Origin of the sequence: Streptomyces sp. NPDC013187 (assembly GCF_042899705.1) — a bacterium.
Classification (GTDB): domain Bacteria; phylum Actinomycetota; class Actinomycetes; order Streptomycetales; family Streptomycetaceae; genus Streptomyces; species Streptomyces hawaiiensis_A.
Window position 1 is genome coordinate 56,316 of the sequence record NZ_JBIBAF010000023.1, and the last position, 46,978, is coordinate 103,293.

The window sequence follows — 46,978 nt, forward strand, 5'->3', positions numbered from 1 at the left end:
GCCGGGAGCAGCGGGAATGGTGGTCGGGTGGGGGTGACGTACAAGTACTTCGGCGCGCCCGACGGTGCGACTGCGGCCCGCGTCCCGATCTCGATGCGCCCCGAGGAGCTCGGCGGTGACGAGCTCGGCATGAACGGCATGTTCACGAAGATCAAGCCGGAGACCATGGCGGCGATGGTCCTCACGGGCATCGAGGGCGTCCCCCTGCACAAGGTCCCGCCCCTGGAGCTCGTCGTCCTGCACCCCGACTACGCCGTGGTCAAACTCCCCATGACGGTCGTCGACCCCCTGCGCGGCATCGGCGAGGAGGCGGTCGGCGCGGCGGCCTTCATCTGGTCGACGGTCCCGGACCGCGGCGGCCCCCGGGACGCGTTCAACGTCTACCAACTGCTGCACGAGTGGCAGGACTTCTCGCACCGGCTGCATGAGGCGGGGCATCAGCCGTATTGCCTGGTGTGGCCCTGAGCTGGGGTTTCATGGGTTAGGCGGGGTTTTCGGACCCCGCCCTTCGCGTGTACCGACTCCGGTTCCCGGAAAGCATCATCGATCGCCTTACGACTGCGGCTGGCCGGTGCAGCGCATCGGCTCCCACCAGTGCGGTGTCATTCAATCGAGTCACGCATGGCGAGTGGGTCCCTGGACGCCTGTGATCGGTGCGAAAGCGGTCGCGGCGACCACGAAGCGCGGGTCCAGCGCCGCCCACAGGCCCTCCAACAGCGCGTCCGCGTCCTGGGCGTCAGTGCTCACCTCCAGGTGGCGCCGGGCTGTCGAAATGGTGTCTCCATCCGACTGGTAGGTGCTGAGCACCACCGCCTGGCCTGGAGCCAGATTGCCCAGCGCGACAACGGTGGTGTCCGCGCTCTCCCGCTCACCCTCCGGACGGCGTGCCGCGCCGAACCAGGACCGCTGACCGACGCGGTCCACGACTGCGGTGATCCGCGGCGTGTAGATCGGCGGGTCCGGCTCGTAGCTGAGGTCCTCCAACGCGCTGCCGGGCGCAAGGCCCTTCGCCAGCCGAGCAGCAACCTCAGTCACCTGTTCCCCGTTGCCATAGACGGCCCATCGCTCGTCCGCGGTCGCGGCGGAGTAGTGCCGCAGGCTGTCGTGGCCCGTGGCGCCGACCGGCACCACGTTCAGCTCACCGGACGTGGTGTGTTCCAACCGACGAGCACGGGATGCCTCACTCCGTCCGGTGAGTGCGTAGCCGGCGGTCAGTTCCTCGTTCAAGGTGCGTGCCAGCAAAATGAGTCGGCCGGGATAGGGGTTGTCTCGAAGGGCTTCCAGGATCGTGGTCATGCGCCAGCGCCTTTCAGGTTCGACTCGGTACGAGATCTGCCAAACGGAAGAGCGGGGTGAGTATCACACCAGAGCGCGCGAGCGCTTCGGCGGCGCCTTGGCGGCGGTCCAGGAGGACGAACACACCGACCACCTCGTGCCCAGCCTCGTCGACGACGGGGCGCAGCAGCTCGGGAGGCAAGGCCGGTATGTGGTCGCACAGTTCGTTGACGGCCGTGACGTAGCGACCGGAGTCGAGCACACCCGCCGTCACTACGATCGCTGCGCATGGACTGGTTGGAGCGCACCGCGAAGTTGAGGCAGTGGACCAGAAACGGGGCACGGGCACCCCACAAGCCTCTGCTGCTGCTCTACGCTCTCGGCCGGTTCCAAGAGGACGCCGACAGTGAATTGCGGTACAGCGCGGTGGAGAAGGACCTGCTGCGACTGCTGGCCGAGTACGGACCGCCCAACAGGACCACGCCTGCCTACCCTTTCCACCATCTGATCAGTGACGGTGTATGGGAAGTCCGTACCGCCCATGGCCATGGGAGTCCGGGCAGTGGCCCACGGGATCTCCGGGAATCGGGTGCCACCGGACGACTTGTCCCGGAGCTCAGGGATGCTCTGAGGCGCGAACCACTGCTGCTGCACCGGGTGGCACGGGCGTTACTCGAACTGCATTTCCCTCCCTCGCTCCACAGCGAGCTGTGTGAAGCAGTCGGTCTGGATCTGGAACCGGCGGCGACCGAGCGGCTTTCCGCAGCCCGGAGGCAGCGTGACCGGCGCATGCGTGAGCTGGTGCTGACCGCTTACGAGTACCGGTGCGCGTTCTGCGGTTACGACGGCAGGATCGGCACCGTTCCGGTGGGACTGGAGGCCGCACACGTCCGTTGGTGGGCCTTCGACGGACCTGACGACGTCGACAACGGGCTCTGCCTGTGCTCGCTGCATCACAAACTCTTCGACAAGGGCGTCCTCGGCGTGGATGACGGTCACCGCATCCTGGTCTCGCAGCGCTTCGTCGGCCACAGCCCCGCCGCCCGGGGCCAGGTCACAGCGCTTGCGGGGCGTCCGCTCCTCGGCCCACAACCGGGCTCACGCCCTGTCGCTGCCGGCCACCGCTCCTGGCACACCCGTCAGGTCTTTCATGGCGATCCACGCCCCGCAGCGCAGACCTGAACCGAAACCGCCAGAGCTTCGCAGGGGACGGAGTAAAAAAACCTCCGGCCGTGTCATGAGATCGGGCTTGCCGAACCTCTTCAGACATGTAAGGCCGCGGCCCTGGGCGACAGGGCAGAGCGCGGTCCCGGTTTCGAGGAGGTGTTCCGTGGAGATTGCGGGCGCGTTGTTGTCCATCGTCATCGTCCTGGCGCCGAGCCTGAAGGGGTGGGTGGACAGCGTGTCCTACCGCAACCGAGCGCAGGGCAGGGCGGCTGTGATTCGGGCTCGACGTGGGCAAGGGGATGACTGCGGGGGCGCCAGGCATGCCCGCGGGTGGGGGAAGAACCGTGACCAGTGATTCCGGCGAAGTGTCTGCCGAGGCCATGGGAGTCCTGTACCAGGATCATCTCGGGGAAATGCAAGCGTATGCCCGCCGGCTGCTGGCCGACGAGCGGCTGCCGGAATCCGCGCTGTCCGCAGAGGACGTCGTACAGACCGCGTTCGCCAAGGCCCTGCGCGCCCCGGCACAGATCCGCGAACCCCGTGCCTACCTCTACGCTGTGATCCGCAGCGACGTACGAGCTGCGAGTCGGCAGTACGCACGGCGGGCGGCCCCGGCCGTGGCACCCGTCGTCACGACGCAAGCGCCGGACGTGCACATCGCGGACTTCAGCGATCTGGTGGCCAATCGCCTGGCGGTCTACAAGGCCCTGTACGACTCGCCTCCTCAGCAGAGGACTGCGGTGTGGGCGACCAAAGCACTGGACTACACCCAGGCGGAGACGGCCGAGGCCATGAAGAAGAAGCCGGGGACGGTCGCCACCCATGTCGTGCGGGCCGTGGCCGCACTCCGGATCCATCTGGCCGCCCTGCTCGTGACGGGGATCATCGTGCTGTCCCTCAAAGGGAGCCGTCTCCTGAGGGCCATGCAGCCCCCGGCGGGCAGCCCCCAGGGGCGTCCGCCGCAGATGCCGCCCACCTCGACGTGGATCTACCTGGCCGTTGGCTGCCTGCTCCTCCTCGGCTCCGTCCGCTTGGTGAGGAGCTTGTGGTCGCGCCGTCGGCGGGCCATCGAGGAGGGAGGAACCTTCGCGCCACGTCCCCTCATGGACCGGATCCGGGAGGCGCGTTCGCCCGGCCACCTCAGTGGGGCAGTCCCTCGGAATTCACCTCGACGGGCAGCAAGGTCCGACGACGACCTGCCGGAGGAGGAAGATCCGTACGGCTTCCCACGGACCCTCACCCGCCTCCCGGAGCCGCAGGTGTACGGGCGCACTCAGACCCAGGCGGCCACGAGGGCACTTCCGGGGCACATGAGCAGGGGAAACCCCGTCGGCCATTCAGTAGCACCGGGCGGGGCTCTCGGGCTGCGCCGTTGACATGTGCCCTGTTCCGTCCGGGCACGTGTGATGCGGTCCGCGCCCCGAGACGGCGTGCGCGACGGCCTCCTCGCGTGGGCGGCCCGGCCTCGCGGGAGGCCTCAGGCGATCGCATAGTCACCGACGGCCGGTTCGAGGAGGTCGAAGGCGTGTGCCGCCTCCTGCGCGATCGTCCGGGCGATCTCGTCGTTGGTGTGCCCGGCCAGGGTCAGGTCCTGGATGCGCTGGAACAGGACGCGGTGCACGGCGCCGAGGAGGCCGGCGACCGTGCGGACGGTGATGTCGCCCGGCTGCGCACCGACGGCCTCGGCGAGGGCTTCGGCCAGCAGGAGTTCGCGCTGGTCGTGCAGGCTGCGCAGGCACGCCGACAGAGTGGGGCTGTCGGCGATCATGCGGGAGAAGTCGGGGCCGGCGAATCCGGCGACCGGGTCCTGCGCCGCGACGGCGGCCTCGAAGGCACGGCGCAGCGCCGCGAGGGCGGACTCCCCCGGGCGGCGTGACGTCACGACCCGCGCCGGCGCGGCTGCGAACTCGTCCTGGTGGTCGAGGGCCAAGTCCTCTTTGCGCGCGAAGTAGTTGGTCACCGTCTTCTTCGCGACGCGGGAAGCCGCTGCGATCTCGGCGATGGTGGTGTTCTCGAAGCCCTGCTCGATGAAGAGCCGTGTCGCGTGGTCGGAGATCAGCTGTCGCGTCTCCTGCTTCTTCGCTTCCCGCAGGCCCAGCGGGGCGGAGGCCCCTGCTGTGGCGGCACTCTCCGCGGCGCTCGTCTCGGTTTCCATGAGGGGAATCTTACTCCGGTGGTAAAAGTACGTTTACAGCAGCGGGTGCATGGTAGTAATCTTACTACCGACGTAAGATCAGTTCCCAGGGGCCATCACCCCGACCTCACAGCCCGGACAAGGAACCCACTTGAGGATCACTGCCTCCACCGTCTCCCTCACCGTCGAAGACATCGCGGCCTCCCGCAGTTTCTTCACCGCGCACTTCGGCTACCGGGAACAGGCCGCGGCCGAAGGATTCGCCTCCCTCACCCGCGACGATGCCGCCGTCGATATCGTCCTGCTGCAAAGGGGCACCGACGTCCTGCCCGCCGACCAGCGCGACCGGCACGCCGGCGGACTGATCCTCGCCTTCACCGTCACCGGCCTCGAAGCCGAGGAGAGACGACTGCGTTCCGAAGGCGTCGACATCACGATGCCCCTGCGCGAAGAGCCATGGGGAGAGCGCCTGTTCCAGGTCACCGACCCCAACGGCGTCGTCGTCCAGCTCGTCGAATGGGCCACACCGGACCACTCCTGAGCCCCTCACCCATCCAGCAGACCCGGAAGAGAGAGCACCGCATGCGAAAGCTCGTGTACTACATCGCCACCACGCTGGACGGTTTCATCGCGGGCCCGGACGGCGCCGACCCCACGGGCCCGGACGGCTTCTGGCCGATCCCTGGGGACTACATCCAGCACCTTGTGACGGAGTACCCCGAGACCTTGCCCGTCCAGGCCCGGGCGGCCCTGTCCGTCACCGCGGAGGGCACGCGCTTCGACACCGTCCTGGAAGGACGGCGCAGCTACGAGATCGGCCTCAAGGCCGGCATCGACGACGCCTACCCCCACCTGCGTCACCTGGTCTTCTCCCGGACCCTCGCCGAGGCCCCGGCCCCTGCCGTCGAACTGGTCGCCGACAACGCCGTGGAGAAGGTGCGGCAGTTGAAGCAGGAGGACGGCAAGGACATCTGGCTGCTGGGCGGCGCGGAGCTGGCCGGTGCCCTGTACGGCGAGATCGACCAGCTCGTCCTCAAGATGGCACCGTTGACCATCGGCGCCGGAATCCCGCTCTTCTCCCCCAAGGCCGCCTTCGATCCGCGCGGCTGGGAACTCACCGACCACACCGTGCTCGACAGCGGCGCGGCCATCGTCACCTACGGGCGCGCGCCCGGGAACTGAAGCCTCCGTCAAGACCCGGCCGACCTCGCTGCAGCCCCCTGAGACGTCCGCGCCGGTCGGGGACAGGGGGCTGGGCGGGCCGTCGGGCGGGACACCGCGTCAGGCCTACGCGTGGCGGGGTCTTGTTCGGCTGCCTCGGCCGGTCGAACCGGGCGGGGGGGGATGAGTCGGGCCCCGAACGGGCAGGACCGGTGCGGCAGCAGTCGGTGACCTGAGGGGGACCCCGTGCGTGATCTCGCGGACGCGATCGAATCGGTGGAACAGCTCGCCACGGTGTGGCGGACCATGGTGCTCGACCGGGACCCGCAAGCCGATGTGCGGGACCTGCCGGGCATCGCCGTGCGGTGGGCCGACTGCCGGTTCGCCTTCTGGAACTGCGTGACCCTGACGGACGTCGGTGCGGACGCCGGGGTGCTGAAGCAGCGGCTGACCGAAGCCGCCGAGATCATGCGCTCGAAGTCCCACCCCGGGTTCCTGTGGGTCTTCGAGGCCCTGCTCGACGACCAGGCGCAGACCGCGCTCGGAGCGGCCGCCGAGCAGGCGGGCCTGCGGTACGCCTTCCCCGGCACCGGCATGGCGGGAGATCTGCTGCCGGTTCCCGAACCCGTCCACCCCGAGCTGACCTTCGTACGCGTGGACAGCGACGCACTGCTGCGGGCGTACGCGGACATCAACTCGCGCGCCTACGGGTTCCCGCTCGAGGACGGGCGGGACGGGCTCGCCGGGTCCTCGCTGTGGAAGAGCGGGGTGTTCGCCTATCTGGGGCTGCGCGACGGGGTCCCCGTGACCTGTGCGGCCTCCGTCGAGGCGGACGGGCGGCTCTTCGTCGTACTCGTCGCCACCGATCCGGCGTGGGAGCGGCGAGGGTACGGGGAGGCCGTGACGCGCAAGGCGCTGTACGAGGGCGCCCGGGCCACCGGCCTGAGCCGGGCGACACTGCACGCGACCGCCGCCGGGGCGCCCGTGTACCCGCGGATCGGATTCCGGCCGAACTCGCCGATCGGCTTCTACGCCCTGGCTGACTGACCCGTCCCTGGACCGATCGCCGCGCACCATCCCGCTCGGGACCGGCAGACACCCGTCGCGGGCCCGCCGCCGTGTCAGTCGATCCCCCCGCCCACCGTGAACCCGGTGACCGTCCCGCCCCCTTCCCGCCGGAACGCGAACGGTGTTCCCCCGTGGGCGAGGGCCACCTCGCGGACGATGGACAGGCCCAGGCCGGAGCCCGGCAGGGAGCGGGCGTCGGCGGCGCGGTAGAAGCGGTCGAAGACCCGGGTGAGGTCGCGCTCGGCGATGCCCGGGCCCCGGTCGAGGACCTCGACCCGGATCCGGCCGGGCCGGGCGGGCCCCGAGACGACGATCTCGATGGGGGCCCGGCCGCCCTGGTCGAACTTGACGGCGTTCTCGACGAGGTTGGACAGCGCCCGGGTCAGCATCCCGGGCCGTCCGTCGGTCGTGGTGTCGCCGCTCGCGCGCAGCACGATCTCCCGGCCGCTGCGGCGCCGGGCCGCCCCCGCGACCTCCTCGGCGATGCCGGCGACGTCCACCCGCCGCGGCGGCTCGGTGTCGGACTGCCCGGCCGCCAGATCCACCAGCTCGTTGACCAGGTCGGTCAGCTCCCGGGCCTCCTGGCCCAGGTCGGCGACCAGCTCCTCGCGCGCCTTCGGCGGGAGCTCGTCGATCCGGCGCAGCAGGGAGATGTTGGTGCGCAGCGAGGTCAGCGGCGTGCGCAGCTCGTGGCCCGCGTCCTGGACCAGGCGGCGCTGGTCCTCCTCGGACTGCGCGAGCCGGCCCAGCATGCGGTCGAAGGCCCGGCCGAGGCGGCCCACCTCGTCATGGCCGGCCACGGGCACCTGGATGCCCAGCCGGCGGGTGCGGGCGACGTCCTCGGCGGCGTCGGTCAGCACGACCAGGCGGCGCGTGATCCGCCGGGCCAGCCACCAGCCGAACAGTCCGGCGCCGATCACCACGGCGGCCATCAGCAGCAGCGTCCGCTGCTGGAGCGCGCGCAGCAGGTCCTCGACGTCGCTGAACTCCTGGGCGACCTGCACCGCGCCCCGGCCGTCGCCGAGGGAGACGGTGGCGACGCGGTAGACGTCGTTGCCCACGTCGACGTCCTTGTGCTCGGCCACCTGACCGGAGTCGGCCGCGGCGGCGATCCGCGCGTCGGTGGCGGTGACCGGCAGTCCCGGACTGCCCGGGTCGACGACGTGCCCGTCCGGCCCGAGGACCTGCACGTCCGTGCGGGCGGGCCGTACGAGGTCATGGCCGGGCGCGGCGGACGAGAAGTCACCGGGCGTCATGTGGTTCTGCCGCACCTCGTCGCGCAGATCCTGCACGACCTCGTCGAACACCGTCTGCTGGTCCACCCGCACCAGCCGGGCGGCGGCGCTGTAGGACAGGATGCCGACGAGGACCGCCACGGCCGCCGTCACCGCCGCGAACGACACCGCGAACGTGGTGCGCAGCGACACGAGCTTCGGCCGCCGCCCGGCGGCCAGGCGGCGGAGGCGGCCCACTCAGTCCTCCCGCAGCACGTAACCCACGCCGCGCACCGTGTGGATCAGCTGCGGCGCGTCCGGCTCGTCGAGCTTGCGGCGCAGATACCCGACGTAGACGGCGAGGTTCTTCGAGCCGGGCCCGAAGTCGTAGCCCCAGATGCGGTCGTAGATCGTCGAGTGGTCGAGGACGATGCCCGCGTTGCGCACCAGCAGCTCCAGCAGCTCGAACTCGGTGCGGGTCAGCTCCAGCTCGCGCGCACCCCGCCAGGCCCGGCGGGCCTGCGGGTCCATGCGGATGCCGGCGGCGTCGATGAACCGCTCCGGGAGCGGCCGGGGCGCCTCGGCCGCGGGTGCGCTCCCGGCCCCCACCGGGCTGGTGCGGCGCAGCAGGGCGCGCAGCCGGGCGAAGACCTCCTCCACGTCGAAGGGCTTGACCACGTAGTCGTCGGCGCCCGCGTCCAGCCCGGCGATCCGGTCGGCGGTCTCCACGAGGGCCGTCAGCATCAGCACGGGCGTCCGGTCGCCCTCGGCGCGCAGCACCCGGCAGACCTGGAGCCCGTCGATGCCGGGCATCATCACGTCCAGGACGAGCACGTCCGGACGGTTGCGGTGGGCCTGCGCCAGCGCCTCGACCCCGTCGGCGACCGCCATGACCTGGTAGCCCTCCAGGGTCAGGGCCCGCTCCAGGGCGTTGCGGATGGCGCGGTCGTCTTCGGCGAGCAGCACGGTGTGGGGCACGCGTCCAGTGTGCCAAGCCGCCCGGCTCCCCAGGCCGTATGCGCTGCGCCGGGGCGTCCTTCTTACTCCCCTCTCACCAGCGGCCGGGCAACCTCGGAGCCGGGCCCTACCGTCCCCTCACCCTCGGCCCCGGGCGAGCCGGGCCGCGTGCGTCGGGGCGTCCGGGACGTCCGCCGGGCGGTCCACGGCGAACTCCTTGCGCAGCACCGGCACGACCTCCTCGCCGAGCAGGTCGATCTGCTCCAGCACGGTCTTGAGCGGCAGCCCGGCGTGGTCGATCAGGAACAGCTGGCGCTGGTAGTCGCCGGCGTACTCGCGGAAGGCCAGGGTCTTCTCGACGACCTGCTGCGGGGAGCCGACGGTCAGGGGCGTCTGCTCCGTGAAGTCCTCCAGCGACGGCCCGTGCCCGTACACCGGGGCGACGTCGAAGTAGGGACGGAACTCGCGCACCGCGTCCTGGGCGTTCTTCCGCATGAACACGTGCCCGCCGAGGCCGACGATCGCCTGCTCGGGAGTGCCGTGGCCGTAGTGGGCGTACCGCTCGCGGTACAGCTCGACCATGCGCTTGGTGTGGTCGGCCGGCCAGAAGATGTTGTTGTGGAAGAAGCCGTCGCCGTAGAACGCGGCCTGCTCGGCGATCTCCGGGGAGCGGATCGACCCGTGCCAGACGAAGGGCGGTACGCCGTCCAGCGGGCGGGGCGTGGCCGTGAAGCCCTGCAGGGGGGTGCGGAACTTCCCCTCCCAGTCGACGACGTCCTCGCGCCAGAGGCGGTGGAGCAGGGCGTAGTTCTCGACGGCGAGGTTGATGCCCTGCCGGATGTCCTGCCCGAACCAGGGGTAGACCGGGCCGGTGTTACCGCGGCCCAGCATCAGGTCCACCCGGCCGTCGGCCAGGTGCTGGAGCATCGCGAAGTCCTCGGCGATCTTCACCGGGTCGTTGGTGGTGATCAAGGTCGTGGCCGTGGAGAGGATCAGCCGCTCGGTGCGGGCCGCGACGTAGCCGAGCATCGTCGTGGGGGACGAGGGCACGAAGGGCGGGTTGTGGTGCTCACCGGTGGCGAAGACGTCGAGGCCCACCTCCTCGGCCTTCAGCGCGATGGCGACCATGGCCTTGATGCGTTCGCGCTCCGTGGGCGTCCGGCCGGTGGTGGGGTCGGGCGTGACGTCGCCGACGCTGAAGATTCCGAACTGCATGCTCGCTCACCCTCCAGGTTGTTTACCGTTCAACCATACCTGGGAACGAACGGCTCCGTGGGGCTGTTCCCGGGAGCGGCCGCCGCGGCCGGCGCCGCAGGGTCCGGGCGGGACCTCGTGGCCGTCCCGAGGGCCCGGGCCGGCCCCCGGGACCCGGCCCGGATGTCACGGCACGAGCACCAGCCGCCCCGTACACCACCCCCGTCGAGCCGGGCATGCGCCTTGACGGCGTCAGACCCAGGACGACTGACACCGGCGGCACGACCAGGGCACAGCGGGCATGCGAAGCTGGCCGCCATGTCCGTACTCCGCTCCGCCGCCCTCTTCGTCCTCGCCGCCCTGCTGGAGATCGGCGGCGCGTGGCTGGTCTGGCAGGGCCTACGCGAGCACAAGGGCTGGCTCTGGGCAGCGGGCGGCGTCCTCGCCCTCGGCGCCTACGGCTTCGTCGCGACGTTCCAGCCCGACGCACACTTCGGCCGCGTCCTCGCCGCGTACGGCGGGATCTTCGTCGCCGGTTCGATCCTGTGGGGCGTGGTCGCGGACGGCTACCGCCCGGACCGCTGGGACATCACGGGCGCACTGGTCTGCCTCGCGGGCATGGCCGTCATCATGTACGCCCCGCGAGGAAACTGACCAGGCCCTCGGGCGGCTCGGAACGGTCGGGGGAACTCAGAACGGCTCGTCGGGCGGGAGCAGGCCCAACTGCCCCAGGAAGTCCATCTCGTCGAAGTACAGCCGGTAGTCGACGATCCGCCCGTCCTTCACGGTGGCGATGTCCACCCCGCGGATCCTGACCTCCTTCTGCGTCGGCGGCAGCGTCTCCCCGTTGGGCAGCTCCAGCGGCCCGGTGTTCCGGCCGCGGTAGACGCCCTCGTCGATCGCCGTGTCACCGGCCTCGTAGGAGTGCAGCGTCTGGAACGTCGCCTCGGGAACCGCCTCCGTCATGGTCCGCCAGTACTCGACGATGGCGTCGCGTCCGCGCAGCTCACCCTCGTCGGGAGTGAAGGCGACCGCGTCCTCGGCGTACAGATCGGCGATGACCTTCAGATCGGCGTGTCCGGTGACCGCGTCCGTGAGCCGGTCCATGACCTCACGCGCCTCACCCATGATCCACCTCCGGGAGAACAGGGGACCACCCAGCCTCATTCTCCCACCGCCGGGCCCACCTATCCTGGCCGGAAGCGCCTGCGCACCGCCCGCCCCGCACCCCCACGCCCGAGGAGCCCCCATGGCCACCGCCGCCCCGTCCGCAGCCTCCCGCATCGCCGTCGTCACGGGTGCGAGCAGCGGAATCGGCGCCGCCACGGCCCGGCAGCTCGCCGCGGCGGGCTACCGCGTCGTCCTCACCGCGCGCCGCAAGGACCGCATCGAGGCCCTGGCCGAGGAGATCAACACGGCGGGCCACCAGGCCACGGCGTACGCCCTCGACGTCACGGACCGCGCGGCGGTCGACGATTTCGCCACGGCCTTCAAGACGATCGGCGTGCTGGTCAACAACGCGGGCGGCGCGCTCGGCGCCGACCCGGTCGCCACCGGCGACCCGGACGACTGGCGCCGGATGTACGAGACGAACGTCCTCGGCACCCTCAACCTCACCCAGGCCCTGCTGCCCAAGCTGATCGCGAGCGGCGACGGCACGGTCGTGGTCGTCTCCTCCACCGCCGGCCACGGCACCTACGAGGGCGGCGGAGGCTACGTCGCCGCCAAGCACGGCGCCCACGTCCTCGCCGAGACCCTGCGCCTGGAGATCGTCGGACAGCCGGTCCGCGTCATCGAGATCGCCCCCGGCATGGTCAAGACGGACGAGTTCGCCCTGACCCGCTTCGGCGGCGACGAGGCCAAGGCCGCCAAGGTCTACCAGGGCGTCGCCGAGCCCCTCACGGCCGACGACGTGGCCGACACGATCACGTGGGCGGTCACCCGCCCCGCCCACGTCAACGTCGACCTCCTGGTCCTGCGCCCCCGCGCCCAGGCGTCGAACACGAAGGTGCACCGGGAGCTGTAGAGGCTGCCGGTCAGCCCTTCACGCAGACGACCTGCTTGATCCGCGCCACGACCTCCACCAGGTCGCGCTGCTGGTCGATGACCTGCTCGATCGGCTTGTATGCGCCCGGGATCTCGTCCACGACGCCGGAGTCCTTGCGGCACTCCACACCCTGGGTCTGCTGCTCCAGGTCCTTCGTGGTGAACCGGCGCTTGGCCGCGTTGCGGCTCATGCGCCGGCCCGCGCCGTGCGAGGCCGAGTTGAAGGACTTGGCGTTGCCGAGGCCCTTCACGATGTACGAACCCGTGCCCATGGAGCCGGGGATGATCCCGTACTCCCCGGAACCGGCCCGGATCGCGCCCTTGCGGGTCACGAGCAGATCCATCCCGTCGTAGCGCTCCTCGGCCACGTAGTTGTGGTGCGCGCTGATCTCCGGCTCGAAGGTGGGCTTTGCCTTCTTGAACTCCTTGCGGATCACGTCCTTGAGGAGCGCCATCATGATCGAGCGGTTGTGCTTCGCGTACTCCTGCGCCCAGAACAGGTCGTTTCGGTAGGCCGCCATCTGCGGGGTGTCCGCGACGAACACCGCGAGGTCGCGGTCGACCAGGTCCTGGTTGTGCGGGAGCTTCTGGGCCACGCCGATGTGGTGCTCGGCGAGCTCCTTGCCGATGTTCCGGGAACCGGAGTGCAGCATCAGCCAGACAGAACCGGTTGTATCCGTGCACACTTCGACAAAATGGTTGCCCCCGCCGAGCGTTCCCATCTGCTTGGTGGCACGTTCCTGACGGAACTTGACCGCCTCCGCCACCCCACCGAACCGCGACCAGAAGTCGTCCCACCCGGCAGTGGCCATTCCGTGGAACCGCCCCGGATCCACCGGGTCGTCATGCATCCCCCGGCCCACCGGAATCACCTGCTCGATCCTCGACCGCAGCCGGGACAGATCGCCCGGCAGGTCGTTCGCCGTCAGGGACGTCTTCACCGCCGACATTCCGCAGCCGATGTCCACACCCACCGCCGCCGGGCACACCGCACCCTGCATGGCGATGACCGAACCGACCGTCGCGCCCTTGCCGTAGTGCACGTCGGGCATGACCGCGAGGCCCTTGATCCACGGCAGCGTGGCGACGTTCCGCAGCTGCTGGAGCGCGCCCTCCTCGACCGACGCCGGGTCGGTCCACATCCGGATCGGTACCTTCGCGCCCGGTATCTCTACGTACGACATAACGCCCTCAATCCCCCGTAAACGAACAGAAGTCTTCAACAGCAAATACCGGAGCCAAGGTCGACGAAAAGGAAATCGGACCGGCGTCCACGGCAGTGCGTGCGATACACATTGTGTCCATCGCCCGCTGTACGGCGGCAAGCCAATATTCCGTGTCGAGAGGAGCCACCACGTGCGACGGAAGGCGTGGGTACCCGGGATCGCCGTGCTCCTCGCAGCGGTACTGGCCGGCTGCACCGGCGGCTCGGCCGACGACGGCCCGACGGACGACTCCAACCCCGGCGACACCGGCACGGCATCTCCCGCCGCCGAGCCCGGCCGCTACCGCACCCTGCCCGAGCCCTGCGCCGAGGTCGGCGAGAGCACGCTCGACGAACTCCTCCCCGGCATCCGGCAGATCAGCGACCAGGAGCAGCGCGACCAGGCCTACGAGGGCGAGCCGACGAGCACCTTCGACACCGACCGCAAGGTCGGCTGCCGCTGGAAGGTGGACTCCCCGACGGCCACCGACCATCTGCTGATCGACTTCGAGCGCGTCGTCTCCTACGACAACGCCGTCAGCGACGACAGCCAGGCCGAGCAGCTCTTCGCGGAGCGGGAGGCCTCGGCCCACCTGCCCGAGCCGACGGCCACCGAGACGGCGGCATCCGGCAGCACCCCGGCGGGCGGTGCGGCCGCGTCGCCGAGCGGCTCCCCGGCCCCCTCCGGCTCCTCCTCGCCCTCGGCTCCCCCTTCCGCGACCCCGACCGATCTGCGGCCGCGGGTGCTGGAGGACCTCGGCGACGAGGCCTTCCTCGACGACGGGCTGAACAGTTCCGGTTCGACGGCCAAGCAGCGGACCGTGACTGTGGCGTTCCGCACGTCCAACGTCATCGTGACCATCGAGTACGCGGAGCAGCCGGCGACCGTCGGTGTCGTCCCGGACAGCAAGGAAATGCAGGACAGGGCGCAGAAACTGGCCTCCCAGCTGGCGGATTCGCTGGGCGACTGAGGCCCCTTCACGGCCTCTTCACGCCCACCCGCAAAGCACGCGAAGGAAGAACACGCCGCTGCCTCACCGCGTACGGTGACCATTCGGACCCGTTCCGACCGCAGGGAACCACGAGCGTCATGAGTGAAGGAACCATGCAGCGACGAGTAGAGCGAGACCAGCGAGCGAAGCGCCTCAACCGCGTCCTTGTCTGCGCGGCCGCCGTCCCCGTGATGCTGGTCGCCGCCGGCTGCTCCTCGGACTCCGGCTCCGGCGACAGCACGGACAAGGCCGCCAAGGCCGCGGCGTCGGCGTCGGCGAGCCCGTCACCGACGGTGGAGGCGGCGGCGTACGACAAGCTTCCGGAGCCGTGCAAGGCGCTCTCGAAGAAGACGCTGAAGGACCTCGCGCCGAAGAGCAAGTCCGGCAAGGAGGGCAAGTCGGACGACATCTCGACGCGTGCCAGCTGCTCCTGGAACAGCCTCGACAACAACGGCGTGAAGGGCTCGCAGTTCCGCTGGCTGAACGTGTCGATGCTGCGCTTCGAGTCGGACGTCACCCGTGGCCCGGCCGACAAGCTGGCCCAGGAGTACTACGAGAAGCAGGTCCAGGAGGCCCAGGCCGCCGAGGGCGCGAAGGGCGTCAAGTCGGAGCCGGTGGCCGGTACGGGCGACCAGGCGACGGCCGTGCACTACGACCTGAAGAAGAAGGAAGGCACCTTCAAGCAGCAGACGATCGTGGCGCGCGTGGAGAACGTCGTGGTCACGCTCGACTACAACGGCGCCGGTCTGGCCGGCGACAAGACGCCGGACGAGGGCGACCTGCTGAAGGACGCGAAGAACGCCGTCAAGGAGGCCGTGGAGGCGGTGTCGACCGCGAACGGCAAGGGCGGCGGCACGGCGGGCGGCGCCCCGTCCGGAGCCGCGTCGGAGTCGTCGAAGCCGTCGAAGTCGCCGTCGAAGTCCGCCTCCAAGGAGGCGTCGGACGAGTCCTCGGAGGACGCCTCGGCCTCGCCGTCGAAGAAGCCCGCTTCGAAGAGCTGAGCAGGCCCGACGGGATCCGGCCACCCGTTCCCCGTACACATGTGCCACCCTGTTGCGCGCAACAACACGCAAGGGGAGGGGAGTACGGGTGGCCGCGCCACTGCAGCTGACTCGGATGCACCGCGTTCTCATCGGCGTGGTCGTGGCCGGCGCCGTGATCATCGCCGGTATCGGCTTCGCCGGTTCGTACGCGGCGGTCCGCGAGTTGGCCCTCAAGAAGGGCTTCGGGAACTTCTCCTACGTCTTCCCGATCGGCATCGACGCGGGCATCTGCGTCCTGCTGGCCCTGGATCTGCTCCTCACCTGGATCAGGATCCCGTTCCCCCTCCTGCGTCAGACGGCCTGGCTGCTGACGGCGGCGACGATCGCCTTCAACGGCGCGGCCGCGTGGCCGGATCCGCTCGGTGTGGGCATGCACGCGGTGATACCGGTGCTGTTCGTGGTCTCGGTCGAGGCGGCCCGGCACGCGATCGGCCGGATCGCCGACATCACGGCCGACAAGCACATGGAGGGTGTCCGGCTCACCCGCTGGCTGCTCTCCCCCGTCCCCACGTTCCTCCTGTGGCGCCGTATGAAGCTCTGGGAGCTCCGCTCCTACGAGCAGGTCATCAAGCTGGAGCAGGAGCGGCTGGTCTACCAGGCGCGGCTGCGGTCCCGGTTCGGGCGGGCGTGGCGCAGGAAGGCGCCGGTGGAGTCGCTGATGCCGCTGCGGCTGGCGAAGTACGGGGTGCCGTTGGCGGAGACGGCTCCGGCGGGGCTGGCGGCGGCAGGGATAGAGCCGGCCTTGATACCGCCGCCTCCGCAGCAGGCGTTGGACGCGGCGGAACCGAAGACGCTCGCCGCGGACGCCGCCCTCGCCGCGGACGCCGCCCTCGCCGCGGGCGCTCGCGCCGCCGGGGCGGCGGAATCGGTGGGCGCGGCGGCACCCCACGGCGGGCAGCGTCCGGAGCTCGACGGCAACCCGCAGGCACAGCGGCCCGGCCACGAATCCGAACCGGACCAGAGCCCCTGGTTCAACACCCCTCGCGAGGTCGAGTACCAGGGCGGCTACGACCCGGCCTTCGACCCCGACCAGTACGCCCAGTGGATCGCCGAGCCCCCGCAGGCCGAGCAGCACCTCGCCCCCTCGCAGGAGACCTTCTCCCCGGAGGACACCGGCGGCTTCCCGATCCCGGTGGGCCCCAACCGCACCCGCGAACTGGGGGACGGCGGCGGCACACCCCCCACTCCGGAGCCGGACGAGGAGGCGTACTACCAGATCTTCCGCGAGTCGATAAAGAGCGGGAACGGCGCTCCCACCCCACGCGGGTTCATCGCCGACGTCGAGGCGACGTACGGCGTCACCCTGGAAGAGGCCGAGTCCAAGCGCATGGTGAACCGATTCTCCAACCGTCTCAACGCAGAGCTGACGGACGAGCACATCGCCTGACCCACTTCCGCATCAGCACGCACAGGCTCAGAACCCGCACCCGCACCCGCACACGCACCCGCACACGGAAAAGGGGCCCTCACCCGAGGGCCCCTTTTCCGTCGTCACGGCGACGGCTCCGCTACACCGCGAGCAGCGCCCGCACCCGGTCCTGCCCGACCGCCAGCAGCAGCGTGGGCAGCCGCGGCCCGGTGTCCCGGCCCACCAGCAGGTGGTACAGCAGCGCGAAGAACGACCGCTGGGCGGTCTTGATCTCCGGCGGCAGCTCCTTCGGCGTGGCGTCGGCGGGGAACCCGGCCTGCACCTTCGGCACGCCGTACACCAGGTGCGTCAGCCCGTCGAGCGACCAGTGATCGGCCAGCCCGTCGAGCAGCAGCCGCAGCGACTCGCGGCCCTGCTCGTCGAGCGACTTCAGCAGCTCGGCGTCCGGCTCGTCCCGCACGATCGTCCGCTGGTCGGCCGGGACGTGCGTGTTGATCCAGGCCTCGGCCTTGTCGTAGCGCGGGCGCGCCTCGTCGAGCGAGGTCAGCGGCTGCTCGGGGTCGAGCTCGCTGAGGATGCGCAGCGCCTGGTCCTCGTGCCCGGCGGTGATGTCCGCGACGGACGCCAGCGTCCGGTACGGCAGCGGCCGGCCCGTCCGGGGCAGCTCACCGGCGGCCGTGCGCACCGCACGGGAGTGCGCGGCGACGTCGGCCGGCAGGGCGCTGCCGTCGGCGACCTTGGCGTCCAGGCGGTCCCACTCGTCGTAGAGCCGCTGGATCTCCTGGTCGAAGGCGACCTTGAAGGACTGGTTGGGCCTGCGGCGGGCGTACAGCCAGCGCAGCAGCTGCGGCTCCATGATCTGCAGGGCGTCGGCCGGGGTGGGCACACCGCCCTTGGAGGACGACATCTTCGCCATGCCGGAGATGCCGACGAAGGCGTACATCGGCCCGATCGGCTGCTTCCCGCCGAAGATCCCGACGATCTGCCCGCCGACCTGGAACGACGACCCGGGGGACGAGTGGTCGACGCCGCTCGGCTCGAACACGACCCCTTCGTACGCCCACCGCATCGGCCAGTCGACCTTCCAGACCAGCTTGCCGCGGTTGAACTCGTTCAGCCGGACCGTCTCCGAAAAGCCGCACGCGGTGCAGGCGTAGGTCAGCTCGGTGGAGTCGTCGTCGTAGGAGGTGACGGTGGTCAGGTCCTTCTCGCAGTTGCCGCAGTACGGCTTGTACGGGAAGTACCCGGCGGCGGTGGAGCTGCCGTCGTCCTCACCGGCCGCGCCGGAGCCCTCGGCGGCCTCCAGCTCGGCCTCGTCGACCGGCTTCTGCCCCTGCTGCTTCTTGGCCGGGGCCTTCTTCGTGCGGTACTGGTCGAGGATCGCGTCGATGTCGCCGCGGTGCTTGATGGCGTGCAGGATCTGCTCGCGGTACACACCGGAGGTGTACTGCGCGGTCTGGCTGATGCCGTCGAACTCCACGCCCAGCTCGGCCAGCGACTCGATCATCGCGGCCTTGAAGTGCTCGGCCCAGTTCGGGTGCGAGGAGCCCTTGGGTGCGGGCACCGACGTCAGCGGCTTGCCGATGTGCTCGGCCCACTCCGCCTTGTCGACACCGGGGATGCCCTCGGGCACCTTGCGGTAGCGGTCGTAGTCGTCCCAGGAGATCAGGTGCCGCACCTGGTGGCCGCGGCGGCGGATCTCGTCGGCGACGAGGTGCGGGGTCATGACCTCGCGCAGGTTGCCGAGGTGGATGGGGCCGGACGGGGAGAGTCCGGACGCGACGACGACGGGTTTGCCCGGGGCCCGGCGCTCCGACTCCTCGATGACCTCATCCGCGAAACGGGAGACCCAGTCGGTGGTCTCGGTGCTCTGAGCCACGATCGGCACGTCCTTCTTTCTGCATCGGGCAGCCGGTACGGTCGCACGGCTGACCGCATCATTGTCCCAGACCACCTCGCGCCCGGAAAAACGGCTTTACCCCCATGGGATACTGGGCGGGTCCATCGATTTCCCCTAGGAGAACGGCACCCTCGCCCATGGCCTCGGTCACGTCCCTCAGCGACTCCGTCCACCAGCGCCTCGCGGCGGCCCTGTCGGCAGCTCTGCCGCAGGCCGGCTCCGCGGACCCGCTGCTGCGACGAAGCGACCGGGCCGACTTCCAGGCCAACGGGATCCTGGCCCTCGCCAAGAAGGAGAAGGCCAACCCGCGCGAGCTGGCCACGCAGGTCGTCTCCCGGGTCGAGTCGGGTGAGCTGATCAAGGACGTCGAGGTCTCCGGCCCCGGCTTCCTGAACGTCACGATCACCGACCGGGCGATCACCGAGACCCTCGCCGCGCGCTACGCGGACGACACCGGCCGCCTCGGCGTGCCGCTGGCCGAGCGGCCGGGCACCTCGGTCATCGACTACGCCCAGCCGAACGTGGCCAAGGAGATGCACGTCGGCCACCTGCGCTCCGCGGTGATCGGTGACGCGGTGAGGCAGCTGCTGGAGTTCACCGGCGAGTCCGTCGTCCGGCGTCACCACATCGGCGACTGGGGCACCCAGTTCGGCATGCTCATCCAGTACCTGGAGGAGCACCCGCACGAGCTGGACCACAAGGCCGACGAGGCATCCGGCGAAGAGGCGATGTCGAACCTCGACCGCCTCTACAAGGCCGCCCGCAAGCTGTTCGACTCCGACGAGGAGTTCAAGACCCGCGCCCGGCGCCGGGTGGTGGACCTCCAGGCGGGCGACCCGCAGACGCTGGCCACGTGGCAGAAGTTCGTCGACGAGTCGAAGATCTACTTCTTCTCCGTCTTCGAGAAGCTGGACATGGAGATCCACGACGCGGACATCGTCGGCGAGTCGGGTTACAACGACATGCTCGCCGAGACCTGCCGCCTCCTGGAGGAGTCGGGGGTCGCGGTCCGCTCCGAGGGCGCCCTCTGCGTCTTCTTCGACGACATCAAGGGCCCGGACGGCAATCCGGTCCCGCTGATCGTGCAGAAGTCGGACGGCGGCTACGGCTACGCGGCGACCGACCTCTCGGCCATCCGCGACCGCGTCTTCAACCTCAAGGCCGACAGCCTGGTCTACGTCGTGGACGCCCGCCAGTCGCTCCACTTCAAGATGGTCTTCGAGACGGCCCGGAAGGCGGGCTGGCTGAACGACGACGTGAAGGCGTACCAGCTGGCCTTCGGCACGGTCCTCGGCAAGGACGGCAAGCCGTTCAAGACCCGTGAGGGCGAAACCGTCCGCCTGGTCGACCTCCTCGACGAGGCGATCGACCGTGCCTCGGCCGTCGTCCGGGAGAAGGCCCAGGACCTCTCCGAGGAGGAGATCGCCGAGCGGGGCGCCCAGGTGGGCGTCGGCGCGGTGAAGTACGCGGACCTGTCGACGTCGGCGAACCGCGACTACAAGTTCGACCTGGACCAGATGGTCTCGCTCAACGGCGACACCTCCGTCTACCTCCAGTACGCCTACGCCCGTATCCAGTCGATCCTGCGCAAGGCCGGCGAGGCCCGCCCGGCCGCGCACCCCGAGCTGGACCTGCACGAGGCGGAGCGCGCGCTCGGCCTGCACGCGGACTCGTTCGCGGCGACGGTGGCGGAGGCGGCGACGGAGTACGCCCCGCACAAGCTGGCGGCGTACCTGTACCAGCTGGCGTCGCTGTACACCACGTTCTACGACAAGTGCCCGGTCCTCAAGGCCGAGACGCCCGAGCAGATCGAGAACCGTCTGTTCCTCTGCGACATCACGGCCCGCACGCTCCACCAGGGCATGAACCTGCTGGGCATCCGGACACCCGAGCGCCTCTGAGCCCGGGTTCCGGCCGGCAGCCCCGAGGGCGGCACTCCCCTGTGGAGTGCCGCCCTCGGGCGTCACGGAAGCACTGCTGCACCGACGGGCGAGGGCCGTGAGTGCTTCGACGCCCTGGTCCGGTGCCGCCCCGGGTCAGCGCCGGGCTGTGGTGTTCGCGCCGTCCAGGGCCTCCCAGATGATGTCCGCGTGCCCGGCGTGCTGGGCGGTCTCCCTGATCAGGTGCAGCAGGATCCGGCGCGCGGACCAGTGCCCGGGGTCCGGCGGGGACCAGGGCGTGCGCGGCAGCGGCACGCGCACGTCCAGGTCCGGCAGCGCGGCCACCGCCTCCTCGGTGGCCCGTGCGGCCGACTCGTAGCGCTCCAGCAGTGCGGGGAGCGTGTCGCTCTCGGCCATCCGGTACTGCGTCATGTCCAGCATGCCGTCGGGCAGTTCACCGTCGGCCCTGGTCATGATCTGCGTCCACGTCTCCTGACCCTGGGCCAGGTGCTTCACGATGCCGCCGAGGGTCAGCTCGCTCACGGTCGTACGCTCCGCGGCCTGCGCGCCGGTGAGTCCCTGCACGGTGAGAAGCAGCAGGGCGCGCTGCTCCGCGAACGCCGCCAGCAGGTCCGTCTTCTCCGAGGAAGTGGTCATGCCCCGAACGGTAGGGCGCCACTAGGTCAGGTTCTGTCCGCCATGACGGTCGCGGGGCCGGTCGGGATGTCAGTGGCCGGCTCTACAGTCACCACCATGGCGACTCTTCCCAATCCCCTGCCGACGCTGGCGGCGGACCCGAGCGGCGGCTCGCTCGGCCTTCGGCTCCCCGCCGGGACGCTCCTCGACACCACCGACGAGGGCCCCTGGCACGAGCCTCTGCTGTGGTGCGCGGACGGACGGGCCCTTCCGGGCGGCTGGGCGGCACTGGAGCCGGGCCGCCGGTCGGGCCTGCTGCCCCTCGTGCTGGAGACGGGCGACGGCCATGGCGGGCCGGACCGCTGGGAGTTGATGCCCGGCAAGGTGTCCTACCCGGGGGACCACGACGCGGAGGAGGTGCTCGCCGAGTACTGGGAGGAGTACGCCGCACAGGGCGAGGCATGGCCAGGACCGGCCGGGCCTTCCGGCCGGGGCCGGGACCCGGACGCCCTGGCCGCCGACGTCGCGGACGCCCTGCTCGGCGACGGCGGCCCGTTCAAGGAGCCCCGCCTCGCCCTGGTCCCGGCCCGGCGCAGCGCGGACCTCCCGGCGGCGATCGGCTGGACGGGCCCGGCGAACCACGAGGGCGACACGGCCCGGCTCAGCGCGGTGCTGCGCTCCTGGGAGGACCGCTTCGGCATACGCGTCGTGGCCCTCGGCTTCGATCACCTGCTGGTGTCCGTGGCGAGCCCGCCCACCACCGCGGCCGCCGCGCAAGCCGTCGCCGCCGAGCACTTCGCGTTCTGCCCCGACAACATCCACCAGGGCACGCATCCGACCCTTGGGGCCTACGCCGATCACCAGGTCCTCAACCAGCGGACGTGGCACTTCTGGTGGGACTGAGCCCCTCCCCCAGCCGGCGCAGCCCCTCGGTGATCTCCTCGGGCGTCTGGGTCACGAAGCACAGCCGCAGGGTCGTCCGGTCGGGCGTGCCGGCGTAGAAGGGCGCGCCGGGGACGTAGGCCACGTTCTGGCGGACCACCTGCGGCAGCAGGGCCGTCGTGTCGTACGGCTCGGGCAGGCGCGCCCAGAGGAACATGCCGCCCTCGGGCCGGTTCCAGACCGACCCGTCGGGCAGTGCCCCGGCCAGTCCGGAGAGCATCGCGTCGCGACGTTCGCGGTACACGCCGGCGACGCGGGCGACATGGGCGTCCAGGTCGTTGTCGGTGAGGTAGCGGGCCGCGGCGAGCTGGTTGACGGTCGGGGTGTGCAGGTCGGCGGCCTGCTTGGCGACGGCACAGGCCCGCCTCAGCTCCCCGGGCGCCCGCAGCCAGCCCAGCCGCAGCCCGGGTGCCATGACCTTGGAGAAGCTGCCGAGCAGCACGGTCCGGTCCTCGGCGCCCGGGTGGGCGGCGATCCACGGCACGCGCTCACCGTCGTAGCGCAGCTCGCCGTAGGGGTCGTCCTCGACGATCCACAGGCCGCGCCGGGCGGCGACGGCGGCCACGGCGGCGCGTCGCCCTGCGGGCAGGGTCCGGCCGGTGGGGTTCTGGAAGGTCGGCACGGTGTAGAGCAGCTTGGGCCGCTCCCGCACGACGAGTTCCTCCAGTGCCCCGGGGTCGATGCCGTTTTCGTCGCCGGGCACGGCCACGATCCGCGCCCCTGCGAAGCCGAAGGCCTGGAGGGCCGCCAGATAGCAGGGATTCTCGACGAGGACGGTGTCCCCGGGTTCGAGGAGCGCGGTGGCCAGGAGCGAAAGCGCCTGCTGGGAGCCGGTGGTGACGAGCAGGTCGTCGGGGCCGGTCGGCAGACCGCGCGCGGTGGTGCGGGCGGCGAGCGCGTCCCGCAGCGCGGGTTCGCCCTCGGTGGTGGAGTACTGCAACGCCCGCGCGGGCGCCTCGGCGAGCACGGCCTCGTACGCGGCGGCGATGCCCTGGGCGTCGAACAGCTCCGGTGCCGGGAGTCCGCCCGCGAAGTTGATCACCTCGGGGCGGGCGGTGACGGCGAGGATGTCCCGTACCGGAGAGCCGCCGACGGCCCGCGCCCGCGCGGCCAGGGGCGGCACGGGAGAGTGGGTGGGCAGGGGCTCGGCGACGGTCATGACACGGCTCCTTCGGCTGCGGTGACGCCTGGTGCCCCGCAGCCTAGGGAAGTACGTGCCGCCTACAAGCAGGTTTCCGGGATCCGGACGCCGTGCGCACACGGACGCGGCCCCGGAACCCGCGGCTCACCCCCTTCGCGCCAACCCTGCGGGCCCCCGGAACCCGCGGCTCACCCCCTTCGCGCCAACCCTGCGGGCCCCCGGAACCCGCGGCTCACCCCTTCACGCCAACCCTGCGAGCCCCCGGAACCCGCGGCTCACCCCTTCGCGCCGATCGCCGCGTACACGTTGATGTCCGCGTCCGTGACGTCGTTGATGTCGCGGTACCGCACCTTCTCGATCTCCTCCAGCCCGGCGAGGAAGGACTCCTCCGGCTGCTCGGGGACGGGGGCGGCGTGGTCGGGCCGCCAGCGGTGCGCGGGGACGACTCCAGGGTCGGCGATCTCCAGCCGGTTCTCGGTGAAGAACCGCTCGACGTCGGCCCGGGACCGCAGCACGAAGGTGAAGCCGCGTTCGGTGTACGTCCGTTGGACCGCGCGGATGTTCTCGGGGTTGAGGTCCTCGGTGAGGTGACTCAGCACCAGCCGACTGCCGACGGGCAGTTCGTCCAGCAGCCCGCTCACCAGCGGATAGGCCTCCTCGTCGGCGACGAAGTGCAGGATCGCGACCAGGCAGAGCGCGACGGGCTGGTCGAAGTCCAGGGTCTTGGCGGCCTGTTCGAGGATGCGGTCCGGGTCGCGGAGGTCGGCGTCGATGTAGTCCGTGCGCCCCTCGGGGCCGCTGGTCAGCAGGGCGCGCGCGTGCGCGAGCACCACCGGGTCGTTGTCGACGTACACGACCCGCGACTCGGGCGCGACGCGCTGCGCGATCTGGTGCACGTTCTCGGCGGTCGGCAGCCCGGTCCCGATGTCGAGGAACTGCCGGATGCCGTCCTGCTCCACGAGCGCGGTCACCGCGCGCCGGAGGAAGTCGCGGTTGTGCCGGACGTCGAGGTACCCGCGCGGGTTGGCGGCCAGCGCGGCGGCCGCCGCGTCCCGGTCGGCGGGGTAGTGGTCCTTGCCGCCGAGGAATACGTCGTAGACCCGGGCCGGGTGCGCCTTGCTGCTGTCGATCCTCCTCTGCAGCTCGGCGGGATCCTGGCTGAGGGCGTCACCGGACATGGACGTCTCCCTGAAGAGTGTGTAGTTCAATCAACAACCACTACGACGGTCAACAACCTAACGGTTCAACTGATTTGATGGTGCCCGTGCAGAACGACAGCCGACCGACCACGACCCTCTGGCGCCCCACCGGCCCCAAGGAGCTGGACCTGGTCCGGGACCTCGACTGGCGCGCCTGGCCGCCCCGGCTCCCCGAGCAGCCGATCTTCTACCCGGTCCTCGACGAGGACTACGCCATCAAGATCGCCCGCGACTGGAACGTCAAGCACGACGGCGCCGGCTTCGTCACCCGCTTCGAGGTCGACACCGAGTTCCTGACCCGCTACCCGGTCCAGCAGGCCGGCGGCCGCACCATCCTGGAGCTGTGGGTCCCGGCCGAGGAACTCGACGAGTTCAACGCCCACATCGCCGGAAAGATCGAGCTGGTCCACGAGTTCCACTGAGCCGCCCCCGGGCGACTACTGCGTCGTCCCCTCCTCGACCCACTTCTCACCACCCAGCGGGAACTCGTAGGCCGGACGCCCGTTGTTGCCGCTCGTACGGAAGGGCCGCCCGTGGTCGTCCACGGTCAGCGTGCCCGTCCGGCCCCCGCTGGACCAGGCCAGCTCCAGGTACCAACTGACGTCGTACGCGGAGGCGTCGGCCCGGATGTAGTACATCTCGGGGTCGCTCTCACTCACCGTGAAGGGGAAGTTCGCGTGCCCCGCGTCCGGCACGACCCCGGGGCGCGCGGCGTCGAGGGCGACCGTGAAGAACCTGGTCGGCATGCCACCGCCGCAGCCGACGCCCGGATACCCCATGGCGTAGTCGTTCCACGCCAGCGGCGCGCGCTTGCCGGCCATCCGGACCGTCAGCCCCTTGACGACCACGGTCTCCTTGCCCGCCCCCTGGACGGTCAGCTTCAGGAACTGCTCCCCGGACGGCACGGCCCCCATCGCCGCCACCCAGCCGGGCGCGCCCGGCTCCGGCGGCGGCGGCTTGACCTGCCCCGGCGGCAGATTCACCAGATAGCGCTGGGAGCAGGGGCTCTCCCAGGCGTGCGGTTCCGTGGTCACGGTGAGAGGAGCGGCGGCGGGGGCGGCGTCACGGCCCGGGCGGCCGGCCCCGCCGGTGGCGGAGGCCGAGGCGGGGGGCGCGGAGGGACTCGCCTTCTCCTCCTTCTCCCGGTCCCTGCCCACGTTCTTGTCCTCGCCGTCCTTGGAGGGCGAGACGGCCGAGGGCGACACGGAGGCCGCCGTGTCCTGCCTCTCCGGCGCTCGGGCACCGCCGGAGGCCACGGCCGGTCCGCGCCGCCCCTCGTCGTCCCCGCCCGAGGGGACGGCCACGGCGAGGCCGACCCCACCGAGGACCACGGCTGCGGCGACACCGGCGAGGACGGCACGGCGGCGGCGCTGGCCCGCGGGCTGCCCCGGCTCGGGTGCGTCGGCGTCCTGGGACTCCTCCGGCTCGGGTGCGTCGGCGTCCTGGGACTCCTCCGGCGCGGGGACGTCGGCGTCCGCGGACTCAGCCGTGCCCGACGCCGGGACGTCGGCCCCCGCAGCAGAGGTCACCTCCGCAGCGCCACGCCTCGTACCGGTGCTCCCTGTACCACCGCTCCCTGTACCACCGCTCCCTGCATCGGCACTCCTCGTACCGCCGCTCCCCTTGCGCGCCCGCCCGGCGTCCGCCAGGACCCACCGCCGGTGGAGCTCGACGAGTTCCGTGGGTGACGCCTTGCACAGCCGGGCGAGCCGCTCCACCGGCGCGTAATCAGTCGGCACGGCATCCCCGTTGCAGTACCGGTGCAGCGTCGACGTACTCATGTGGAGCCGCTTGGCGAGCACCCCGTAGCTCAGCCCCGAGCGCTCCTTCAACTCCCCCAACAGCGCGGCGAACTCCGCCGCGGTCGTGCCCTCCGACACTGCCCCTCCACGCCCCGTGTCCCGTTCCCCCGTTCCAGGGAATGACTGTTCTCCCTGGTCAGAGCATGTGCGGGCGTTCCAACGTCCTTGATGTGCCGCCTGGTCTGGTGGCGGGGACGAATCACCGCACAAGCTCTGGTCATCCAAGCACGCCGTTGCCGGCCCACCGGCAGCGCGACCCACCCGGGCCTGCTTACCCACCGCCTTTGTCCGAAAGGAAACGCAAGCATGCGCAAGTACCGCGCCCTGCCCGTCGCCCTCCTGGCCGCCCTCGCCCTGACGGCATGCCAGGACGGCACAGGCACGAAGGACGGGGGAGCCGCCCACCCCGAGCCGGCCTCGGCGACCGTCGCGGCCCAGCAGGCCACGAAGGCCACGAAGGCCACGAAGGCCACGAAGGCCAACAAGGGCACGAAGAGCGTGAAAGGCGTGAAGGAGGCGAAGGAGGCGAAGGGCACCACGGCCACCCGGGTCTCCTGCAACGGCTCCAACACCACCGTCACCGCTCGGCCCGTCCGCCGCCCCGTCAACCACATGCTGCTCACGGTGAAGAACACCGGCTCGAAGACGTGCGATCTCACCTACTACCCGCTGCTGCGCTTCGACGAGATGCAGTGGGCGCCGCGGCCGATCGAGGACTCCCAGCCGCAGGCGGTGGTGACCCTGGCCCCCGGCGAATCCGGCTACGCGGGCGTCTCGCTGTCGGCGGCCGACGGCAGCGGCGAGTGGGGCACCACCAGTCACAAACTCACGGTCGGCTTCCAGGGCCGCACGCCGAACAGCGACGGCGGCCCCTCGGCGGTCCCGACCCTGCCGGCCAAGGGCGTGTACTACGACAGCACGCTGACGGTCACCTACTGGCTGCGGGACATGGACGACGCCCTGTCCTACTGACGCCCGGGGCCGACTGACGCCCGGGGCCGACTGACGCCCTGTCCTACTGACGCCCAGGGCCGGCAGGCACCCGAGAACCGCTGACGCCCGGGACCTACTGTTCCTTGAGCTTCTGGGCCACTTCGGTGGCCCAGTAGGTGAGGATGCTGCGCGCACCGGCCCGCCGGATGCCGGTCAGCGCCTCCAGGATCGCGCGGTCCCGGTCGATCCAGCCCTTCTCCGCGGCGGCCTCGATCATCGAGTACTCGCCGGAGATCTGGTACGCGGCAACCGGCACGTCCACGGCGTCCGCGACCCGGGCGAGGATGTCCAGGTAGGGCCCGGCCGGCTTGACCATCACCATGTCGGCGCCCTCCTCCAGGTCGAGGGCGAGCTCGCGCAACGACTCCCGGATGTTCGCGGGGTCCTGCTGGTAGGTCTTCCGGTCACCCTGCAACGACGAGCCGACGGCCTCCCGGAACGGCCCGTAGAAGGCGGAGGCGTACTTGACGGTGTAGGCGAGGATCGCGACGTCCTCCCGGCCGATCTGGTCGAGCGCGTCGCGGACGACCCCGACCTGCCCGTCCATCATCCCGCTGGGCCCGACGACATGGGCGCCGGCGTCGGCCTGCACCTGGGCCATCTCGGCGTACCGCTCCAGGGTCGCGTCGTTGTCGACCCGCCCCTGCGCGTCGAGCACGCCGCAGTGCCCGTGGTCGGTCGTCTCGTCGAGGCACAGGTCGGACATGACGAGCAGGTCGTCGCCCACCTCGGCCCGCACGTCCCGCAGGGCGACCTGGAGGATCCCGTCCGGGTCGGTCCCCGGCGTCCCGAGCGCGTCCTTCTTGGACTCCTCCGGCACGCCGAACAGCATGATCCCGGAGATCCCCGCCGCGACCGCCTCCGCTGCGGCCTTCTTCAGACTGTCCCGGGTGTGCTGCACGACCCCCGGCATGGCGGCGATCGGCACGGGCTCGCTGACGCCCTCGCGCACGAAGGCCGGGAGGATGAGATCGGCGGGGTGCAGTCGGGTCTCGGCGACCATCCGACGCATCACGGGGTTGGTCCGCAACCGCCGCGGCCGAGTACCGGGGAAAGATCCGTACGTCGTCATGCCCTCTACGCTACGCCCGCCCGAAAAGCCCCGATGCCGACGCGATGTCGGCGCCCGAGCGTCCCCGATGGGTGCACCCACGGTCCCGCGATGCGCCCGCCCCTCCCCAGGTCCATCCTGAAATCAACAAGGACACGGACCCCGACGGGCCGCTCGCTCGCCGCCGTCCCTCCGTACGCCCCCCACGGAGGACGCGATGACCGCCCCCCACATGCCCGACCTCTTCGCCCTCTCGGAGATCAACGGTCCCGTCGTCCGCCCCGGCGAACGCGCCTACGCCGACGAAGTCACCGGCTTCAACCTGGCTTCCCTGCACACCCCCGACGTGGCCATAGGCGCCACCGGGCCCGACGACATCGTCACCGCGATGCGCTGGGCGCACGCCACCCGCACCCCCGTAGCCGTCCAGGCCACCGGCCACGGCGCCAACTTCCCGATCGAACACGGCCTGCTGATCAACACGTCCCGCATGACGGACGTCCACGTAGACCCCACCACCCGCACCGCAACCATCGCTGCCGGCGCCAAGTGGAGCCACGTCATGGCCGCGGCCGCCCCTCACGGCCTGGCGGGCCTGTGCGGCACCTCCACGGACGCGGGCGTCGTCGGCTACACCCTCGGCGGCGGGCTCCCGGTCCTCGGCCGGGCCTACGGATACGCCGCCGACCTGGTCCGCTCCTTCCAGGTCGTCACCCCGGACGGGCACCTGCGCGAGTCGGACCCCCGGCACGAACCGGAACTGTTCTGGGCGCTGCGCGGCGGCAAGGGCAACGTAGGCGTCGTCACGTCGCTGGTGACCGAACTGCTGCCGCTGCCCCGCCTCTACGGCGGCGGCCTGTACTGCCACGCCGAGCACACGGAAGCCCTGCTGCGCGCCTGGAAGGACTGGACCCTCACCGTCCCCGACGCGATGTGCAGCATGTTCTCGGTCCTGCGCCTGCCGCCGATCCCGCAGATCCCCGAGCCCCTACGCGGAGGCTTCTGGGCTCGGGTCGCGATCGCCTGGCCGGGCGACCCGGCCGAAGGGGAGACCCTGATCGCACCACTGCGGGACGTCGCACCCGTGGCCGTCGACCTGGTCGAGGAGATGGAACACGCGGACCTGGACCGCATCCACATGGAACCGCAGGACCCGCTCCCGGCACGGGAGTGCTGCATGCTCCTGAGCGACCTGCCCCCCGAGGCCGTCGGCACGTTCCTGGAGCAGGTCGGCCCCGGGGCCGGCGCCGACCACCCGCTGCTGGTCGCCTCACTGCGGCACATGGGCGGCGCCCTGTCCCGCCCCTCGGCCGTCGAGGACGCCGTCTGCGCCCGAGACGCCCGCTACTTCATGGAGTCGGTCGGCATCATGCCCGCCCCGCCCGTCGCCGAGGCCGTCGAACAGGCGACGCGCCGCCTCTACACCGCCATGACCCCGTACGGCACGGGCCGCACCATGGTCAACATCCACGGAACCCCCGGCGACGACCAGGACCGCGCCCGCGCCTGGACCCCCGAGGTCTACGCACGCCTGCGCCACGACAAGGCCGTCTACGACCCGGACAACCTGCTGCGCTACGGCCACGCGGTGACTCCCGCGTAGCCGCAGCGCCGGTAGCGGCAGTGGCTCAGCCGGTGCCGCTCAGGTCGTCGACCGCCGCCGCCGCGCCCCCGGCCGCCGCTCGCTCGGCCGCGTCACCGGGTCCCCGGCCTCCACGGCCGCCACCCGGCGCTTCGCGCCGAAGTCGGCCAGGGCTTCGGCCAGCTTGTGGACGGACGGCTCGGGAGCCATGACGTCCACCCTCAGCCCGTGCTCCTCGGCGGTCTTCGCCGTGGCCGGGCCGATACACGCGATCACCGTGACGTTGTGCGGCTTGCCGGCGATGCCGACCAGGTTCCGCACGGTGGAGGACGACGTGAAGAGAACGGCGTCGAAACCGCCGCCCTTGATCGCCTCACGGGTCTCCGCCGGCGGCGGCGAGGCCCGCACGGTCCGGTAGGCCGTGACGTCGTCGACCTCCCAGCCGAGCTCGATCAGCCCCGCCACCAGCGTCTCCGTGGCGATGTCGGCACGCGGCAGGAACACTCTGTCGATCGGGTCGAAGACCGGGTCGTAGGGCGGCCAGTCCTCCAGCAGACCGGCGGCCGACTGCTCACCGCTGGGCACCAGGTCCGGCTTCACACCGAACGCGATCAGCGCGTTCGCCGTCTGCTCGCCCACGGCCGCGACCTTGATGCCCGCGAAGGCACGCGCGTCGAGCCCGTACTCCTCGAACTTCTCCCGTACGGCCTTGACCGCGTTGACCGAGGTGAAGGCGATCCACTCGTAGCGGCCCGTGACGAGCCCCTTGACCGCGCGCTCCATCTGCTGGGGCGTGCGCGGCGGTTCGACGGCGATCGTCGGCACCTCGTGCGGCACGGCCCCGTACGACCGCAGCTGGTCGGAGAGCGACGCCGCCTGCTCCTTCGTACGCGGCACGAGCACCTTCCAGCCGAACAGCGGCTTGGACTCGAACCACGCGAGCTGGTCGCGCTGGGCGGCGGCGGAACGCTCACCGACCACGGCTATCACCGGCCGGCCGCCCTCCGGCGAGGGCAGCACCTTGGCCTGCTTCAGCGTCTGCGCGATCGTGCCGAGCGTGGCGGACCAGGTGCGCTGCCGGGTGGTCGTACCGGCGACGGTGACCGTCATCGGGGTGTCCGGCTTGCGCCCGGCGGAGACGAGCTCGCCGGCGGCCGCCGCGACGGAGTCCAGCGTCGTGGAGACGACGACCGTGCCGTCCGACGCCCCGACCTCCGTCCAGCACCGGTCCGACGCCGTCCGCGCGTCCACGAACCGCACGTCCGCGCCCTGCGCGTCCCGCAGCGGCACACCGGCGTACGCGGGCACACCGACGGCGCTCGCGATGCCGGGGACGACCTCGAAGGGCACCCCGGCGGCGGCGCACGCCAGCATCTCCTCGGCGGCGTACGTGTCGAGGCCCGGGTCCCCGGACACCGCACGCACGACCCGCCTGCCGCCCCGCGCGGCCTCCATGACAAGATGTGCGGCATCCCGCACCGCGGGGGCGGCGACGGCGGTTGACGTGCCGTCAACTACCGTCAGCTGGGGCGCTCCTGTGCCCGGAGCCGGATCCTGGGAAGGACCCGGGTCCGTGTGCACCTCGGAGACGCCCTGCCTGGCGTGCTGACGTACGACGTCGAGCACCTCGTGCTCGGCGACGAGGACGTCCGCGCTCGCCAGCGCCTCCACGGCGCGCAGAGTAAGCAGTCCCGGATCTCCGGGTCCGGCACCCAGGAAGGTGACGTGCCCGTGTTCAGGACCGGCGGAAAGGGTGGTGGGGCTCAATGTGCTCGCTCCCCCATCAGACCGGCCGCGCCCTGGGCGAGCATCTCGGCCGCGAGTTCGCGACCGAGCGCCATTGCCCCGTCGTGCGTCTCGGGCACGGGACCGGTGGTGGACAGCTGCACCATGCGCGTGCCGTCGGTCGTCCCGACGACGGCGCGCAGGCGCATTTCCTTGACAGTCTGCCCGTCGGCCAGCAAGTCGGCCAAAGCGCCCACGGGAGCGCTGCAGCCGGCCTCCAGGGCGGCGAGCAGTGATCGCTCGGCCGTCACGGCGATCCGCGTGAACGGGTCGTCGAGTTCGGCGAGCGCGGCGATGAGGTCCGCGTTGCCCGCGGTGCACTCGATCGCCAGGGCCCCCTGGCCGGGGGCGGGCAAAACCGTGTCGACCGACAGGAAGTCGGTCGCTTCGTCGCCGCGGCCGATCCGGTTCAGTCCGGCGGCGGCCAGCACGACGGCGTCGAGCTCCCCGCTGCGGACGAACCCGATGCGGGTGTCGACGTTGCCGCGGATCGGGACGGTCGCTATGTCCAGGCCGTGGCTGCGGGCGTACGCGTTGAGCTGCGCCATGCGGCGCGGCGAACCCGTACCGATGCGGGCCCCGGAGGGCAGGTCGGTGAACTTCAGGTCGTCCCGGGCGACGATCACGTCCCGCGGGTCCTCGCGCACCGGCACGGCGGCCACGACCAGTTCGTCGGGCTGCGTGGTCGGCAGGTCCTTCAGCGAGTGCACCGCGAAGTCGACCTCACCCTTGAGCAGTGCGTCGCGCAGGGCGGTCACGAACACGCCGGTGCCGCCGATCTGGGCGAGCTGCTCGCGCGAGACATCGCCGTACGTGGTGATCTCGACGAGCTCGACGGGCCGCCCGGTCACCCGGCTCACGGCTTCCGCCACCTGCCCGGACTGGGCCATGGCGAGCCTGCTGCGGCGGGTGCCGAGCCTCAGCGCCCCTTTTGCATCCGTTCCCCGCAGGGGCGCCTCAGCCGGTGCCGAGGAGCCGACCGTGCTCAGCCCGTCGGGCCTCCGCGCGCTCGTGCCCTCGGCGCCGGCGCGCCCCCGCGGCTCACGCGTGTCGTTCATGCCGGCCCTCGGTCTTTCTCGGTGGTGCTGTCCTCGGCCCGGGAGACGGCGGCCACCGTCTCGGGGTCGAGGTCGAACAGGGTCCGCAGCGCGTCCGCGTACCCGGCGCCGCCGGGTTCGGCCGCGAGTTGCTTGACCCGCACGGTCGGCGCGTGGAGCAGTTTGTCGACCACGCGCCGCACGGTCTGGGTGATCTCCGCTCGGTGTTTGTCGTCGAGACCGGGCAGCCGCCCGTCCAGCCGGGCGATCTCGCCGGCCACGACGTCGGCGGCCATGGTGCGCAGGGCGACCACGGTCGGCGTGATGTGCGCCGCCCGCAGTGCTGCCCCGAAGGCCGCGACCTCGTCTGAGACGATACGCCGGACCTGGTCCACATCGGCAGCCATCGGAGCGCCCGCGGAGGCCTCCGCCAGCGATTCGATGTCCACCAGCCGCACCCCGGCCAACCGGTGCACGGCCGCGTCGATGTCGCGCGGCATCGCGAGGTCCAGCAGGAAGAGCACGGGCTCGGGCCGCCACGGCTCCTCGACGGGCTCGGGCCGGCGCCGCTCGGGGATCCGCCCGACGGTGGCGACGGTCGCGGCGAGCGCGGCGATGGCGTCGGTGTCCGCGGCCGGGTCGAGCGTGCCGGTCTGTCCCGGCCGGGCCGGACCGCCCGCACGCCGGTCGCCGCCCACCGTGCCGTTGTCGACCCACGCCGCGTGCTGTTCGAGGTCGGCGGCGGCCATCCCGGCCACGGCGGCCTCGCCCAGCACGGAGAACCCGGCCGTGCCCTGCACCGCGGACAGGTCCAGCGGACAACCGTCCTCGCTGCCGAGGCCGGTGCCCGACGCGCCCTCGCGCGGTGCTCCGGCCGCGGCTCCGGACCGGCCGCCCGGCGCCCCCGGCCCGTCCTCGCCGGGCGCGGCCGACGGCGCGGGCGTACGGCCCCCGATCGCCTCGGCGACCGAGTCGGCCGTCAGGACCAGGCCCGTCGCGCCGGTGCAGGAGACGGTGACGTCGGCACGTGTCAGCTCGGCCGGCACCGACTCCATCGGTACCGCGCGGGCCGCCACGTCCGTGTCGTCGCCCTCCATGAGGATCTGAGCCAGGCGCTCGGCGCGGTCGAAGGTGCGGTTGGCGACGACGATCTCGGCGACCCCGGCCCGCGCGAGCGTGGCCGCGGCCAGGGAGGACATCGACCCGGCCCCGATGACCAGGGCCTTCTTGCCCCGCGCCCACTGCTGTACGTCCCCGCCCCGGGCCAGCTGCTCCAGGCCGAAGGTGACCAGGGACTGGCCGGCGCGGTCGATGCCGGTCTCGGAGTGGGCGCGCTTGCCCACCCGCAGGGCCTGCTGGAACAGGTCGTTCAGCAGGCGGCCCGCGGAGTGCAGGTCCTGCGCCCGGGCCAGGGAGTCCTTGATCTGCCCGAGGATCTGCCCCTCGCCGACGACCATCGAGTCGAGCCCGCAGGCCACCGAGAACAGGTGGTGGACGGCCCGGTCCTCGTAGTGCACGTAGAGATAGGGAGTGAGTTCCTCCAGGCCGACGCCGCTGTGCTGGGCGAGCAGCGTGGACAGCTCGGCGACACCGGCGTGGAACTTGTCCACGTCGGCGTAGAGCTCGATGCGGTTGCAGGTGGCGAGCACCGCGGCCTCGGAGGCCGGTTCCGCGGCGACCGTGTCCTGGAGCAGCTTGACCTGCGCGTCCGCGTTCAGCGCGGCCCGCTCCAGCACGCTGACCGGGGCGCTGCGGTGGCTGAGTCCGACGACGAGGAGGCTCATGCCGGCATCACGGCGGGCATGTCCCCGTCGGGTCCCTGATCGGCGGAGTCGCTGCGGGCGGCGGCGGTGGGGACGCCCCCGTCGGAGGCGGCGGCCTCCTCCCCGGCCTTGCGCTGCTCGTGGAAGGCGAGGATCTGCAGCTCGATGGAGAGGTCGACCTTGCGCACGTCGACGCCGTCCGGGACGGACAGCACCGTCGGCGCGAAGTTCAGGATGGAAGTGACACCGGCGGCCACGAGCCGGTCGCAGACCGCCTGGGCGGCACCGGCGGGGGTGGCGATGACACCGATCGACACGCCGTTGTCCTGGATGATCTTCTCCAGGTCGTCGGAGTGCTGCACGGGGATGCCGGCGACGGGCTTGCCGGCCATGGCCGGGTCGGCGTCGATCAGCGCGGCGACCCGGAACCCGCGGGAGGCGAAACCGCCGTAGTTGGCGAGGGCGGCGCCGAGGTTGCCGATACCGACGATCACGACCGGCCAGTCCTGGGTGAGCCCCAGTTCGCGGGAGATCTGGTACACGAGATACTCGACGTCGTAGCCGACACCCCTGGTCCCGTAGGAGCCGAGGTAGGAGAAGTCCTTGCGCAGCTTCGCGGAGTTGACCCCCGCCGCGGCCGCGAGCTCCTCGGAGGAGACCGTGGGAACCGAGCGCTCCGACAACGCGGTCAGAGCGCGGAGGTACAGCGGAAGCCGGGCGACGGTGGCCTCGGGAATCCCTCGGCTGCGGGTCGCCGGTCGGTGAGTTCGGCCAGTTGCCACGGTGCTCCTGCGGGTAGAGCGGGGCTGTAGGCGGTCATACGTCCCTACATGACCGCCCCGTCGAAAGCAGGCTATGTCTTTGTGAACGCGTGCACAAAGATGGTGTCCGATTTGCCCGGCCAACGTGACCGGGGTCACGCGCCCCCGGCGCACGCGCAGGGAACCGGCACCTGAGCGCCACCGTTCCTTGTCTTCTGGGGGCAAAACCGCACACTCTCCTCAGTGAATCCCGCCCCCGAGACCAAGCCGCCATCGATCCTAAGCGACCTGGCGGCCCCTTTGGACTGATCGGTCAGTCACTCACCGGGCGGGATCAGTCGGTCAGCGCCTTGCGCAGGCGACCCTCGTTCACGCGCCAGAACGTGTGCTGCCTGCCGTCCACCAGCACGACCGGGATCTGCTCCCAGTACTGGTCGTGCAGTTCCCGATCCTCGGTGATGTCCTTCTGCTCCCAGGGGACTCCCAGATCACCGCACACCTTCTCCACAACGACCTGTGCGTCATCACACAGATGACAGCCGGGCTTGCGGATCAGGGTGACGAGCCGGTCGCCGGAGGGCCTACGGCGGAAGAGGGAACTCATGTCGGCCATTGTCGCGCGCCCGCGGACAAGCGGAACCCCCGCGAAAGCCCCGGCGGACACGCCGGCCGCGTCCGTCCCGCACGGCGTCTTTTGACGACATGCTTGCCGAGAGTTCACACGCCCCCAACCTTCCGACTCCGGAACCCCCGAACAAACTGGCTATGCTCACGCCATGGCCGCTCTCGGATGGCTCACTCCCCGTAGGCGCTCCGCCACGGCGCGGAGCGTTTTGGCAGGCGAGGCCTCGGCGGAGGCAGCCCGCAAGTCCACGCAGGAAGCCGCCGGCACGACCGAGGAACCGCAGTTCCCGGTCCACGGCGACGACCAGGCCGCCGCCTTCTTCGACCTGGACAACACCGTCATGCAGGGCGCGGCGATCTTCCACTTCGGGCGGGGCCTGTACAAGCGGAAGTTCTTCGAGACACGCGACCTCGCCAAGTTCGCCTGGCAGCAGGCGTGGTTCCGCCTCGCCGGCGTCGAGGACCCCGAGCACATGCAGGAGGCCCGCGAGTCGGCCTTGTCGATCGTCCAGGGCCACCGCGTCGCCGAGCTGCAGTCGATCGGCGAGGAGATCTACGACGAGTACATGGCCGAGCGCATCTGGCCCGGCACCCGCGCCCTCGCCCAGGCCCATCTGGACGCCGGCCAGAAGGTCTGGCTGGTGACGGCCGCCCCCGTCGAGATCGCCACGGTCATCGCCCGCCGCCTCGGCCTGACCGGCGCCCTCGGCACGGTCGCCGAGTCCGTCGACGGCGTCTACACCGGCAAGCTCGTCGGCGAACCGCTGCACGGCCCCGCGAAGGCCGAGGCCGTCCGCGCCCTGGCCGCCGCCGAGGGCCTGGACCTCGGCCGCTGCGCCGCCTACAGCGACTCGCACAACGACATCCCGATGCTCTCCCTGGTCGGCCACCCCTACGCCATCAACCCGGACAGCAAGCTGCGCAAGCACGCCCGGCAGCTGGACTGGCGTCTGCGCGACTACCGCACGGGCCGCAAAGCGGCCAAGGTCGGCATCCCGGCCGCGGCGGGCGTCGGCGCGGTCGCGGGCGGCACGGCGGCCGCCATCGCCCTGCACCGCCGTCGCCGCTGACCACCTGATCAAACCGGAACACGGATGTTTGCGGCCTGACAATCGCCGTAAATCCAACTGGCGTACCCCCACAACCTCCTCTCCAGTCCTCTTGGCTGCACACGGCCACAACACGCCCTGCACTCAGCCGCAATCCGAAGCTTTCCGATCAACAATCGGTCACGCTCCGGCACTTGATCCGGCGTCAATCGGTTACGGAAGCGACGTAATCGACGATTTGAGCAACTCGGTGTAGCAGCGCCTGCACGAAGCGTTATTCTCCTCAGACGCAAACCGGTACCCCTCCGTCGCTACGACGGGTGAAAGGTCCCGCACTGCACGTGATGGAAGCTCTGCCTCTGGGAGTCCCGTGTACCCACACGTCGGGGTTGACGCCTCGGGCCTGGCTACGCTGCGCGCAACGGTCCAAGACCTGTTGCGCGGCTTCGTCCCCACCGCGTACGCCGTCCCCGCATTCGCCACCGCCGCGCCCGTCGGCCCGTGCTACGCACTGGCCGACGGCAGCGCTGCGGTCGGCAGACGAGGCCGCCCGTCCGGGGCGGCCACCGCCCGCCGTCCGGCGGCGGACAGCGACAGCGCCCGGATGATGGACCTCGTGGAGCGCGCCCAGGCCGGCGAGTCCGACGCCTTCGGCCGCCTCTACGACCAGTACAGCGACACCGTCTACCGGTACATCTACTACCGGGTCGGAGGAAAGGCGACCGCCGAGGACCTGACCAGCGAGACCTTTCTGCGTGCCCTGCGCCGCATCGGCACCTTCACCTGGCAGGGCCGCGACTTCGGCGCCTGGCTCGTGACCATCGCCCGCAACCTCGTCGCGGACCACTTCAAGTCCAGCCGGTTCCGGCTGGAGGTCACCACCGGCGAGATGCTCGACGCCAACGAGGTCGAGCGCTCCCCCGAGGACTCCGTCCTGGAGTCCCTCTCCAACGCCGCCCTGCTCGACGCCGTACGGCGGCTCAACCCCCAGCAGCAGGAGTGCGTGACGCTCCGCTTCCTCCAAGGCCTCTCCGTGGCCGAGACCGCCCGGGTGATGGGCAAGAACGAGGGCGCCATCAAGACCCTCCAGTACCGGGCCGTCCGCACCCTCGCCCGGCTGCTCCCGGAAGACGCCCGCTGACCGACCGGCACGCTCGGCGACACCCAACTCACGGACCGTGAAAGTCCGTTGACTTCGGCATCCGATCAGCCGGAGTCCGTAACCCATGTGCCACGCCGCTCGTTGTGCGGAATGCAGGCTCCCTGTGGTCACCCCCTGGCCGACTCAGGTCACTCGATCGTGTGGTCGTGTTCAGGGTGTGCAACCCTCAGGACCCCCTGGGGAGTCGACCGTCATGACGAGAGGAGGTGCCGCCAGTGATCGCGAACGTATCGGCGCACCGGCGGGCGAACGCCTTCGCCCAGGCCCTCGAGGAGCAGTCCGAGCAGGGCCCGGCGGCCGAGCAGCCCGAAGGATCGGCACCGGCCCCGGCCACCGCGGAAACGAGCGAACAGGCCCGCCATCTGGCGCTCGCCTCGGGGCTCGGCGCGTTGCCCAAGCCGGAGCTCGACCCGGAGGTCAAGGTCGTCCAGCGGGCCCAGCTGGTGGCCGCCTTCGAGGCCATGCTCCAGGAGGGCACCGCGGGCGGGGCGACGGACAGTGCGGTTCCCGAACAGCGATCCCGGGCCCGCGGGGCGCACCGCGCGGGTTCACTGAAGAAGTTCCGGCCGCGTTCCCGGCTCGCCAAGGGCCTCACCGCGGGCGGACTCAGCGTCGGGGTCGCCGCGAGCGCCTTCGGCGGAGTCTCCGCCGCCAGCTCGGACGCCCTTCCCGGCGACTCGCTCTACGGCCTGAAGCGCGGCATCGAGGACGTCAAGCTCGGCCTCGCCGACGGGGCGGACGAGCGCGGCCGGGTCTATCTCGACCACGCCTCCACCCGGCTCAGTGAAGCCCGCCGCCTGATGGAGCGAGGCCGCAGCGGCCCCCTGGACCACGAGTCCCTCGGCGAGATCCGACGCGCCCTGTCCGGCATGCGGCACGACGCGTCGGAGGGCCACCGGCTGCTGAGCGAGGCGTACGAGCGTGACCCGGACTCACTCGGCCCCATCCAGGCCCTGTCCGCGTTCTCCCGCTCCCACCGCGAGGCCTGGGGCGAACTGCGCGAGCGACTGCCCGTCCAGCTCGGGGACGTCAGCCGGGAGGTGTCGTCCGTCTTCGACGCCATAGAGGAGGACGTCGCCCCGCTGCGCTCCCTGCTGCCCGAGCCCCCGGCCACGAGCGGCGGCGACGGCAAGCGGCAGGGCGCCTCCGAGTCGGCTCCCAGCGGCTCCTCGGGCCCGGGCCGCTCGACCCGTCCCAGCGACGGCGGCGGCAGGCACAGCGACGAGCACAGCACCGGCAGTGGCAGCGGCAGCCCCAGCCGCTCGGCCGGCTCCGGCAGCGACAGCGACGGCCTGCTCGGCGGCAACACCGGCGGCCTGCTCGACCCGCCGAAGGACAACGAGGCCAGCACCTCCCCGTCGGCGGAGGGCCACACACCCGTCCCCGAGCCGGATGTGACACTCCCGCCCCTCCTGCCCGGTCTGCTGCCCGGCCTGGGCATCGACAGCGAGGACGCGGACTAGACGGCGACGGTGGGGCGCTCCCTCAGCTGAGGGAGCGCCCCACCGTCGTACCGGACTGGTCAGAAGAACACCGACCGCCGCTGCACCAGCAACTTGGCCCCTGCTGTCTGCCGCCCTCGCACTGCTCCGCAGGCTTCGGACAGCTGCGCCGGACCCCGTCCGGCGGTTCCGAGCGACCGACGGGCTGTCGCGAACGTCGGCCTCAGAAGAACACCGACCGCCGCTGCACCAGCAACTTGTAAAGCGTGTGCTGGATCTGCTCCCTGACCTGGTCGGTCAGGTTGAACATCAGCATCGGGTCCTCCGCCGCCTCCGGCGGATAGCCGTCCGTGGGGATCGGCTCGCCGAACTGGATCGTCCACTTGGTCGGCAGCGGAATCGCCCCGAGCGGCCCCAGCCACGGGAACGTCGGTGTGATCGGGAAGTACGGGAAGCCCAGCAGCCGCGCGACCGTCCTGGCGTTGCCGATCATCGGGTAGATCTCCTCCGCCCCGACGATCGAGCAGGGCACGATCGGCGTCCCCGCGCGCAGCGCCGTCGAGACGAAACCGCCGCGGCCGAAGCGCTGCAGCTTGTAGCGGTCCGCGAAGGGCTTGCCGAGGCCCTTGAAGCCCTCCGGCATCACCCCGACCAGTTCGCCCTGCTCCAGCAGCCGGGACGCGTCCTCGGCGCAGGCCAGGGTGTGGCCCAGCTTGCGGGCCAGCTCGTTGACCACCGGCAGCATGAACACCAGGTCGGCGGCCAGCAGCCGCAGATGCCGGCCCGCCGGGTGGTTGTCGTGCACGGCGACCTGCATCATCAGGCCGTCCATCGGCAGGGTGCCGGAGTGGTTGGCGACGATCAGGGCCCCGCCCTCGGACGGGATGTTCTCGATGCCCTTCACCTCGACCCGGAAGTACGTGTCGTACAGCGGGCGCAGCAGCGACATCAGGACCTGGTCGGTGAGTTCCTCGTCGTAGCCGAAGTCGTCGACCTCGTAGTCCCCGGTGAGGCGGCGGCGCAGGAAGGCGAGGCCGCCCGCGATCCGCCGTTCCAGCCCGCCCCCACCGTCCCGGGAAGGCTCCGGCGGCTGTTCCTCAGAAGTCACAGGAACATCATCCTGCGGGACAGCCCTGGTGGGCAGGGGCTGCACCTCACGCACCGGCACCGACTCCGCGTCCGGGCGGCGGTTCCCGGCGCTCCGGCGCCGCTGGGGACGCTGCGCGGCGCTCCCCCGGGACCGGTCGTCGTCGAACGGAATGACCTTGGCGTCCGCCATCGTTGATGCGCTCCTCAGTTGGCGCTCTGCGTCGGGGAGTGTCCGCCGCCCGCCAGGGGCAGACCGGCGATCCGGTCGACGGCCCCCGCGAGGGCCTCCGGTGGAAGGAGTCCGGGGCCCTGGCTGCGGGCGAAGTCCGCGAACGTCTCCGCGGTCGTGTACTTGGGCTGGAATCCCAGCGTCTCTCGCATCTGGCCCGTGGCCACCACCCGGCCGTGCGTGAGCAGCCGGATCTGCTCGGGCGAGAAGTCCGTCATCCCCAGCGTACGCACCAGCGAGCCCGCCCAGGTGACGGCCGGGAGCAGCAGGGGCACGGTGGGGCGGCCGAGGCGCCGGGAGCACTGCGAGAGCAGCAGCACACCGTCGCCGGCGATGTTGAAGGTGCCGCTGTTGAGTGTGCCCCGCCGGGGTTCGTGCGAGCCGATCCGCAGCACCTCGATCACGTCGTCCTCGTGTACGAACTGCAGCCTGGGGTCGTAGCCGAACACGGTCGGCAGGACCGGCAGCGCGAAGTACGAGGCGAGCGGGGTGTCCGCGGTCGGGCCCAGGATGTTGGCGAACCGCAGCACGCACACGGCCACGTCGGGCCGGCGGCGCGCGAAGCCGCGGACGTAGCCCTCGACCTCGACGGTGTCCTTGGCGAAGCCGCCGCTGGGCAGGGACTTGGGCGGGGTCGTCTCGGTGAACACGGCCGGGTCGCGGGGCGCGGAGCCGTAGACGTTCGTACTGGACTTCACGACCAGTCGCTGCACGGCCGGGGACTTCTGGCAGGCACCGAGCAGCTGCATGGTGCCGATGACGTTGGTCTCCTTCAGGGAGGCCCGGTTGCCGCTGCCCAGCGGTGTGCCCGTCACGTCGAGGTGGACGATCGTGTCGGCGCCGGTCTCGGCGAGCACCCGTGCGATGCCGGGCTGCCGGATGTCGGCCTGGACGAAGTCCGCACCGCCCAGATGATGCTCGGGCGGCACCGCGTCCACGGCGACGACCCGGTCGACGTCGGGGTCCCGCTGGATCCGCCGGACGAACCGGCCCCCCAGCTGGCGGGCCACTCCGGTCACGAGCACGACCTTGCCCAAGATCAGCGCCTTCCTTCCAGAACCTCTCGTCCCCGCCGCGTTCCCCCGTGGGGCCAACTTAGCGGGTTGTTGTCGCGCTGTGATGACCGCCCGATGCGCGAAGTGACCGAAGCCAGCCGGACGCAGGAGCGCGGCCGTAGGACGCCGGGCCGCATGACGCCGCCCGGCGCACATATGCGTGTGGCCCCCCACCGGTGGTGGGGGGCCACAGCAACGCTCTCGCGGCGTCCGCGTCGCGAACTTACTTCTTGTTGCGACGCTGAACGCGCGTGCGCTTGAGCAGCTTGCGGTGCTTCTTCTTCGCCATCCGCTTGCGCCGCTTCTTGATAACAGAGCCCACGACTACCCTCGCTCACTTCTCATCACTCGGTGTTTGGGCGCCATGGGCCCATACGACCTACGAGGGGCCAGCCTACCCGTCCGAGCGCTGAGGTCGTAATCGAGGAGGCCGGAGGGATCCCCAAGTGCCCTGTGGGGGATCGCCCCGGCCCTGCCGTCAGGCGGTTTCCACCCCCACGTAACTCTCGCGGAGGTACTCGTGAACCGCTTGCTCCGGGACGCGGAAGGACCGCCCCACACGGATCGCGGGCAGATGACCGCTGTGCACCAACCGGTACACGGTCATCTTCGACACTCGCATCACCGAGGCGACTTCCGCCACGGTAAGGAACTGAACCTCGTTCAGAGGCCTCTCGCCAGCTGCAGCCATGACACACCTGAACCTTCCGCACTCGACGGCCACCGGCTTCCCCTTCCGGTGACTCTTCGTCGCTGCGTGCTCACTCCCCAATGTAGGGGCCAGTGATGCGAGTGGGGAAGAGGTGCACCCATCGGCGGCCTACTGTGACAGACACGCCCGATTGAGTACGTAGCGGGTAAGCGGCAGGTAGTAATGGGACCGCACGCCGTCATCAAGTGGAACGACGACGGAGACGGACCCCTCGGCCTCCCCCACGAACAGCGCCGGGTCGTCCGTATCGGCCGGCCCGATGGCCTCGAACCCCAGCTGACCTGCCCCGCAGACCCACCCGTGGTCTCCGATCACCAGCTCGGGCAGAGGCCCGCCGGCCTCCGCGCAAGCGGCCAGTACGGTACGAACCGGGAGAGGTGAGTGCGTATGTGCGCCGGGCTCACAACCGGGGCGTTCGGGGCCGGGGGTCCGCACCAGCGCGACTCCTCGTACGTAGTCGAGGTTGTACGTACGTAGACCGAACCGGGTCGTTATGTCGACACGGCGACCCTGCGCGGGAGTGAGGACGGCACATCCCGCCGCCGACAGAGCGTCTGCGAGAGCGCCGTAGAAACCGAGCAGCCGGTGCGGGTGCCCGGTGCCGAGAAGCACGGGAGCACCCCGCCGGGCGGCCTCGGCCAGGCGTTCCGCGAAGGCGTCCAGCGCCGCCAGGGTCCGCTCCGGATCGATCACGTCCTGGCCGGAAACCCGTCGGGAATCGGCCGAAACACCACACCGGTCCGCCATCAGCTCGATCAACTCCCGCTGCCTCCACGCACCTTCGGGATCGATCCCGAGCAGCACCCGGGGGTCCCGGGCCGCGAAGAGCCGGTAACTGCGCAGGCTCTCCTCCCGCGAGGTCGCCACGGTCCCGGCGAGCCGCGCGCCCACCAGGTGCGCGCGCAGGGCTTCGGTGGTCAGCACATGAAGATCGTGCGTGACCGGAACGCGGCCTGTCCCGGGAACCGGCGAACACCGCACGGTCGGCCCAGTACGTGCCGTGCGCCTCAGCATGCGGTCGGCCCCGCGTCGGGCGAACACCGCACGGCCGGCCCGGGGCCGGTCGTCAGCGGCAGTGTGCGGTCGGCCCCGCGTCTGCGGGGCCGACCGCACGCGAGGCCCCAAAGCCCGGCCTCCCCCCCTCACGCCAGCAGCCCCCGCAGCGGGAACACCGCCCGCCGGGCCGCCAGCACCGCCTGGTCCAGCCGGTCCGCCGGGTCGTAGCCCTCCTCCCAGCCGGACCAGGACACGGGCCAGCGTCCGTCCGTCATCCGTGCCGGGGCCAACTGCCGCGTCCTCGCGAACACTTCCTGCCGCCAGCCCTCGGGGATCATCGCCTCGGGCTCCACGGCCCGGCCCGCGGCGATCGCGACCAGATGCGTCCAGGACCGCGGCACCACGTCCACCACCGCGTAACCGCCCCCGCCCAGGGCCACCCATCGCCCGTCGGCGTACTCGTGCGCCAGGTCGTGACAGGCCACCTGCACGGCCCGCTGCGCGTCCAGCGACACCGCCAGATGTGCCAGCGGGTCCTCGAAGTGCGTGTCGGCCCCGTGCTGCGTCACCAGCACCTGCGGCCGGAAGTCCGCGATCAGCTCCGGCACGACCGCGTGGAACGCCCGCAGCCACCCGGCGTCCCCCGTCCCGGCCGGCAGCGCCACGTTCACCGCCGAGCCCTCCGCGGAGTCCGCCCCGGTCTCCTCCGGCCACCCGGTCTGCGGGAACAGTGTCCTGGGATGCTCGTGGAGCGAGATCGTCAGCACCCGCGGGTCCTCCCAGAACGCCGCCTGCACCCCGTCCCCGTGGTGCACGTCGACGTCGACGTACGCGACCCGCTCCGCCCCGAGCTCCAGCAGCCGCGCGATCGCCAGCGACGCGTCGTTGTAGATGCAGAACCCGGAGGCACCGCCCGGCATCGCGTGGTGCAGCCCGCCCGCGAAGTTCACCGCGTGCAGCGCCTCACCCCGCCACACCGCCTCCGCCGCCCCGACCGACTGCCCGGCGATCAGCGACGACACCTCGTGCATCCCCGCGAACGCCGGATCGTCCATCGTCCCCAGCCCGTACGACTGGTCCGCCGCCCCCGGATCCGCGGACGCGGCCTTCACCGCCCCGATGTAGTCCTGCCGGTGGACGAGCCGCAGCGTCGACTCCCCGGCCGCCCTCGCGGCGACCACGTCCACCTCACGGTCCAGCCCGAAGGCGTCGACCAGTTTCCGGGTCAGGGCGAGCCGGACGGGGTCCATCGGATGCCCCGGACCGAAGTCATAGCCCGTTACTGCCTCGTCCCACATCAGCTGTGCGCGGCCGCTCATGCCCGCCACCGTATCGGTCCGGTTGAGCCCCGAACGACCGGGCGTACACCAGCGTCACCAGCACCAACACCATCGGCACCAGCATGGCCCCGCGGTAGCTCCACAGATCCCCGAGCGCCCCGACCAACGGCGAACCGATCAGGAACCCCACATAGTTGAAGACGTTCAGCCGCGCCACGGCCGCATCCGAAGCCCCCGGGAACAGCCTTCCGGCCGCCGCGAACGTCTGCGGCACCAGCACGCACAATCCCAGTCCCAGCAGCGTGAACCCCAGCATCCCGACCCACGCCCCGGGCGCGGCGGCCACCACGGCGAACCCGCCCGCCGCCACGAGCGCACCGCCCCGCACCACCGCGACCGCTCCGAACCGCCGCACCCCGAGGTCCCCGATCGCCCTCCCGAGCAGCGTGGTGGCCATGTACACGTTGAACGGCACCGTCGCCATCTGCTCCGAGCTCCCGAGCACGTCCTGCAGATACTTGGCACTCCAGTTGGAGACCGTCGAGTCCCCGATGTACGCGACCGTCATCACCAGACACAGCGGCAGCAGCCACTTGAAGACGACCGCCCCGCCCTCCCCGGCCTGGTCCTCCGGCACCGACGCGGCGCCCCGGTCGTCGACGTACCACCGGCTCCCCACCAGCACAGCCGGCAGCAGCACCAGCACGACGGGCAGATACGACACCCACAACGCCAGATGCCAGTGCGCCCCCACCCAGGCCAACGAGGCCCCGACGATCCCGCCCAGGCTGTAGGCGGCGTGGAAACTGAGCATGATGCTGCGCCCGTACGACCGCTGCAGGCTCACTCCGAGCATGTTCATCGAGGCGTCCAGCACCCCTACGGCAAGGCCGAACGCCGCGAGCGCGACCCCGAGTTCCACCATCCGCTCCCCGGCCCCGACCCCGAGCAGCGCCAGCAGCACCACGGGCTGGGACCATCGCAGCAGCCGGCTCGGCGGTACCCGCTTCACCAGCCGCTCGGTGGTCACACTCCCGACTCCGGCGAGGATCGGCACGGCGGCCAGAAACGCGGGCAGCAGCGCGTCGGAGACCCCGTAGCGGTCCTGGATGGCCGGGATCCTCGTCACGAGCAGAGCGAAGGCGACACCCTGCACCAAGAAGCCGAACGCCAACGAGGCCCTGCCGCGCCGCAGCACATCTGTCATGGCGGCGAGCGTAGGGCCCCGGCTTACTCGTGGGTAGATCCAGCCAAAGATGAATTTGCCTCAGCTTCGACGGAGCCGCGGGAACTCCTCACACCAGCAGGTCGGCCAGCTCCTCCATGCCGGAGAAGAGCCGGTGCGCCCCGGACAGCTTCTCCGCCGACGTCATCGCGGTGAACCCGTAGACGTCCATGCCCGCCGCGATGGCCGCCTGCACGCCGAGCGGACTGTCCTCGATGACGACGCACCGCTGCGGCTCGACCCCCATCTTCCCGGCGGCGTACAGGAAGAGATCGGGGGCCGGCTTCCCCCGCCCCACGTCCTGCGAGCTGAAGATCCGCTCCTCGTCGAACCACCGGTCGAGTCCCGTCGTCCGGTGCCCCACCCGGATCCGCTCATGACTTCCGGAGGAGGCCACGCAGTACGGCACCCCGTCGGCGGCCAGCTTCTCCAGCACCACGGAAGCCCCGGCCACGGCCACCAGCTCCTGCTCGAACGCCGCGAACACCCGCGCGTGGAAGACGTCGTCGAAGTCCTCCGGAAGCCGCTGTCCGGTGCGCTCGAGGACCAGCTCGTGAATGCGGTGCATCGCGGATCCCATGTAGTCCCGAATGGACTCTTCATAGGAGGTGGGGTGCCCCAGTTCGGTGAGGTACGCCGCGAGCAACCGGTTGGAGATGGGCTCGCTGTCGACGAGCACACCGTCATTGTCGAAGATCACCAGGTCATAGCGCATGGCCTTGAGCCTAAACGCAGAAAACCCCCGCATCCGAAGATGCGGGGGTTTTCCCAAAAATTGTTCGGCGGCGTCCTACTCTCCCACAGGGTCCCCCCTGCAGT

At 71.1% G+C, this 46,978-nt stretch carries 47 protein-coding genes (1 of these 47 running past the window's edge); 20 read left to right on the plus strand and 27 right to left on the minus strand.

The features are described from left to right. Positions 1-37 carry the final stretch of a hypothetical protein gene (locus tag ACFY5B_RS36015; RefSeq protein WP_389978277.1) on the plus strand. The gene continues 308 nt to the left of window position 1, outside the view, so 37 of the gene's 345 nt are visible here — the last part of the coding sequence; the start codon falls outside the window, past its left edge; it ends in the stop codon at positions 35-37. After that, a complete protein-coding gene (locus ACFY5B_RS36020; RefSeq protein ID WP_003974483.1) occupies positions 28-465 on the plus strand; it encodes a hypothetical protein in 438 nt (145 codons plus the stop codon). The genes ACFY5B_RS36015 and ACFY5B_RS36020 overlap by 10 nt, the downstream gene beginning before the upstream one ends. A gap of 150 nt (positions 466-615) precedes the next feature. Here ACFY5B_RS36020 and ACFY5B_RS36025 read toward each other — a convergent pair whose 3' ends face one another. Next, complete coding sequence (locus ACFY5B_RS36025; protein WP_389978280.1) at positions 616-1,296, minus strand: IMP cyclohydrolase; 681 nt, start codon at positions 1,294-1,296, stop codon at positions 616-618. 13 nt (positions 1,297-1,309) lie between these two features. Then, positions 1,310-1,537 carry a hypothetical protein gene (locus ACFY5B_RS36030; RefSeq protein WP_389978283.1) on the minus strand — a complete coding sequence of 76 codons (228 nt, stop codon included), beginning with the start codon at positions 1,535-1,537 and terminating at the stop codon, positions 1,310-1,312. A gap of 26 nt (positions 1,538-1,563) precedes the next feature. On the opposite strand from ACFY5B_RS36030, the gene ACFY5B_RS36035 reads away from it, so the two are divergent. After that, positions 1,564-2,457 (plus strand): phosphorothioated DNA-binding restriction endonuclease, encoded by an 894-nt coding sequence (locus tag ACFY5B_RS36035; protein ID WP_389978286.1) that lies wholly within the window; start codon positions 1,564-1,566, stop codon positions 2,455-2,457. Between the two features lie 365 nt (positions 2,458-2,822). Then, on the plus strand, positions 2,823-3,818 hold the full coding sequence (locus ACFY5B_RS36040) for an RNA polymerase sigma factor (RefSeq protein WP_389978400.1): 996 nt from the start codon (positions 2,823-2,825) through the stop codon (positions 3,816-3,818). Between the two features lie 101 nt (positions 3,819-3,919). Here the strand turns inward: ACFY5B_RS36040 and ACFY5B_RS36045 are convergent, their stop codons facing one another. Beyond that, positions 3,920-4,597: a TetR/AcrR family transcriptional regulator gene (locus ACFY5B_RS36045; protein ID WP_389978289.1), complete on the minus strand. Its 678-nt coding sequence runs from the start codon at positions 4,595-4,597 to the stop codon at positions 3,920-3,922. Between the two features lie 130 nt (positions 4,598-4,727). On the opposite strand from ACFY5B_RS36045, the gene ACFY5B_RS36050 reads away from it, so the two are divergent. From ACFY5B_RS36050 to ACFY5B_RS36060, 3 genes are all read left to right on the plus strand, one after another. Beyond that, positions 4,728-5,117: a VOC family protein gene (locus ACFY5B_RS36050; protein ID WP_389978292.1), complete on the plus strand. Its 390-nt coding sequence runs from the start codon at positions 4,728-4,730 to the stop codon at positions 5,115-5,117. A 41-nt stretch (positions 5,118-5,158) separates the two neighbouring features. Next, positions 5,159-5,758: a dihydrofolate reductase family protein gene (locus ACFY5B_RS36055; protein WP_389978295.1), complete on the plus strand. Its 600-nt coding sequence runs from the start codon at positions 5,159-5,161 to the stop codon at positions 5,756-5,758. Between the two features lie 225 nt (positions 5,759-5,983). Next, positions 5,984-6,784 carry a GNAT family N-acetyltransferase gene (locus ACFY5B_RS36060; RefSeq protein ID WP_389978298.1) on the plus strand — a complete coding sequence of 267 codons (801 nt, stop codon included), beginning with the start codon at positions 5,984-5,986 and terminating at the stop codon, positions 6,782-6,784. Between the two features lie 74 nt (positions 6,785-6,858). On the opposite strand, the gene ACFY5B_RS36065 is transcribed toward ACFY5B_RS36060, so the two are convergent. The 3 genes from ACFY5B_RS36065 to ACFY5B_RS36075 form a co-directional block, all read right to left on the minus strand. Continuing rightward, complete coding sequence (locus ACFY5B_RS36065; RefSeq protein WP_389978301.1) at positions 6,859-8,277, minus strand: ATP-binding protein; 1,419 nt, start codon at positions 8,275-8,277, stop codon at positions 6,859-6,861. Continuing rightward, complete coding sequence (locus ACFY5B_RS36070) at positions 8,278-8,997, minus strand: response regulator transcription factor (RefSeq protein WP_389978304.1); 720 nt, start codon at positions 8,995-8,997, stop codon at positions 8,278-8,280. 117 nt (positions 8,998-9,114) lie between these two features. Continuing rightward, positions 9,115-10,191 (minus strand): LLM class flavin-dependent oxidoreductase, encoded by a 1,077-nt coding sequence (locus tag ACFY5B_RS36075; RefSeq protein WP_389978307.1) that lies wholly within the window; start codon positions 10,189-10,191, stop codon positions 9,115-9,117. Positions 10,192-10,488: 297 nt separating this feature from the next. On the opposite strand from ACFY5B_RS36075, the gene ACFY5B_RS36080 reads away from it, so the two are divergent. Further along, on the plus strand, positions 10,489-10,824 hold the full coding sequence (locus ACFY5B_RS36080; protein WP_389978310.1) for a YnfA family protein: 336 nt from the start codon (positions 10,489-10,491) through the stop codon (positions 10,822-10,824). Between the two features lie 36 nt (positions 10,825-10,860). Here the strand turns inward: ACFY5B_RS36080 and ACFY5B_RS36085 are convergent, their stop codons facing one another. Continuing rightward, positions 10,861-11,298 (minus strand): nuclear transport factor 2 family protein, encoded by a 438-nt coding sequence (locus tag ACFY5B_RS36085; RefSeq protein WP_344467221.1) that lies wholly within the window; start codon positions 11,296-11,298, stop codon positions 10,861-10,863. A 121-nt stretch (positions 11,299-11,419) separates the two neighbouring features. Between ACFY5B_RS36085 and ACFY5B_RS36090 the strand changes: the two genes are divergently transcribed. Beyond that, complete coding sequence (locus ACFY5B_RS36090; RefSeq protein WP_389978314.1) at positions 11,420-12,196, plus strand: SDR family NAD(P)-dependent oxidoreductase; 777 nt, start codon at positions 11,420-11,422, stop codon at positions 12,194-12,196. A 10-nt stretch (positions 12,197-12,206) separates the two neighbouring features. Here the strand turns inward: ACFY5B_RS36090 and ACFY5B_RS36095 are convergent, their stop codons facing one another. Beyond that, positions 12,207-13,400, minus strand: a complete 1,194-nt coding sequence (locus tag ACFY5B_RS36095) for an RtcB family protein (RefSeq protein WP_389978317.1) — start codon at positions 13,398-13,400, stop codon at positions 12,207-12,209. Between the two features lie 172 nt (positions 13,401-13,572). On the opposite strand from ACFY5B_RS36095, the gene ACFY5B_RS36100 reads away from it, so the two are divergent. The 3 genes from ACFY5B_RS36100 to ACFY5B_RS36110 all read left to right on the plus strand — a co-directional run bounded on the left by ACFY5B_RS36100 (position 13,573) and on the right by ACFY5B_RS36110 (position 16,842). Then, the gene (locus tag ACFY5B_RS36100; RefSeq protein WP_389978320.1) at positions 13,573-14,391 is read left to right on the plus strand and encodes a DUF3558 domain-containing protein; all 819 of its coding nucleotides are present in this window, start codon (positions 13,573-13,575) and stop codon (positions 14,389-14,391) included. A gap of 119 nt (positions 14,392-14,510) precedes the next feature. Beyond that, positions 14,511-15,413: a DUF3558 family protein gene (locus tag ACFY5B_RS36105; protein WP_389978323.1), complete on the plus strand. Its 903-nt coding sequence runs from the start codon at positions 14,511-14,513 to the stop codon at positions 15,411-15,413. Positions 15,414-15,501: 88 nt separating this feature from the next. Further along, on the plus strand, positions 15,502-16,842 hold the full coding sequence (locus ACFY5B_RS36110; RefSeq protein WP_389978326.1) for a DUF2637 domain-containing protein: 1,341 nt from the start codon (positions 15,502-15,504) through the stop codon (positions 16,840-16,842). A 121-nt stretch (positions 16,843-16,963) separates the two neighbouring features. On the opposite strand, the gene lysS is transcribed toward ACFY5B_RS36110, so the two are convergent. Continuing rightward, complete coding sequence (gene lysS / locus ACFY5B_RS36115; RefSeq protein ID WP_389978329.1) at positions 16,964-18,712, minus strand: lysine--tRNA ligase; 1,749 nt, start codon at positions 18,710-18,712, stop codon at positions 16,964-16,966. Positions 18,713-18,861: 149 nt separating this feature from the next. Between lysS and argS the strand changes: the two genes are divergently transcribed. After that, positions 18,862-20,625 carry an arginine--tRNA ligase gene (gene argS, locus ACFY5B_RS36120; protein WP_389978332.1) on the plus strand — a complete coding sequence of 588 codons (1,764 nt, stop codon included), beginning with the start codon at positions 18,862-18,864 and terminating at the stop codon, positions 20,623-20,625. A 135-nt stretch (positions 20,626-20,760) separates the two neighbouring features. Here the strand turns inward: argS and ACFY5B_RS36125 are convergent, their stop codons facing one another. Beyond that, positions 20,761-21,261, minus strand: coding sequence for a DinB family protein (locus ACFY5B_RS36125; protein WP_389978335.1), 501 nt, complete (start codon positions 21,259-21,261; stop codon positions 20,761-20,763). A gap of 96 nt (positions 21,262-21,357) precedes the next feature. On the opposite strand from ACFY5B_RS36125, the gene ACFY5B_RS36130 reads away from it, so the two are divergent. Next, positions 21,358-22,143, plus strand: a complete 786-nt coding sequence (locus tag ACFY5B_RS36130; RefSeq protein ID WP_389978338.1) for a DUF4253 domain-containing protein — start codon at positions 21,358-21,360, stop codon at positions 22,141-22,143. Here the strand turns inward: ACFY5B_RS36130 and ACFY5B_RS36135 are convergent. Both ACFY5B_RS36135 and ACFY5B_RS36140 read right to left on the minus strand, forming a co-directional pair. Continuing rightward, positions 22,109-23,341 (minus strand): PLP-dependent aminotransferase family protein, encoded by a 1,233-nt coding sequence (locus ACFY5B_RS36135; protein WP_389978341.1) that lies wholly within the window; start codon positions 23,339-23,341, stop codon positions 22,109-22,111. The two genes, ACFY5B_RS36130 and ACFY5B_RS36135, sit on opposite strands and share 35 nt — an antisense overlap. Before the next feature lie 257 nt (positions 23,342-23,598). Next, a complete protein-coding gene (locus tag ACFY5B_RS36140; RefSeq protein WP_389978344.1) occupies positions 23,599-24,501 on the minus strand; it encodes an SAM-dependent methyltransferase in 903 nt (300 codons plus the stop codon). Positions 24,502-24,578: 77 nt separating this feature from the next. Between ACFY5B_RS36140 and ACFY5B_RS36145 the strand changes: the two genes are divergently transcribed. After that, positions 24,579-24,944, plus strand: a complete 366-nt coding sequence (locus tag ACFY5B_RS36145; RefSeq protein WP_389978347.1) for a hypothetical protein — start codon at positions 24,579-24,581, stop codon at positions 24,942-24,944. A gap of 15 nt (positions 24,945-24,959) precedes the next feature. On the opposite strand, the gene ACFY5B_RS36150 is transcribed toward ACFY5B_RS36145, so the two are convergent. Beyond that, positions 24,960-26,402 (minus strand): helix-turn-helix domain-containing protein, encoded by a 1,443-nt coding sequence (locus ACFY5B_RS36150; protein ID WP_389978350.1) that lies wholly within the window; start codon positions 26,400-26,402, stop codon positions 24,960-24,962. A 228-nt stretch (positions 26,403-26,630) separates the two neighbouring features. Here ACFY5B_RS36150 and ACFY5B_RS36155 point away from each other — a divergent pair, with 228 nt between their 5' ends. Beyond that, the gene (locus tag ACFY5B_RS36155) at positions 26,631-27,296 is read left to right on the plus strand and encodes a DUF4232 domain-containing protein (protein ID WP_389978353.1); all 666 of its coding nucleotides are present in this window, start codon (positions 26,631-26,633) and stop codon (positions 27,294-27,296) included. A 94-nt stretch (positions 27,297-27,390) separates the two neighbouring features. On the opposite strand, the gene hemB is transcribed toward ACFY5B_RS36155, so the two are convergent. Further along, the gene (hemB, locus tag ACFY5B_RS36160) at positions 27,391-28,389 is read right to left on the minus strand and encodes a porphobilinogen synthase (RefSeq protein ID WP_389978356.1); all 999 of its coding nucleotides are present in this window, start codon (positions 28,387-28,389) and stop codon (positions 27,391-27,393) included. A gap of 196 nt (positions 28,390-28,585) precedes the next feature. Between hemB and ACFY5B_RS36165 the strand changes: the two genes are divergently transcribed. Beyond that, positions 28,586-29,971 (plus strand): FAD-binding oxidoreductase, encoded by a 1,386-nt coding sequence (locus ACFY5B_RS36165; protein ID WP_389978359.1) that lies wholly within the window; start codon positions 28,586-28,588, stop codon positions 29,969-29,971. Positions 29,972-30,010: 39 nt separating this feature from the next. Here the strand turns inward: ACFY5B_RS36165 and ACFY5B_RS36170 are convergent, their stop codons facing one another. The 5 genes from ACFY5B_RS36170 to ACFY5B_RS36190 all read right to left on the minus strand — a co-directional run bounded on the left by ACFY5B_RS36170 (position 30,011) and on the right by ACFY5B_RS36190 (position 35,909). Further along, positions 30,011-31,717, minus strand: a complete 1,707-nt coding sequence (locus ACFY5B_RS36170; RefSeq protein ID WP_389978362.1) for a uroporphyrinogen-III synthase — start codon at positions 31,715-31,717, stop codon at positions 30,011-30,013. Further along, complete coding sequence (gene hemC, locus ACFY5B_RS36175) at positions 31,714-32,793, minus strand: hydroxymethylbilane synthase (RefSeq protein ID WP_389978365.1); 1,080 nt, start codon at positions 32,791-32,793, stop codon at positions 31,714-31,716. Before hemC ends, ACFY5B_RS36170 begins: the two co-directional genes overlap by 4 nt. After that, on the minus strand, positions 32,790-34,556 hold the full coding sequence (locus tag ACFY5B_RS36180; protein ID WP_389978368.1) for a glutamyl-tRNA reductase: 1,767 nt from the start codon (positions 34,554-34,556) through the stop codon (positions 32,790-32,792). Before ACFY5B_RS36180 ends, hemC begins: the two co-directional genes overlap by 4 nt. Then, on the minus strand, positions 34,553-35,317 hold the full coding sequence (locus tag ACFY5B_RS36185; protein WP_389978371.1) for a redox-sensing transcriptional repressor Rex: 765 nt from the start codon (positions 35,315-35,317) through the stop codon (positions 34,553-34,555). Before ACFY5B_RS36185 ends, ACFY5B_RS36180 begins: the two co-directional genes overlap by 4 nt. A 313-nt stretch (positions 35,318-35,630) precedes the next feature. Next, entirely contained in the window at positions 35,631-35,909 is a 279-nt protein-coding gene (locus ACFY5B_RS36190; RefSeq protein WP_389978374.1) for a glutaredoxin family protein, read from the minus strand. A gap of 163 nt (positions 35,910-36,072) precedes the next feature. On the opposite strand from ACFY5B_RS36190, the gene ACFY5B_RS36195 reads away from it, so the two are divergent. The 3 genes from ACFY5B_RS36195 (at position 36,073) to ACFY5B_RS36205 (ending at position 39,594) form a co-directional block, all read left to right on the plus strand. After that, positions 36,073-36,990 (plus strand): HAD-IB family hydrolase, encoded by a 918-nt coding sequence (locus ACFY5B_RS36195; protein ID WP_351634472.1) that lies wholly within the window; start codon positions 36,073-36,075, stop codon positions 36,988-36,990. A 349-nt stretch (positions 36,991-37,339) separates the two neighbouring features. Continuing rightward, a complete protein-coding gene (locus ACFY5B_RS36200; RefSeq protein WP_030840376.1) occupies positions 37,340-38,110 on the plus strand; it encodes an ECF subfamily RNA polymerase sigma factor, BldN family in 771 nt (256 codons plus the stop codon). 236 nt (positions 38,111-38,346) lie between these two features. After that, positions 38,347-39,594, plus strand: a complete 1,248-nt coding sequence (locus tag ACFY5B_RS36205) for a DUF5667 domain-containing protein (protein WP_389978378.1) — start codon at positions 38,347-38,349, stop codon at positions 39,592-39,594. A 202-nt stretch (positions 39,595-39,796) separates the two neighbouring features. Here the strand turns inward: ACFY5B_RS36205 and ACFY5B_RS36210 are convergent, their stop codons facing one another. The 8 genes from ACFY5B_RS36210 to ACFY5B_RS36245 all read right to left on the minus strand — a co-directional run bounded on the left by ACFY5B_RS36210 (position 39,797) and on the right by ACFY5B_RS36245 (position 46,874). Beyond that, positions 39,797-40,852 carry a 1-acyl-sn-glycerol-3-phosphate acyltransferase gene (locus ACFY5B_RS36210; RefSeq protein ID WP_389978381.1) on the minus strand — a complete coding sequence of 352 codons (1,056 nt, stop codon included), beginning with the start codon at positions 40,850-40,852 and terminating at the stop codon, positions 39,797-39,799. A 14-nt stretch (positions 40,853-40,866) separates the two neighbouring features. After that, entirely contained in the window at positions 40,867-41,928 is a 1,062-nt protein-coding gene (locus ACFY5B_RS36215) for an NAD-dependent epimerase/dehydratase family protein (protein WP_376641478.1), read from the minus strand. 241 nt (positions 41,929-42,169) lie between these two features. Beyond that, positions 42,170-42,268: a 30S ribosomal protein bS22 gene (locus tag ACFY5B_RS36220; protein ID WP_003948845.1), complete on the minus strand. Its 99-nt coding sequence runs from the start codon at positions 42,266-42,268 to the stop codon at positions 42,170-42,172. A gap of 156 nt (positions 42,269-42,424) precedes the next feature. Beyond that, positions 42,425-42,637 (minus strand): helix-turn-helix domain-containing protein, encoded by a 213-nt coding sequence (locus ACFY5B_RS36225; RefSeq protein ID WP_004984898.1) that lies wholly within the window; start codon positions 42,635-42,637, stop codon positions 42,425-42,427. Positions 42,638-42,766: 129 nt separating this feature from the next. Next, positions 42,767-43,582, minus strand: a complete 816-nt coding sequence (locus tag ACFY5B_RS36230) for a phosphatase (protein WP_389978384.1) — start codon at positions 43,580-43,582, stop codon at positions 42,767-42,769. 218 nt (positions 43,583-43,800) lie between these two features. After that, on the minus strand, positions 43,801-44,973 hold the full coding sequence (locus tag ACFY5B_RS36235) for an acetoin utilization protein AcuC (protein WP_344467289.1): 1,173 nt from the start codon (positions 44,971-44,973) through the stop codon (positions 43,801-43,803). Further along, positions 44,924-46,141 carry an MFS transporter gene (locus ACFY5B_RS36240; RefSeq protein WP_389978388.1) on the minus strand — a complete coding sequence of 406 codons (1,218 nt, stop codon included), beginning with the start codon at positions 46,139-46,141 and terminating at the stop codon, positions 44,924-44,926. Before ACFY5B_RS36240 ends, ACFY5B_RS36235 begins: the two co-directional genes overlap by 50 nt. Before the next feature lie 88 nt (positions 46,142-46,229). Further along, positions 46,230-46,874, minus strand: coding sequence for an HAD family hydrolase (locus ACFY5B_RS36245; protein WP_389978390.1), 645 nt, complete (start codon positions 46,872-46,874; stop codon positions 46,230-46,232). Positions 46,875-46,978 lie beyond the last annotated feature (104 nt).

Excerpts from the sequence above, each read along its gene's own strand:
- ACFY5B_RS36095 (WP_389978317.1), bottom strand. The coding sequence starts at position 13,400 with ATGTCGTACGTAGAGATACCGGGCGCGAAGGTACCGATCCGGATGTGG.
- ACFY5B_RS36225 (WP_004984898.1), bottom strand. The coding sequence starts at position 42,637 with ATGGCTGCAGCTGGCGAGAGGCCTCTGAACGAGGTTCAGTTCCTTACC.
- ACFY5B_RS36145 (WP_389978347.1), top strand. The coding sequence starts at position 24,579 with ATGGTGCCCGTGCAGAACGACAGCCGACCGACCACGACCCTCTGGCGC.
- ACFY5B_RS36190 (WP_389978374.1), bottom strand. The coding sequence starts at position 35,909 with ATGGCCGACATGAGTTCCCTCTTCCGCCGTAGGCCCTCCGGCGACCGG.
- ACFY5B_RS36235 (WP_344467289.1), bottom strand. The coding sequence starts at position 44,973 with ATGAGCGGCCGCGCACAGCTGATGTGGGACGAGGCAGTAACGGGCTAT.
- hemC (WP_389978365.1), bottom strand. The coding sequence starts at position 32,793 with ATGAACGACACGCGTGAGCCGCGGGGGCGCGCCGGCGCCGAGGGCACG.
- ACFY5B_RS36125 (WP_389978335.1), bottom strand. The coding sequence starts at position 21,261 with ATGACCACTTCCTCGGAGAAGACGGACCTGCTGGCGGCGTTCGCGGAG.
- ACFY5B_RS36025 (WP_389978280.1), bottom strand. The coding sequence starts at position 1,296 with ATGACCACGATCCTGGAAGCCCTTCGAGACAACCCCTATCCCGGCCGA.
- ACFY5B_RS36040 (WP_389978400.1), top strand. The coding sequence starts at position 2,823 with ATGGGAGTCCTGTACCAGGATCATCTCGGGGAAATGCAAGCGTATGCC.
- ACFY5B_RS36105 (WP_389978323.1), top strand. The coding sequence starts at position 14,511 with ATGAGTGAAGGAACCATGCAGCGACGAGTAGAGCGAGACCAGCGAGCG.
- ACFY5B_RS36240 (WP_389978388.1), bottom strand. The coding sequence starts at position 46,141 with ATGACAGATGTGCTGCGGCGCGGCAGGGCCTCGTTGGCGTTCGGCTTC.
- ACFY5B_RS36210 (WP_389978381.1), bottom strand. The coding sequence starts at position 40,852 with ATGGCGGACGCCAAGGTCATTCCGTTCGACGACGACCGGTCCCGGGGG.
- ACFY5B_RS36035 (WP_389978286.1), top strand. The coding sequence starts at position 1,564 with ATGGACTGGTTGGAGCGCACCGCGAAGTTGAGGCAGTGGACCAGAAAC.
- ACFY5B_RS36075 (WP_389978307.1), bottom strand. The coding sequence starts at position 10,191 with ATGCAGTTCGGAATCTTCAGCGTCGGCGACGTCACGCCCGACCCCACC.
- ACFY5B_RS36055 (WP_389978295.1), top strand. The coding sequence starts at position 5,159 with ATGCGAAAGCTCGTGTACTACATCGCCACCACGCTGGACGGTTTCATC.
- ACFY5B_RS36180 (WP_389978368.1), bottom strand. The coding sequence starts at position 34,556 with ATGAGCCTCCTCGTCGTCGGACTCAGCCACCGCAGCGCCCCGGTCAGC.
- ACFY5B_RS36245 (WP_389978390.1), bottom strand. The coding sequence starts at position 46,874 with ATGCGCTATGACCTGGTGATCTTCGACAATGACGGTGTGCTCGTCGAC.
- ACFY5B_RS36135 (WP_389978341.1), bottom strand. The coding sequence starts at position 23,341 with ATGACCGTCGCCGAGCCCCTGCCCACCCACTCTCCCGTGCCGCCCCTG.
- ACFY5B_RS36045 (WP_389978289.1), bottom strand. The coding sequence starts at position 4,597 with ATGGAAACCGAGACGAGCGCCGCGGAGAGTGCCGCCACAGCAGGGGCC.
- ACFY5B_RS36165 (WP_389978359.1), top strand. The coding sequence starts at position 28,586 with ATGACCGCCCCCCACATGCCCGACCTCTTCGCCCTCTCGGAGATCAAC.
- ACFY5B_RS36195 (WP_351634472.1), top strand. The coding sequence starts at position 36,073 with ATGGCCGCTCTCGGATGGCTCACTCCCCGTAGGCGCTCCGCCACGGCG.
- ACFY5B_RS36140 (WP_389978344.1), bottom strand. The coding sequence starts at position 24,501 with ATGTCCGGTGACGCCCTCAGCCAGGATCCCGCCGAGCTGCAGAGGAGG.
- ACFY5B_RS36090 (WP_389978314.1), top strand. The coding sequence starts at position 11,420 with ATGGCCACCGCCGCCCCGTCCGCAGCCTCCCGCATCGCCGTCGTCACG.
- ACFY5B_RS36155 (WP_389978353.1), top strand. The coding sequence starts at position 26,631 with ATGCGCAAGTACCGCGCCCTGCCCGTCGCCCTCCTGGCCGCCCTCGCC.
- argS (WP_389978332.1), top strand. The coding sequence starts at position 18,862 with ATGGCCTCGGTCACGTCCCTCAGCGACTCCGTCCACCAGCGCCTCGCG.
- ACFY5B_RS36080 (WP_389978310.1), top strand. The coding sequence starts at position 10,489 with ATGTCCGTACTCCGCTCCGCCGCCCTCTTCGTCCTCGCCGCCCTGCTG.
- hemB (WP_389978356.1), bottom strand. The coding sequence starts at position 28,389 with ATGACGACGTACGGATCTTTCCCCGGTACTCGGCCGCGGCGGTTGCGG.
- ACFY5B_RS36085 (WP_344467221.1), bottom strand. The coding sequence starts at position 11,298 with ATGGGTGAGGCGCGTGAGGTCATGGACCGGCTCACGGACGCGGTCACC.
- ACFY5B_RS36130 (WP_389978338.1), top strand. The coding sequence starts at position 21,358 with ATGGCGACTCTTCCCAATCCCCTGCCGACGCTGGCGGCGGACCCGAGC.